Origin of the sequence: Lottiidibacillus patelloidae (assembly GCF_002262935.1) — a bacterium.
Taxonomy (GTDB): Bacteria; Bacillota; Bacilli; order Bacillales; family SA5d-4; genus Lottiidibacillus; species Lottiidibacillus patelloidae.
In genome coordinates, this window is record NZ_NPIA01000001.1 from 230,687 (window position 1) to 288,357 (window position 57,671).

63 protein-coding genes, 1 pseudogene, 1 riboswitch and 1 other annotated feature (2 of these 66 running past the window's edge) are annotated in these 57,671 nt (G+C 34.3%); of the genes and pseudogenes, 41 read left to right on the forward strand and 23 right to left on the reverse strand.

The genetic code is table 11. The features are described from left to right. The 4 genes and pseudogenes from yjfP to CIB95_RS01330 all read left to right on the forward strand — a co-directional run. On the forward strand, nt 1-736 hold the 3' portion of the coding sequence (gene yjfP / locus CIB95_RS01315; protein ID WP_094920795.1) for an esterase. The gene continues 35 nt to the left of window position 1, outside the view; 736 of the gene's 771 nt are visible here — the last part of the coding sequence; its start codon lies off the left edge, out of view; the stop codon is at nt 734-736. A 24-nt stretch (nt 737-760) separates the two neighbouring features. Next, nucleotides 761-1,075, forward strand: coding sequence for a metal-sulfur cluster assembly factor (locus CIB95_RS01320; RefSeq protein WP_094920797.1), 315 nt, complete (start codon nt 761-763; stop codon nt 1,073-1,075). 57 nt (nt 1,076-1,132) lie between these two features. Continuing rightward, nucleotides 1,133-1,330, forward strand: a complete 198-nt coding sequence (locus tag CIB95_RS01325; RefSeq protein ID WP_094920800.1) for a hypothetical protein — start codon at nt 1,133-1,135, stop codon at nt 1,328-1,330. Between the two features lie 15 nt (nt 1,331-1,345). Beyond that, nucleotides 1,346-1,663 (forward strand): annotated as a pseudogene (locus CIB95_RS01330) (hypothetical protein); the annotation flags it as partial. 266 nt (nt 1,664-1,929) lie between these two features. Here CIB95_RS01330 and CIB95_RS01335 read toward each other — a convergent pair. After that, nucleotides 1,930-2,751: an undecaprenyl-diphosphate phosphatase gene (locus tag CIB95_RS01335; protein WP_094920805.1), complete on the reverse strand. Its 822-nt coding sequence runs from the start codon at nt 2,749-2,751 to the stop codon at nt 1,930-1,932. Between the two features lie 161 nt (nt 2,752-2,912). On the opposite strand from CIB95_RS01335, the gene CIB95_RS01340 reads away from it, so the two are divergent. Beyond that, nucleotides 2,913-3,092: a YjzC family protein gene (locus CIB95_RS01340; RefSeq protein WP_094920808.1), complete on the forward strand. Its 180-nt coding sequence runs from the start codon at nt 2,913-2,915 to the stop codon at nt 3,090-3,092. Nucleotides 3,093-3,143: 51 nt separating this feature from the next. Here the strand turns inward: CIB95_RS01340 and CIB95_RS01345 are convergent, their stop codons facing one another. Beyond that, nucleotides 3,144-3,317, reverse strand: coding sequence for a YjzD family protein (locus tag CIB95_RS01345; RefSeq protein WP_094920810.1), 174 nt, complete (start codon nt 3,315-3,317; stop codon nt 3,144-3,146). A 128-nt stretch (nt 3,318-3,445) separates the two neighbouring features. Here CIB95_RS01345 and CIB95_RS16475 point away from each other — a divergent pair, with 128 nt between their 5' ends. The 4 genes from CIB95_RS16475 (at nt 3,446) to CIB95_RS01360 (ending at nt 5,507) form a co-directional block, all read left to right on the forward strand. After that, the gene (locus tag CIB95_RS16475) at nt 3,446-3,574 is read left to right on the forward strand and encodes a hypothetical protein (RefSeq protein WP_269844935.1); all 129 of its coding nucleotides are present in this window, start codon (nt 3,446-3,448) and stop codon (nt 3,572-3,574) included. Nucleotides 3,575-3,665: 91 nt separating this feature from the next. Continuing rightward, nucleotides 3,666-4,409, forward strand: a complete 744-nt coding sequence (locus tag CIB95_RS01350; protein WP_094920813.1) for an alpha/beta fold hydrolase — start codon at nt 3,666-3,668, stop codon at nt 4,407-4,409. Nucleotides 4,410-4,514: 105 nt separating this feature from the next. Beyond that, nucleotides 4,515-5,306: an NAD-dependent epimerase/dehydratase family protein gene (locus tag CIB95_RS01355; RefSeq protein WP_094920816.1), complete on the forward strand. Its 792-nt coding sequence runs from the start codon at nt 4,515-4,517 to the stop codon at nt 5,304-5,306. Nucleotides 5,307-5,333: 27 nt separating this feature from the next. After that, nucleotides 5,334-5,507: a ComZ family protein gene (locus CIB95_RS01360; protein WP_094920819.1), complete on the forward strand. Its 174-nt coding sequence runs from the start codon at nt 5,334-5,336 to the stop codon at nt 5,505-5,507. Between the two features lie 189 nt (nt 5,508-5,696). On the opposite strand, the gene CIB95_RS01365 is transcribed toward CIB95_RS01360, so the two are convergent. Then, nucleotides 5,697-5,969, reverse strand: coding sequence for a hypothetical protein (locus tag CIB95_RS01365; RefSeq protein WP_094920821.1), 273 nt, complete (start codon nt 5,967-5,969; stop codon nt 5,697-5,699). Between the two features lie 163 nt (nt 5,970-6,132). Between CIB95_RS01365 and CIB95_RS01370 the strand changes: the two genes are divergently transcribed. From CIB95_RS01370 to CIB95_RS01390, 4 genes are all read left to right on the forward strand, one after another. Then, nucleotides 6,133-7,065 carry a beta-ketoacyl-ACP synthase III gene (locus tag CIB95_RS01370; RefSeq protein ID WP_094920824.1) on the forward strand — a complete coding sequence of 311 codons (933 nt, stop codon included), beginning with the start codon at nt 6,133-6,135 and terminating at the stop codon, nt 7,063-7,065. A 17-nt stretch (nt 7,066-7,082) separates the two neighbouring features. Continuing rightward, a complete protein-coding gene (fabF, locus tag CIB95_RS01375; RefSeq protein ID WP_094922106.1) occupies nt 7,083-8,321 on the forward strand; it encodes a beta-ketoacyl-ACP synthase II in 1,239 nt (412 codons plus the stop codon). A gap of 99 nt (nt 8,322-8,420) precedes the next feature. Next, nucleotides 8,421-9,263, forward strand: coding sequence for a DUF2268 domain-containing protein (locus CIB95_RS01380; protein ID WP_094920827.1), 843 nt, complete (start codon nt 8,421-8,423; stop codon nt 9,261-9,263). Between the two features lie 417 nt (nt 9,264-9,680). Continuing rightward, complete coding sequence (locus tag CIB95_RS01390) at nt 9,681-10,427, forward strand: YjbA family protein (RefSeq protein WP_094920830.1); 747 nt, start codon at nt 9,681-9,683, stop codon at nt 10,425-10,427. A gap of 50 nt (nt 10,428-10,477) precedes the next feature. On the opposite strand, the gene CIB95_RS01395 is transcribed toward CIB95_RS01390, so the two are convergent. The 3 genes from CIB95_RS01395 to CIB95_RS01405 all read right to left on the reverse strand — a co-directional run bounded on the left by CIB95_RS01395 (nt 10,478) and on the right by CIB95_RS01405 (nt 13,583). Further along, nucleotides 10,478-11,758 (reverse strand): DUF7852 domain-containing protein, encoded by a 1,281-nt coding sequence (locus CIB95_RS01395; protein WP_142296444.1) that lies wholly within the window; start codon nt 11,756-11,758, stop codon nt 10,478-10,480. 95 nt (nt 11,759-11,853) lie between these two features. Further along, entirely contained in the window at nt 11,854-12,843 is a 990-nt protein-coding gene (gene trpS, locus CIB95_RS01400) for a tryptophan--tRNA ligase (protein ID WP_094920835.1), read from the reverse strand. A gap of 51 nt (nt 12,844-12,894) precedes the next feature. Beyond that, nucleotides 12,895-13,151 (reverse strand) — a binding site (T-box leader). Nucleotides 13,152-13,205: 54 nt separating this feature from the next. Further along, nucleotides 13,206-13,583: a DUF3899 domain-containing protein gene (locus CIB95_RS01405; protein WP_094920838.1), complete on the reverse strand. Its 378-nt coding sequence runs from the start codon at nt 13,581-13,583 to the stop codon at nt 13,206-13,208. 323 nt (nt 13,584-13,906) lie between these two features. On the opposite strand from CIB95_RS01405, the gene CIB95_RS01410 reads away from it, so the two are divergent. The 5 genes from CIB95_RS01410 to CIB95_RS01430 all read left to right on the forward strand — a co-directional run bounded on the left by CIB95_RS01410 (nt 13,907) and on the right by CIB95_RS01430 (nt 19,918). After that, a complete protein-coding gene (locus CIB95_RS01410) occupies nt 13,907-15,676 on the forward strand; it encodes a peptide ABC transporter substrate-binding protein (RefSeq protein ID WP_094920841.1) in 1,770 nt (589 codons plus the stop codon). 163 nt (nt 15,677-15,839) lie between these two features. Next, nucleotides 15,840-16,796 carry an ABC transporter permease gene (locus CIB95_RS01415; RefSeq protein WP_094920844.1) on the forward strand — a complete coding sequence of 319 codons (957 nt, stop codon included), beginning with the start codon at nt 15,840-15,842 and terminating at the stop codon, nt 16,794-16,796. Further along, nucleotides 16,796-17,911 (forward strand): oligopeptide ABC transporter permease, encoded by a 1,116-nt coding sequence (gene opp3C, locus CIB95_RS01420; protein ID WP_094920847.1) that lies wholly within the window; start codon nt 16,796-16,798, stop codon nt 17,909-17,911. Before CIB95_RS01415 ends, opp3C begins: the two co-directional genes overlap by 1 nt. Nucleotides 17,912-17,922: 11 nt before the next feature. Then, nucleotides 17,923-18,987: an ABC transporter ATP-binding protein gene (locus CIB95_RS01425; RefSeq protein ID WP_094920850.1), complete on the forward strand. Its 1,065-nt coding sequence runs from the start codon at nt 17,923-17,925 to the stop codon at nt 18,985-18,987. Continuing rightward, complete coding sequence (locus tag CIB95_RS01430; protein ID WP_094920853.1) at nt 18,980-19,918, forward strand: ABC transporter ATP-binding protein; 939 nt, start codon at nt 18,980-18,982, stop codon at nt 19,916-19,918. The genes CIB95_RS01425 and CIB95_RS01430 overlap by 8 nt, the downstream gene beginning before the upstream one ends. 129 nt (nt 19,919-20,047) lie before the next feature. Here CIB95_RS01430 and CIB95_RS01435 read toward each other — a convergent pair whose 3' ends face one another. Then, a complete protein-coding gene (locus CIB95_RS01435) occupies nt 20,048-21,802 on the reverse strand; it encodes a UbiD family decarboxylase (protein ID WP_094920856.1) in 1,755 nt (584 codons plus the stop codon). A gap of 198 nt (nt 21,803-22,000) precedes the next feature. Here CIB95_RS01435 and CIB95_RS01440 point away from each other — a divergent pair, with 198 nt between their 5' ends. Continuing rightward, nucleotides 22,001-23,215 carry a putative glycoside hydrolase gene (locus CIB95_RS01440; RefSeq protein ID WP_094920858.1) on the forward strand — a complete coding sequence of 405 codons (1,215 nt, stop codon included), beginning with the start codon at nt 22,001-22,003 and terminating at the stop codon, nt 23,213-23,215. Between the two features lie 58 nt (nt 23,216-23,273). Here CIB95_RS01440 and CIB95_RS01445 read toward each other — a convergent pair whose 3' ends face one another. Then, nucleotides 23,274-23,462 carry a hypothetical protein gene (locus tag CIB95_RS01445; protein WP_094920860.1) on the reverse strand — a complete coding sequence of 63 codons (189 nt, stop codon included), beginning with the start codon at nt 23,460-23,462 and terminating at the stop codon, nt 23,274-23,276. A 158-nt stretch (nt 23,463-23,620) separates the two neighbouring features. Between CIB95_RS01445 and CIB95_RS01450 the strand changes: the two genes are divergently transcribed. Beyond that, a complete protein-coding gene (locus tag CIB95_RS01450) occupies nt 23,621-24,202 on the forward strand; it encodes a GNAT family N-acetyltransferase (RefSeq protein ID WP_094920862.1) in 582 nt (193 codons plus the stop codon). Between the two features lie 96 nt (nt 24,203-24,298). On the opposite strand, the gene CIB95_RS01455 is transcribed toward CIB95_RS01450, so the two are convergent. The 3 genes from CIB95_RS01455 to CIB95_RS01465 are packed head-to-tail and all read right to left on the reverse strand — an operon-like array spanning nt 24,299 to nt 29,285. Beyond that, nucleotides 24,299-25,027 (reverse strand): GDSL-type esterase/lipase family protein, encoded by a 729-nt coding sequence (locus CIB95_RS01455; RefSeq protein ID WP_158217540.1) that lies wholly within the window; start codon nt 25,025-25,027, stop codon nt 24,299-24,301. After that, a complete protein-coding gene (locus CIB95_RS01460) occupies nt 24,999-28,079 on the reverse strand; it encodes an efflux RND transporter permease subunit (RefSeq protein WP_094920868.1) in 3,081 nt (1,026 codons plus the stop codon). Before CIB95_RS01460 ends, CIB95_RS01455 begins: the two co-directional genes overlap by 29 nt. Before the next feature lie 6 nt (nt 28,080-28,085). Next, nucleotides 28,086-29,285 carry an efflux RND transporter periplasmic adaptor subunit gene (locus CIB95_RS01465; RefSeq protein ID WP_094920871.1) on the reverse strand — a complete coding sequence of 400 codons (1,200 nt, stop codon included), beginning with the start codon at nt 29,283-29,285 and terminating at the stop codon, nt 28,086-28,088. Between the two features lie 245 nt (nt 29,286-29,530). Here CIB95_RS01465 and spxA point away from each other — a divergent pair, with 245 nt between their 5' ends. Beyond that, nucleotides 29,531-29,926 carry a transcriptional regulator SpxA gene (gene spxA, locus CIB95_RS01470; RefSeq protein ID WP_094920873.1) on the forward strand — a complete coding sequence of 132 codons (396 nt, stop codon included), beginning with the start codon at nt 29,531-29,533 and terminating at the stop codon, nt 29,924-29,926. Nucleotides 29,927-29,999: 73 nt separating this feature from the next. On the opposite strand, the gene CIB95_RS01475 is transcribed toward spxA, so the two are convergent. Beyond that, entirely contained in the window at nt 30,000-30,659 is a 660-nt protein-coding gene (locus CIB95_RS01475; RefSeq protein ID WP_198949143.1) for a TerC family protein, read from the reverse strand. 226 nt (nt 30,660-30,885) lie between these two features. On the opposite strand from CIB95_RS01475, the gene mecA reads away from it, so the two are divergent. The 6 genes from mecA to pepF all read left to right on the forward strand — a co-directional run bounded on the left by mecA (nt 30,886) and on the right by pepF (nt 38,579). After that, nucleotides 30,886-31,581 (forward strand): adaptor protein MecA, encoded by a 696-nt coding sequence (gene mecA / locus CIB95_RS01480; RefSeq protein ID WP_094920875.1) that lies wholly within the window; start codon nt 30,886-30,888, stop codon nt 31,579-31,581. Nucleotides 31,582-31,648: 67 nt separating this feature from the next. Beyond that, the gene (gene cls / locus CIB95_RS01485) at nt 31,649-33,181 is read left to right on the forward strand and encodes a cardiolipin synthase (protein WP_094920877.1); all 1,533 of its coding nucleotides are present in this window, start codon (nt 31,649-31,651) and stop codon (nt 33,179-33,181) included. Between the two features lie 181 nt (nt 33,182-33,362). Continuing rightward, a complete protein-coding gene (locus tag CIB95_RS01490) occupies nt 33,363-33,887 on the forward strand; it encodes an RNA polymerase sigma factor (protein ID WP_094920880.1) in 525 nt (174 codons plus the stop codon). Beyond that, nucleotides 33,868-35,346 carry a COG1470 family protein gene (locus CIB95_RS01495; RefSeq protein WP_094920882.1) on the forward strand — a complete coding sequence of 493 codons (1,479 nt, stop codon included), beginning with the start codon at nt 33,868-33,870 and terminating at the stop codon, nt 35,344-35,346. Before CIB95_RS01490 ends, CIB95_RS01495 begins: the two co-directional genes overlap by 20 nt. A gap of 169 nt (nt 35,347-35,515) precedes the next feature. After that, nucleotides 35,516-36,655, forward strand: a complete 1,140-nt coding sequence (locus CIB95_RS01500) for a competence protein CoiA (RefSeq protein ID WP_233143889.1) — start codon at nt 35,516-35,518, stop codon at nt 36,653-36,655. Between the two features lie 103 nt (nt 36,656-36,758). After that, a complete protein-coding gene (gene pepF, locus CIB95_RS01505) occupies nt 36,759-38,579 on the forward strand; it encodes an oligoendopeptidase F (RefSeq protein ID WP_094920888.1) in 1,821 nt (606 codons plus the stop codon). 36 nt (nt 38,580-38,615) lie between these two features. Here the strand turns inward: pepF and CIB95_RS16010 are convergent, their stop codons facing one another. The 4 genes from CIB95_RS16010 to CIB95_RS01525 form a co-directional block, all read right to left on the reverse strand. Then, nucleotides 38,616-38,810: a hypothetical protein gene (locus tag CIB95_RS16010; RefSeq protein WP_142296446.1), complete on the reverse strand. Its 195-nt coding sequence runs from the start codon at nt 38,808-38,810 to the stop codon at nt 38,616-38,618. Between the two features lie 70 nt (nt 38,811-38,880). After that, a complete protein-coding gene (locus CIB95_RS01515) occupies nt 38,881-39,798 on the reverse strand; it encodes a ClpXP adapter SpxH family protein (RefSeq protein WP_094920891.1) in 918 nt (305 codons plus the stop codon). A gap of 17 nt (nt 39,799-39,815) precedes the next feature. Beyond that, a complete protein-coding gene (locus tag CIB95_RS01520) occupies nt 39,816-40,193 on the reverse strand; it encodes a globin domain-containing protein (protein ID WP_094920894.1) in 378 nt (125 codons plus the stop codon). A 67-nt stretch (nt 40,194-40,260) separates the two neighbouring features. Beyond that, entirely contained in the window at nt 40,261-40,851 is a 591-nt protein-coding gene (locus tag CIB95_RS01525) for a CYTH domain-containing protein (protein WP_094920897.1), read from the reverse strand. A 124-nt stretch (nt 40,852-40,975) separates the two neighbouring features. Between CIB95_RS01525 and CIB95_RS01530 the strand changes: the two genes are divergently transcribed. The 4 genes from CIB95_RS01530 to CIB95_RS01545 are packed head-to-tail and all read left to right on the forward strand — an operon-like array spanning nt 40,976 to nt 43,731. After that, on the forward strand, nt 40,976-41,380 hold the full coding sequence (locus CIB95_RS01530; protein WP_142296447.1) for a UPF0738 family protein: 405 nt from the start codon (nt 40,976-40,978) through the stop codon (nt 41,378-41,380). A gap of 12 nt (nt 41,381-41,392) precedes the next feature. Continuing rightward, on the forward strand, nt 41,393-42,007 hold the full coding sequence (locus CIB95_RS01535; RefSeq protein ID WP_269844956.1) for a GTP pyrophosphokinase: 615 nt from the start codon (nt 41,393-41,395) through the stop codon (nt 42,005-42,007). Between the two features lie 32 nt (nt 42,008-42,039). Further along, nucleotides 42,040-42,837, forward strand: coding sequence for an NAD kinase (locus CIB95_RS01540; protein WP_094920905.1), 798 nt, complete (start codon nt 42,040-42,042; stop codon nt 42,835-42,837). Continuing rightward, on the forward strand, nt 42,838-43,731 hold the full coding sequence (locus CIB95_RS01545; protein WP_094920908.1) for an RluA family pseudouridine synthase: 894 nt from the start codon (nt 42,838-42,840) through the stop codon (nt 43,729-43,731). 32 nt (nt 43,732-43,763) lie between these two features. Here the strand turns inward: CIB95_RS01545 and prpE are convergent, their stop codons facing one another. Together prpE and CIB95_RS01555 are read right to left on the reverse strand one after the other, a co-directional pair. Continuing rightward, nucleotides 43,764-44,507 carry a bis(5'-nucleosyl)-tetraphosphatase PrpE gene (gene prpE / locus CIB95_RS01550; RefSeq protein ID WP_094920911.1) on the reverse strand — a complete coding sequence of 248 codons (744 nt, stop codon included), beginning with the start codon at nt 44,505-44,507 and terminating at the stop codon, nt 43,764-43,766. A gap of 46 nt (nt 44,508-44,553) precedes the next feature. Next, nucleotides 44,554-45,705, reverse strand: a complete 1,152-nt coding sequence (locus tag CIB95_RS01555) for an FtsW/RodA/SpoVE family cell cycle protein (RefSeq protein WP_094920913.1) — start codon at nt 45,703-45,705, stop codon at nt 44,554-44,556. Nucleotides 45,706-45,897: 192 nt separating this feature from the next. Between CIB95_RS01555 and fabI the strand changes: the two genes are divergently transcribed. Further along, complete coding sequence (gene fabI, locus CIB95_RS01560) at nt 45,898-46,671, forward strand: enoyl-ACP reductase FabI (RefSeq protein ID WP_094922112.1); 774 nt, start codon at nt 45,898-45,900, stop codon at nt 46,669-46,671. A 266-nt stretch (nt 46,672-46,937) separates the two neighbouring features. Then, nucleotides 46,938-47,390, forward strand: a complete 453-nt coding sequence (locus tag CIB95_RS01565) for a CotO family spore coat protein (protein ID WP_094920916.1) — start codon at nt 46,938-46,940, stop codon at nt 47,388-47,390. A 33-nt stretch (nt 47,391-47,423) separates the two neighbouring features. Here the strand turns inward: CIB95_RS01565 and CIB95_RS01570 are convergent, their stop codons facing one another. Together CIB95_RS01570 and CIB95_RS01575 are read right to left on the reverse strand one after the other, a co-directional pair. Continuing rightward, nucleotides 47,424-47,864, reverse strand: coding sequence for a CotY/CotZ family spore coat protein (locus CIB95_RS01570; RefSeq protein WP_094920918.1), 441 nt, complete (start codon nt 47,862-47,864; stop codon nt 47,424-47,426). Nucleotides 47,865-47,996: 132 nt separating this feature from the next. Next, nucleotides 47,997-48,458, reverse strand: a complete 462-nt coding sequence (locus CIB95_RS01575; protein WP_094920921.1) for a CotY/CotZ family spore coat protein — start codon at nt 48,456-48,458, stop codon at nt 47,997-47,999. A gap of 177 nt (nt 48,459-48,635) precedes the next feature. Here CIB95_RS01575 and CIB95_RS01580 point away from each other — a divergent pair, with 177 nt between their 5' ends. From CIB95_RS01580 to CIB95_RS01590, 3 genes are all read left to right on the forward strand, one after another. Continuing rightward, nucleotides 48,636-49,229 (forward strand): hypothetical protein, encoded by a 594-nt coding sequence (locus CIB95_RS01580; RefSeq protein ID WP_094920923.1) that lies wholly within the window; start codon nt 48,636-48,638, stop codon nt 49,227-49,229. Nucleotides 49,230-49,318: 89 nt separating this feature from the next. Then, a complete protein-coding gene (locus tag CIB95_RS01585) occupies nt 49,319-49,549 on the forward strand; it encodes a hypothetical protein (protein WP_094920925.1) in 231 nt (76 codons plus the stop codon). A gap of 162 nt (nt 49,550-49,711) precedes the next feature. Continuing rightward, nucleotides 49,712-50,620: an MBL fold metallo-hydrolase gene (locus tag CIB95_RS01590; protein ID WP_158217541.1), complete on the forward strand. Its 909-nt coding sequence runs from the start codon at nt 49,712-49,714 to the stop codon at nt 50,618-50,620. 174 nt (nt 50,621-50,794) lie between these two features. Here the strand turns inward: CIB95_RS01590 and CIB95_RS01595 are convergent, their stop codons facing one another. From CIB95_RS01595 to CIB95_RS01605, 3 genes are all read right to left on the reverse strand, one after another. Further along, nucleotides 50,795-51,223, reverse strand: a complete 429-nt coding sequence (locus CIB95_RS01595; protein WP_094920930.1) for a GNAT family N-acetyltransferase — start codon at nt 51,221-51,223, stop codon at nt 50,795-50,797. Nucleotides 51,224-51,225: 2 nt separating this feature from the next. Next, nucleotides 51,226-51,744, reverse strand: a complete 519-nt coding sequence (locus CIB95_RS01600; protein WP_094920931.1) for a YjcG family protein — start codon at nt 51,742-51,744, stop codon at nt 51,226-51,228. A gap of 117 nt (nt 51,745-51,861) precedes the next feature. Then, the gene (locus CIB95_RS01605; RefSeq protein ID WP_094920933.1) at nt 51,862-52,602 is read right to left on the reverse strand and encodes an alpha/beta hydrolase; all 741 of its coding nucleotides are present in this window, start codon (nt 52,600-52,602) and stop codon (nt 51,862-51,864) included. Nucleotides 52,603-52,742: 140 nt separating this feature from the next. On the opposite strand from CIB95_RS01605, the gene CIB95_RS01610 reads away from it, so the two are divergent. From CIB95_RS01610 to queE, 5 genes are all read left to right on the forward strand, one after another. Further along, complete coding sequence (locus tag CIB95_RS01610) at nt 52,743-53,297, forward strand: phosphatidylglycerophosphatase A family protein (RefSeq protein ID WP_094920935.1); 555 nt, start codon at nt 52,743-52,745, stop codon at nt 53,295-53,297. A gap of 20 nt (nt 53,298-53,317) precedes the next feature. Continuing rightward, nucleotides 53,318-55,801 (forward strand): EAL domain-containing protein, encoded by a 2,484-nt coding sequence (locus CIB95_RS01615; RefSeq protein ID WP_094920937.1) that lies wholly within the window; start codon nt 53,318-53,320, stop codon nt 55,799-55,801. A 117-nt stretch (nt 55,802-55,918) separates the two neighbouring features. After that, nucleotides 55,919-55,962, forward strand: a riboswitch (PreQ1 riboswitch). Nucleotides 55,963-56,073: 111 nt separating this feature from the next. Next, the gene (gene queC, locus CIB95_RS01620; protein ID WP_094920939.1) at nt 56,074-56,742 is read left to right on the forward strand and encodes a 7-cyano-7-deazaguanine synthase QueC; all 669 of its coding nucleotides are present in this window, start codon (nt 56,074-56,076) and stop codon (nt 56,740-56,742) included. A gap of 2 nt (nt 56,743-56,744) precedes the next feature. After that, nucleotides 56,745-57,182, forward strand: coding sequence for a 6-carboxytetrahydropterin synthase QueD (gene queD, locus CIB95_RS01625; RefSeq protein ID WP_094920942.1), 438 nt, complete (start codon nt 56,745-56,747; stop codon nt 57,180-57,182). A 1-nt stretch (nt 57,183) separates the two neighbouring features. Further along, nucleotides 57,184-57,671, forward strand: the 5' portion of a protein-coding gene (gene queE / locus CIB95_RS01630; RefSeq protein ID WP_094920944.1) for a 7-carboxy-7-deazaguanine synthase QueE. Its footprint extends 244 nt past the window's final position; 488 of the gene's 732 nt are visible here — the first part of the coding sequence; the start codon lies at nt 57,184-57,186; its stop codon lies beyond the right edge, outside the window.

The following is a 57,671-nucleotide window of genomic DNA, read 5'->3' on the forward strand; positions in this document are numbered from 1 at the left end:
TCCTATTCTTCATGTTTGCAAAGAAGAACTGCGTAACGAAAAATTACCATTAGTTATTTTTTCTCATGGATTTACAAGTGCGAAAGAACATAATCTCCATTTTGCTTATCTACTAGCAGAAGAAAATATGCGTGTTATCTTACCGGATGCGATTCACCATGGCGAAAGGGAGAATAATATATCTGAAAAAAAGCGAGCTTTATCATTCTGGGATATCGTTATTAATCAAATTAGTGAACTTTATAATATTAAAGAAGCATATCAGATGAAAAATTTAATCCTAGAAGATAAAATAGCAATAGGTGGGACATCTATGGGAGCTATCATATCACTAGGTGCGTTGTCCCAATATAAATGGATTAAAGCAGCTATTTCATATATGGGAACCCCTTATTATCAACACTTTGCAACAGCTCAACTGGAACAGTTACAATCAGATAAGCAATTAAGCAGTGAAGTAAATATGAATGAGCTCGCATTGAAAGTTGAGCAACTGGCAATCTTTGAACTTACGAATAAACTTGATCATGTAAAACCAACCCCGCTGTTTTTGTGGCATGGGAAAAAGGATAATGTCGTTCCATTCCAATATAGTGAAAAATTATATGAAACACTTCAACAAAAAGTAGATTGGAAAGACAATGTTACTTTTGTAGCTGATGAACATAGTGACCATAAAGTATCAAGATCAGCACTAATACAAAGTATTAATTGGTTAGTAAACACATTAAATTAATATAATTTGAAAGGAGTTTTTTTGATGAGTAATCATGAAGAAGTAAAAGAACAAATTATGGGTCAACTCGAAACAGTTACAGACCCAGAACTTCACATTGATATCGTTAACTTAGGTTTAGTGTATGACGTTGAAATTGATGATGAGGGTAAAACAGTAATAACAATGACATTAACTTCAATGGGGTGTCCTCTTGCCGGAACGATTGTTGCTGATGTAAAGAAATCTTTAGAAGATATACCTGAAGTTAAGGAAGTTGATGTGAATATTGTTTGGAATCCACCATGGACAAAGGACAAAATGTCTCGATTTGCAAAAATAGCTTTAGGAATTCAATAAGAGTATATTTGGCTGAGAGTTCGTAATAATGACTTTATTTTAATTGGAGGATATATTGTGAAAAAGTTAATAAAAGTTAGTACACTTCTCTTTTTTCTGACATTACTTCCTTTATTAGCAAGCTGTGGTACTTCAGATAAAACTGGAAATACAAATGACATGCCAATCACATTAAAAAATCAAGATGGACAAGAAGTTCAAGTACCAATTGATAATAAGCCTACAGTTATTTTCTTCTTTACAACACACACCTGAGGACATTGTCAAAAGCAACTCGTGCAGTTGCATGAAAATCTCGATCTATTTGAAGACATAAACGTTAAAGTTGCAACAGCTAGTTCTGAGGACGTAACGAATACAAAGAAAATATATAGTGACTTTGCAGCCTACTTCTCAAATGTTATTCCTTTCTTATCAGACCCGGAATTTAAGTTAATAGATTATATGGATATGAAACATGGCGATGTAGCATACCGTGGTTATGGGATTTTAGATGAAGATGGGAACCTAGTCTACTCTAAAATAGATGATTACTGGGGAGACAATATTGAAGAAACTGTCCAAGAAATTAAAGAAAAGCTAAAGTAATTCTAAAAATATAAGCGTTCATATATTTGTTAATTATTTTAAATTTTCACTCAAAATACTTGTACAATGTAATAAAAAAATGTAATATAAATACTAAGCCAAATGTTTTTGTGTAGACAGGCAAAAAGGCTGGCTGTTTCTTGAGGACTTCCCGTTTTAAGTTCTCAAGGCTTTTTTTTGTCTTTTTTTAAAAAAATGGGAAATAATTGCAAAAAAATTATAAATATCATATAAAAAAACCGCTAAATTAGCGGTTTTTTCTTTTTCTACATGAAAAGTATTGTTAAAGTTCCTGCAATGAAACAGTATAAGGAGAAGTAGACTAAGTTACCTTTAGCCATTACTCTCATAAACCAAAGCAATGAATAGTATGAAGCAATAATTGAACCAATAAATGCTAATAAATATGGCAACCATAAAGTGTCAAGCATAGGATCGTTAATTATTTCTGTTCCCTCTAGTAAAAATGTCCCCACACTAACTGGTATGAATAGTAAGAATGAAAACCTAAGTGCAGTTTCTTGCTTCATGCCAAGTCCCATAGCAGCAACGATTGTAGCTCCAGAACGGCTAATCCCAGGAATTAATGCGATAGCTTGAGCAAATCCAACTATGAAGGCATCTCTAACAGACAATTCACTATCTAATTTTCTACCCTTTAAATTACGGATAAACCATAAAGCAAAACCAGTTACAATTAATGCAAAACCAATCACTTTTACATCTTTAAAGTATGCTCCAATTGCATCGCCGAAAAGCAATCCAATCACAGCAGCTGGAATTGTTCCAATAATTAAGTAAATAATAAACATAAAATCAGCTTTTGCCTTTTCGTTCCTTGAAGAAATGAAGGAAAGACCGTTTGCAATTAAACGATAAAGATCTTTTCGATAAATAATTAAAATAGCAATTAATGATCCAAAATTAACTAACACTTCAAAGCTTAAACCTTTAATTGTTAGGCCAAATATATGTTCAGCTAACACTAAATGTCCACTTGATGAGATGGGGATTGGCTCTGTGAATCCTTGAAATAGTCCTAAAAAGCAATATTTTAGTAAAATAATTAATTTTTCTCCATACTCCATTTTATTATTTCCTCCGCTATTTTCTTTTCTATGTATCCTTACTATATATATTATTCAAATGTAAAACCATCACTCAGTTTTGTAAAGGGCTATATGAAAAATAATAAAAGTTAGCAATTAGTGACATACTATTTCAGAATCCTGTGAAAAGGGGTGATTTTTTGGGACAAAGAAGACAATTTAATCCAGGAGATAAAGCACCTAATAATGGATATTATGTAGAAATCGGAGAAACTGGAAGCATGGTGCAAAAGCCTAAACAAGTGCATTTGAAAGCCGGCGACGAATTCCCAGAAACACAAAACCATAATAGAAAATGGTCTTATAAAAGAAAGCCATAAAAAAAGATAAGTAGAGGGAAATTACCTCCCTTTACTTATCTTTTTTCCTTGTTAAGCAGCTTTATCAGGAATAATCGAACCAATAACAAAAATGGCTACTGAAAAAATAACTGCAACAATAGTTGCTAATTGGAAGTTATAATCAATTCCTTGCATGTTAGCAATAACATAATTCATCATGTTACTTAATAACAATGCCCAAAATAATGTCCAAAAGAAACGCATTACATTTTCACCTCATTTACTTCATATGTAAACCAAAGTCGTCTTTATTTTACCACAAAGCATGAAAGAAAATAAATAAGTTTCCTTTGAATAAAATAAGTTAATAAAAATTGTAAGGAGAAATAGCGATGGATGTAAAGCTAGAAGAGTTAAAAGCGCTTTTAGAACAAGAAATTGGGAATTTAACAGAGTACGGAAAAGAAAGAATTATCATTTTGCAAACTGAAATCCTTCATCAAGACGTAAATGGAGAGTAAAAGTACGAAAACTAGGTATTCCCCTTGTCTTTTTTAATGTTTATGCATACGTTATAAAGTACGATACATTTCTTTAAGGCGAGGGGAGAGCATGTGTATTAAGGAACGATATTTTATGATTGAAGACCAATGGAATATCATTCATCTTCCCCATAAACCAAATGGATTTGGCGTGATGATCATAGGTGATACGAACCATTACGTTGATAAGAGGTCCTCGTTATGGATGCAAAATAGTGAACGTAGACACCTGATTCAAGATTTATTAGATAAAGGGTATACTGTTTTTTATTCAAATTTGTTCGGTCGACATTGGGGAAGTAAAAACGCATTGGATGTGAGTGTTAAGCTTTATCATCATGTGATGAAAAATGAAATACTAAACAAAAAAATTCACTTATTGGTAGAAGGAATGGGTGGCCTTTTAGCTTTGAAGCTAATGGAAACACTAGGCGAAAATATTCGTTCTACAGTTATGATAAATCCTTGTCTTTTCTTAAAGGCTCATTTTAATCGTGAAAAAACTAATAAATTATTTTATAAACGATTGAAACGTGAAATTTCTATAGCATATGAAGTAGATGAAAAAGAAGTTGAAGGTTTGTTAAATAAAGATGAATTTTCTTGTGAAAACTTAAAAAGTGAAGTTCCTACAAAAATATGGCATGCAGCCAGTGGTAGTAAATACTTGGTAAGTGATCATAGTCGCTGTTATGAATCATTTCGGAAATTATATCAATCACCAATTGATTTGTCTTTGCACCTAGCAGATGGACGATTTTCTTTTTCAAAACAAATAACACGATTTTTCAAAACAAATGAAAAAGTATTATAAAGTATCTCTATGCATAAATAGCATAGAGATATTTTTATGTTCCGTTCTAAACGATTTACACATACCAATATTATGTAGCGAGAAAAAAATGAGTAGGTGCTAAAGATGAAAGCATTAATTACAAATGTATTTAATAATATTAATTTTGAATTATGTTGTCGTATGTTAGAAGAAGGAAATGAAGTAATTGGCATTGATCAAATGAACAATAGTGAAGATTTAAGCTTTAAAGAAGAAAAGTACATGCATATAGGAAGGAATGCTAACTTTCATTTTATTGATGGCAAATCTGATAACTTTTCAGTTTATACACGGAAAAAATTACGTGATATTGATGTTATTTTCCAAATTCCGCAAAATGATGATAAGACATATTATAAGGCAAAGGAAAATAGTGCCCAAGTTAAATTACTACTAAAACTAGCAAAGGAAAATAATGCAAGAATTGTCTACTTATCATCATATGAAGTATACGGGAGCCTTTATGGAGAAATAAATGAAGATACCGGTAAGAAACCGAAGACTCCGTTTGGGTTACGACTATTTTACGAAGAGGAAATAGTTCAAGAGCAAAAAGATATACCTTACGTAATTATTCGAACTCCAGTAATTTATGGTCATTGGGTTTCAAAAAAAAAGTTAGTAAATATGAAAGCTAGTGACGTTATATTTGTTGATGACGCTGTTCAGGCAATGTTGCTCGCTTCTGAGACGAAATATGTTAATGAAGTATTCAATTTAACAACTCGCTCAGGAGGGATTAGCAGGACATATCGAATTGATGGAACAAAAGCTAAGGAATTACTCGGGTTTAAACAAACGGTATCACTAGAAAAAGGAAAGCGAATACTTTATAATGCAGTAAATAGTAATAAGAAAGAAAATGAAGATAATTAATGATGAATAAAGTAAGGTGGTATAGCAATGGATCAAGATATGAATATGCAATTTATGAGCATTGTAATGAAACATTTACCAGAGGCAAAACAATTATTAGATGACCAAGGAATAGAATTAAACATGGAAGCAATGCAACCTGTAATGAACTTATTGCTTAAGGTCATGAATGAAGCATATGAATTAGGAAAGGCAGAGTAAATTTTTAAAGCATGGAAGGTTTGACTTTTCTTGAAAATAATCCTCACAATTATTCTAATCTCACTTATAGCGTTTATAGCTTCATTTTTTATTAAAAAATCAGCAATATTACTTTTAGCGATTTTTTTATTTTTTTTCTATATGTATTTGAAAAATAAGGGGAGCTAACCTAAATTGGTTAGCTTCCTCTTATTTTTTCTTGAATAATTCAAGTAATGGGGACAATTGTTTAACGACTGGGCCAAGTTCATTGGCTAATGACATCATATTATTAATGTTGTTTGCAAGTGATTCAATATCAACATTTTGTAATTGTTGTTGTAACGAATTTTGTAAAGATCCTGGTTGATTCATATTTTGTGGTTGATTTTGCGTTGGAGGAGGAAATTCACCACCAAACATTAACTGAGAAAAAGGGTCTTCAAATTGTTGATTATAATGATTTTTTTGCTGTTTATCCACACTACTCACCTCCAGTTGAAGTTCATTGAATATAGGTTGAACCCCTTAGTACTTAATATATGTGTATAGGGATTTATTGATTGGACAAAATGACGATTATCATTTATATTAGTACCAAGTCATAATAATAAGTAATAGAAACTGATACAAAGGGGTTCTTAATATGAATGCAGGGATTATTGGAATAGGAAAATACGTTCCTGAAAGGATAGTAACAAATCAAGAATTAGAACAAATGGTAGATACATCCGATGAATGGATTCGTACAAGAACAGGTATTGAAGAAAGAAGAATAGCTGCAGATGATATTGACACATCAGATATGGCATTTTTTGCTGCGGAAAAAGCATTAAAAGACGCAAATATATCAGCAGAAGATTTAGATTTAATTTTAGTAGCAACAGTTACACCCGATCAGCCCTTTCCATCAGTAGCTTGCCTTATTCAAGATCGTTTAGGAGCTAGAAAAGCTGCAGCGATGGATGTTAGTGCTGCTTGTTCTGGGTTTATGTATGGAATGATAACTGCCAAACAATTTATTGAGACAGGAACTTATAAAAATGTACTAGTAGTTGGTTCTGAAAAACTATCAAAAATCTTAGATTGGGAAGATCGCAATACAGCTGTTTTATTTGGTGATGGAGCTGGTGCTGCTGTTATTGGTGAAGTTTCTGAAGGGAATGGAATTCTTTCATTCGAATTAGGATCAGACGGATCTGGTGCAAAGCATCTTTATCAAGATGAATTTGTTCAAATGAACGGTAGAGAAGTGTTTAAGTTTGCTGTAAGACAAATGGGAGAGTCTTCATTAAATGTGATTGAAAAAGCTGGCTTACAAAAAGAAGATGTTGATTTCTTAATACCTCATCAAGCTAATATTCGTATTATGGAAGCTTCAAGACAACGTCTAGATTTGCCAGAGGAAAAAATGTCTTATACAGTTAAGAAATATGGTAATACATCATCTTCCTCTATCCCAATGGCTTTAGTTGAAGAAGTTGAAAATGGTAAAATAAAAGATGGAGATGTAGTAATCCTTGTCGGTTTCGGTGGAGGATTAACTTGGGGTGCGGTTGCACTTCGCTGGGGAAAATAATGAAAGGTGGAATTAGCATGGAAAATAGAAGAGTAGTTGTAACAGGGCTAGGTGCTGTAACACCACTTGGAAATGACGTTGGTTCAACTTGGGAGAATATTAAAAATGGTAAATCAGGAATTGGTCCATTAACTCGCGTAAACGCTGAGGATTTTCCAGTAAAAGTTGCTGGAGAACTTAAAGACTTTGACCCATCTGTATACATGGAAAAGAAAGATGCCCGTAAAATGGATAAATTTACTCAATATGCGATGGCAGCTTCGATTCAGGCAGTGAAAGATGCGAATTTAGTTATTAATGAAGAAAATGCTACTCGCGTTGGTGTTTGGATAGGTTCTGGAATTGGAGGAATGGAAACGTATGAGGAGCAATTCCATAAGTTCCTTAACAAAGGGTACCGTCGTGTATCACCATTCTTTGTGCCAATGATGATTCCGGACATGGCTTCAGGACAAGTTTCTATTGCATTAGGAGCAAAAGGAATTAATTCTTGTACTGTAACTGCTTGTGCTTCTGGAACAAACTCAATTGGCGATGCCTTTAAAGCAATTCAGCGTGGGGACGCTGATGTAATGATTACGGGAGGAACAGAAGCGCCAATTACCAATATGTCCGTTGCTGGCTTCGTTCAAGCAACAGCTTTATCTTTAAATCCAGATATGAAAACAGCTAGTAGACCGTTCGATAAAAATCGTGATGGATTCGTAATGGGTGAAGGTGCAGGTGTAGTGATACTCGAGTCGCTTGAATCTGCACAAAAACGTGGTGCGAAAATCTATGCTGAAATCGTAGGGTATGGATCTACTGGTGACGCTCATCACATTACATCGCCAGCTCCTGAAGGTGAAGGTGGAGCTAGAGCAATGAAGATGGCCTTGGATGACGCAAACGTTGATCCTAACGAAGTAGATTATATTAACGCCCATGGTACAAGTACGGAATATAATGATAAGTTTGAAACGGCGGCTATTAAATCAGTATTTTCAGACCATGCATATAAACTAGCAGTTAGTTCAACAAAATCAATGACCGGACATTTACTTGGAGCAGCTGGTGGTATAGAAGCAATCTTTACTGCAAAGGCGATACATGAAGGAATTTTACCGCCAACAATTAACTACGAAACTCCCGATGAAGAATGTGATTTAGATTACGTTCCAAACGAAGCTCGTAAGCGCGACGTTAACGTTGCGATGAGTAATTCCTTAGGTTTCGGTGGACATAACGCAACAATCGTCTTTAAAAAATTTAATTAAGACAAGAAAGCTATTGAGATATTTCCACTATCTCAATAGCTTTTTTTGTGACCTCAACTCTTTCAATTTCATAATTTGAATGGAAGGGAGTTGATTTATATGAATATCGTAAACACGAAAAAATGGCTTAAAGATTTAGATAATAGCCTTGAAAACCGTAGTATTTTCACTTCAGGTAAGACACTTTTACATGACAAGCTAATTGTTCCTCTAACGGATTACTTCCCTGGTGTAAACTCGTATGAAATTCTTGAATACCTCCAATCACACGGACTTTTTCAAACAAAAGATAGTAATCAAATAAGCAACTTCATAACTTTTCTTACCCAAAAGAAAGTAGAAAAAGTAGTTGCGGCACAACTTAAGAAACTTAAAAAAGAATGGAATGGGCCGAGTGTTAATGTGTTTTTGCTTCCGATTGACGAAGGAAATACTGATTTACTAAAAGAATTAGGATGGAAGTGCGGATTAGGATTCTCAGATAAAACATTTATTTTTTTAAGCGCTAAAGTCTCGTTAAAAGGCTTACTTGCAGTAATTACACATGAATACCATCACGTTTGCCGACTAAAACACAGTAAAAAAGATTTACCTGACTTTAGTTTGCTTGACTCTTTATTAATAGAAGGTTTAGCCGAATTTGCAGTAGAGGAATATGTGGGAGCAAAGCATTTAGCTCCATGGTGTAATCGTTACAATAAAAAAGTGCTGAAACGTTTTTGGGAAAGCACTATGAAAAATAATTTAAACTTAATTGGCAAAAAAAATCATCATTCATTCTTGTATGGAAATGAATCAAAGCTGCCGAAATGGATTGGATATAGCATTGGCTATGACATTGTAAAGTCGATCATTAAACAGAATACTCATTATAAAACTGCTGATTTACTTAATAAAAAAAGTGAAGAATTACTGTCATTATCAACATACAAAATGAAATAAGTTGTCCTATTTTTATAGAAGTTTCATATAAGTAGTTATAAAAAGAAGAAAAGGGGGAAAACAAATGGTAGAAAAGAAAACTCCCTTCTTGTTGTACAAGTTATGATCTTGCGTTTTTTTTTATTATTACTTGGTTTTGGACTAGCTTGTATTGGGGGCATAAGTATTATTGCTTATTTAAACTTAATAACAACAGGTCTGACTTTTACGGAATACTTAATATTTATTAGCTATAAAATAGAGTGCTACTTTTTTCCCGTAGGGGTTATCTTAATTTGGTTTAGTATCTATGGACGTAAATGGGAATGGTAATCAGCTAGGAAAATTATTTAACAAATGGTCTTTAATGGAATAAAATCATTCCCTCCTGACTATACTGAATGTTACATACGCTAGGAAAAGTGAGGGGTTTAAGCCATGTTATATTTACACGATGTATGGGTAAATTGGTTTGAAGGAGAAGAAAATGGATATAATGTGTGTGAATTCCATGAGTGGCGTAAAACTGATTCTATTGAACTTCTCGATCAAGTACCAATATTAAAAATCGATCGTTGTCTATTTAACTATATCGAAAATGATTTAGCGGAAATACCTCAAGCCTTACTAGATGATATTTATCAAAAGGCTTATGCTAGAAAAAATCATCAGAGAATACAACTTGAATATTGTTTCTTAATTACCGATGGTATTGGAATTTTAGCAGTCGATACAATGGGGTACCGTCTACCGATTAGAAAAAGTAGAATTATACCTCGTCAGGCACAGCTAGTGTATGATATGACAGAAAACGCCGACCCAGTTGATTACTATGATTTTCAAGAAGAAGGATTAAGAGAATACCATATACTATCTCCTGCTCCAGATACAATGGCAGGCCTAACTAGAAAAGAGCGTCAACTTAAACAACTTTTATTTATGGCTTTAGATCAATTATACTCTGCAGAAAATATCGCTGAGGTTCGATATTGGTATACAGAATGGAAACCTGAAAAATATGCTGAAAGCCAAACGATGAATGCGGAAGATATGTGGAATGAATTATATAACGATGTACAAAAAGGATGGAGTGCAAAACATGATGCGTATTGTCGAAGCATTATTAAGGGACAACCATTCTTTGAAAAACTTTGGCAATTTGAACAAGAAGAGCGGGTAAATTAAAAAAGCAACAAAAGTGTTGCTTTTTTTGTTTAGGAATATCTCTTTATTTACTAATCGTTCTCCACGACGCCCATTTCAAGTTTTACTTTTTGTAGTTGAAGAATACCTATCTGCACATCTACAGAAAAAGTTGAATGAAATGAACGAAAATTTTCATTTTCACTTTGTTTTTTTGAGTCAGAGATATTAGTTGCTTCATGGAACATAGCTGATATTAATTCAAATTGTATTGGTTCATTATATTCAATTTTATTTCTAATTACTTTCCTGTTTGTTTCATTACTATATTTATCTTCATTTAAAAACGTAAATGACTGCTGATCTAGTAATGATAATAGAGGGGAGCGACTTTCAGGGAATGTTACTGTAGTACAGAACTGAAAGGGGATATCCATTTTTTGTTGTTTCTTCGTAAGAATAGAACCATCATTTCTTTGCTTAGTAGCTGAAGTGTATTCAATCGTTTTGTGAATCTCACATTGTACGTAAAGCTTTCCTTTACAAACTTTATAACTATTTGGTATGAATCGAGTTGGAACAAATTCGCATGCAATGATTGATATGTCGTTAATAGTAGAAGTTATTTCCGAAGCTGCTTCTGATAAAAATACTTCTCCTTCTAGACTTATTGAACATTCTGGTTTAGCTAGCATTCGCAGAGCTTTAATAATATTAGACGAAGATAAAACGTCTTTATTAGGTATTTCTTTTTCAAAACCACTAGTAATTTTGAAACCATAATTCGGATTAGATTTCTCTTCCCGACTTTCTTCTTTACTATCCAAACTATCCAACCCCTCTTTCTTTATTTGAGTTTTATTGTGGTTTTCACTCTCTATTTTTAATGAAGTAGCATCAAACTTTCCTTTCAATTTGTCTAATTCTCTAGATTTAGTTGTAGAATGACCTCTACTATTTTGGATAGATGTTTTACTATTTATCTCATGAACAGATAAGGCAACTTTATTCTCTAAATTATTATCATCCCTTATATATTGAAGATAGGTGGAGAAGAAGTTATCGTTTTCTACATTAGTTTTACTGTCTTTTCTTTTTTTACTGTCTTCATTTGTTTCAATATTTTTGTTCTTTTTTGTTTTTTCATATTTATCGTTACTTGAGTGTTGATTACCGTTGCTTAGATTAGCATTATTTTCGTTTTTTACTCTATTTGTCGTTATTGCTGCAGTATATGGTGTTAGTAGCATTTTTATATACCTTTGCTTTTGCATACTGATATCCTCTCGCTTCAGTTCTAGAGAATTGTTAGGAAGAGGTTCTTCTATTTCCATTTTATTTGGTAATGTATATTTACATTTTTTACACATCATTGCCACCTCCATATAAAAATTTGGATTTAGTAGCTTAGTGATTTTCTTCTTATTCATCTAAAATATGAAAAAACGGATCGGCATATGCCAACCCGTTACTTTCTATTTCTTCCTAAACCCATCGCCTTTTCAACTTTTTTCATCATTTTGTATGCTCTTCGGTTAGCTTTTTCAGCACCTGCATCGAGGATTCGATCAAGTTCGTCAGAATTAATTAGTGTATTATATCTTTCTTGAACTGGTTTTAGCTCGGCTATTACTGCTTCTGCGACATCGTTTTTAAAATCTCCGTAACCTTTCCCAACATATAATTGTTCTAGTTCTTCAATAGATTTTCCAGAACAAGCAGAATAAATTGTTAATAGGTTTGAAATGCCAGGTTTATTTTCTACGTCAAATTTAACAATACCATCAGAGTCTGTTTGTGCACTTTTGATCTTTTTCATAATTGTCTTTTCATCATCTAACATTGAAATAAATGATTTTTTATTATCATCTGACTTACTCATTTTCTTTGTAGGCTCTACTAATGACTTAATTCGCGCACCTACTTTTGGAATGAAAACTTCAGGTACTGTAAAAATGTCATTGTGTTTCCTATTAAAGCGCTCTGCTAAATCTCGAGTTAACTCAAGGTGTTGCTTTTGATCATCTCCAACTGGAACAATATCAGTATTATAAAGTAATATGTCAGCTGCCATTAATGGCGGATAAGTTAATAGACCAGCTGAAACACCATCTTTTCCTGAAGACTTATCTTTATATTGTGTCATACGTTCTAGTTCTCCAACGTGAGCGACACATTGCATTACCCAGCCTAATTGAGCGTGAGCTGGTACCTCAGATTGAATAAATAAAATTACTTTTTCTGGATCAATACCGACTGCCAAATATAATGCAGCTAAGCTTCGGATGTTTTTCCTTAATTCAAGACGGTCTTGAGTAACTGTAATGGCATGTTGGTCAACTATACAAAATAAACAATCATGTTCCTCTTGCAAAGTTACGAAATTTTTTAATGCTCCTAAATAGTTTCCGATTGTTAATGTTCCAGAAGGTTGAATACCTGAAAATATAACAGACATAAAAAACAACTCCTTTTCATTTTTTGCATATAAAAAGGCCCAATCATCCTATAAAGGGACGATTGGACCGTGGTACCACCCTTGTTACTTGTTTCAAATTGAGACAAGTCACTTTGCTAAACTCCTTCAATAGAAGGAATACAGTGTTCTATGTAACGGTAGAACGTTCCGTTAAAGCCTACTAAGAATATCTTTTCGGTTTAAATGCTCAAAAGTCCATTCCATTATGTTCTACTACTAGTTTCCACCAACCACTAGCTCTCTAAAAGTAGGAAATATAATGTACTACTCTTTATCAACGCATGTTTTTCATTAATTTTTAATTATTATATGAGAGTATGGAAAAATATGCAACATTTAATTTATATTGCTGAATAAGCAAGAAACATAGTAACGATAAATAAGAAAATACCCGAGATAATCATAGCAGGCATATATGTAAAGGATAACCTTTTAATTTCATTATCATTCGTATTTTCTCCTTCTAGCTCGGCTAAATACTTTCCTTTGCGAGTAATACTTTTATATACACGTTTAAAGGAATAATTAATAGCAGTGAAAAGGCCACCCTGAATTACGAACAGCGTACCACCTACTATTATTAAAACTAATGAAATCATAAATAAATTATTTATAAAAGCTGTAAATAAATTTTCATTTGCTGTAAACAATAAAAATAGGCTACCCAATAATGTACTTATTATTGTTAAGTAAAGAGCTCGTTTCAATTGTATTTTCATAATATCCTCCGTTTTGTAAAAGTTAAGTTATTGTCATTATAGTGAAAAGAATAATATAGGACAACTTAACCTGATTAAATAGGGGATTTTGAATATATAACTGAAAATTTTAACAATAAAAACTAATTACAAAAGTGAATTTATATGGGTAAAAAGACCTAATTTACGTAACATAAACGTAATAAATAAAGCATTTGTCACAAAAGTATAAAAAAAATGAATGCAAAATGTTTTGAAAACTTGTATAATAACAATTGTAGGTGAGACAAAATAAAAAATGGTTTCACCGAAAAGGTTTTTAAAATAGAGGAGGGTATTTACTCATGAAAGCAAAATGGTCAATTTTTGCTGTTCTAGTACTAGTTATGAGTTTACTTCTAGCTGCTTGTGGTGGCGACAAAGAAGAAACACCTAACGAAAACGGAACAGACGAGCCAGGTACAAACGAAGAAAATAACGGTACTGATGATCCAGAAGAAGATGGAGACACTACAGGATTTGTAGCTCCAGACGCTTCTGAATTACACGATGAGCAAGTTTTAAACTTATTAGGTGGTTCTGAGATTCCTTCAATGGATACTACTCAAGCTACTGATGCTGTTTCATTCACTGTAATGAACAACGTATTTGAAGGTTTATACCGCATGAGCTGGGAAAACACTCCAACTCCAGGTGTAGCTGAATCTGTTGACATTAGTGAAGATGGAATGACTTACACTTTTAACTTACGTACAGACGCAGTATGGAGCAATGGTACTCCTGTAACTGCTAACGATTTCCTTTATGCTTGGAAGAAAGCTTTACACCAAGATACATTATCTCCATACGCTTTCATCATGTCACCAATCAAGAATGTTAACGCAATCATTGGTGATTCTGACGAAGGTGAAGATCATGAATTATACGGTAACGTTGACGCTTTAGGTGTTACGGCTACTGATGAGCACACTTTAGTTGTTGAATTAGAGCAACCAACTGCTTATTTCTTAGGATTAACTTCATTCCCAACTTTCCACCCTCAAAACGAAGCTTACGTTACTGAGCAAGGTGAAGAGTATGGTTTAGAAGCTAACACTTTAATCTACAACGGTCCTTTCGTACTTAGCGATTGGAAGCATGACGAAGGTTGGACTTATACTAAGAACCCAACTTACTGGGATGCTGAAACTGTAATGTTAGATGCAATTAACGTTAAAATCGTTAAAGAAGTTGCTACAGGTCTTAACCTTTACAAAACTGGTGAAGTTGACCGTGCTGGTTTAAGCTCTGAGCACGTTGATACTTACAAGAACGATCCTGAATATGCTGATCAATTCAAGACTTCTAAGTCTCCAGTATTATTCTACCTAAAGTTTAACCAAAAGAACGAATATTTAGCTAACTTAAACATCCGTAAAGCATTAAGCTTAGGTTGGGATAAGTTTGGTTTAACAAACGAAATCCTTGCTAACGGATCAACTCCTGCATACTTCCATGTTCCAACTGATTTCGTTTATGACGAGAATGGTGAAGACTTCCGTGCTAAATACGGTGACTTCAACGTGGAAGACAAGACAAAAGCTGCTCAATACTGGGCTGACGGTCTTGCTGAATTAGGAACTGACGCTATCGAAGTTGAATTATTAAACTATGAAGGTGACAGTGCTCGTAAGATTGGTGAATACTTAAAGAACCAATTAGAAGGTACTTTACCTGGATTAACTTTAACAATTTCTCAAATGCCATTTAAGCAAAAGCTTGCTCTTGAAGATGCTGGCGATTACGAGATCTCATTCTCTGGATGGGGACCTGACTACCAAGATCCAATGACATTCATTGACATGTGGGTAACTGGTGGTAACTACAATGACTTAAGCTACTCAAATGCTGAATTTGATAAGTTAGTAACAGATGCTAAGAAGAGCTCAGACTTTGCAGCTCGTTGGGATATGTTACAAGAAGCAGAGCGTATTCTTTTAGAAGAAGACTTCGCTATCTGCCCAATGTACCAACGTGGAAGCAGCTACCTAGCTCAACCATACGTGAAGAATTACACAATTCACCCGTTTGGTCCAGACGTATCTTACAAGTGGACTTACATCGAAAAGCACTAAGTCTATTTGTTAAAAAAGCTTTAACAGGAGAGTATATGTCGTCCTGGCATATACTCTCTTTTTTCCTGTCTATGCAAAAACGAACTGAAAATAAAGAATATTCTGTTTAAACGACAATTCGACAATAATCATGTATAATAAATATCTATGAGGGGGTGTTGAAATGGTAAGATATGTTCTCGGTCGTATAGGATTTATGGTAGTTACTTTATTTATCATCGCAACATTAACGTTCTTCTTAATGCAGACGTTACCGGGATCGCCATTTAACAATGAGGACAAACTAACAGATACACAAAAGGCAAGATTATATGCAAAGTATGGATTAGATGATCCAATACCAGTTCAATACGTAAAGTACTTAGGTGAAATGTTACGAGGAGACTTCGGGGAGTCATACCAAAGTGATGGTCGACCTGTAACTCGTATGATTACTGAGCGAATTGGACCATCAGCATTTATCGGTGGCCAAGCTATGGCTATTGGTACTTTCTTAGGTCTTCTGTTAGGAATAATAGCTGCACTAAGGCATAACACATACGCCGATTATGGTGTAATGGTCTTCGCAGTAGTTGGTACATCGATACCATCGTTCGTATTCGCCGCTGTATTACAATTATACTTCGGGGTTTATTTAGAAATTTTACCTGTAGCTTTATGGAACAGTGAAGCTCAAATTTTCGAGTGGGCGTACTTGAAATATACTGTTTTACCATCAGTAGCACTTGCAGTAGGTGTTATCGCTGGTATTGCACGTTTCATGCGTACTGAAATGCTTGAAGTATTAGGACAAGATTATATTATAACAGCACATGCTAAAGGCCTTTCAAAAGGTACAGTAGTAATTAAGCACTCAATTCGTAATGCTTTAATACCTGTTATAACAATTGCTGGTCCAATGACTTTAGGTATTATGACTGGATCACTCGTAATTGAAAAAATATTTGCCGTTCCTGGATTAGGTCGTCTATTCGTAGACTCCATTGTTACGAATGACTACACTGTAATTATGGGATTAACAATGTTTTATAGTGCATTATTCGTTGCTGTAATTTTAATTGTTGACTTACTTTACGGTGTAATTGATCCTAGAATACGTTTAGCTGGGGGTAAATCGTAATGGATAAAAACGAAACTAAAATTACAAAAGATTTGTTTGAGCCAGCTAATATTGATAAAAATGCAGGAGAAAAGATTGAGCGTAAAAGCTTAACTTTCTGGCAAGATGCATGGATTCGTTTAAAAAAGAATAGAGGTGCCATTGGTGGTCTATTCGTTATCTTATTCATCATTTTAATGTCATTAGTTGGACCGTATTTCAATTCCTATGGAATTGATGATCAAAACATTTATCGTAAAAACTTACCACCTAAAGTTCCAGTATTAGAAAGTGTTCCTTTCTTAGGATTTGCTGGTAATAATATTAAAGGTGAAGATGAATACGCTAAGAAATATTACAAAAATATAGAAACAGCTAAAGAATATCGCGAACTGCGTCGTATCCCTGAAGGTGAGACGGATCAAACGCTTCAAGATATTCAAGAATTTAACCCAAATACAGATTATTTCTGGTTTGGTACAGATGACTTAGGTCGTGATGTATTTACACGTGTATGGTATGGAACTCGTATTTCCTTATATATCGCGTTCTTAGTTGCATTCATTGATTTAATTATTGGAGTAGCTTATGGTGGCGTATCTGCATTCTATGGTGGACGTGTCGATAATGTCATGCAACGTATTGTTGAGATATTAGTAGGTATTCCAAACTTAATCTTAATTATCTTCTTCATTTTAGTTTTAGACCCTGGAATATTATCAATCACATTAGCGATGGTAATTACCGGCTGGGTAGGGATGTCCCGTATCGTTCGTGGACAAATTCTGAAATTAAAAGAACAAGAATTCGTACTTGCTTCTAGAACTTTAGGATCAAGTGATAGTCGTTTAATTTTCAAACATTTAATTCCGAATACTTTAGGACCAATCATTATTACAGTAATGTTTACAGTTCCTGGAGCAATTTTCTTCGAGGCATTCTTAAGCTTCATCGGTTTAGGTTTACAACCACCTATCGCATCATTAGGGGTTATTGTTAATGACGGATTTAAATGGATGACAACATATCCTCATACTGCTTTCGTAGGTTCTGCTGTAATTTCAGCGCTTATGATTAGTTTTAATATCTTTGGTGACGGTCTGCGTGATGCATTAGACCCTAAAATGCGTAAATAGGAGGGGAGAACATGGAAAAAATCTTAGAAGTGAAAGACTTGCAAGTTTCTTTCGATACGTATGCTGGGGAAGTTCAAGCTGTACGTGGAGTAAGCTTTGATTTACGAAAAGGAGAAACTCTTGCAATCGTAGGTGAATCTGGATCAGGAAAATCAGTAACATCTAAAAGCTTAATGCGTTTAATTCCAAGCCCTCCGGGAAGAATTAAAAATGGTCAAGTTCTTTTCGAAGGAAAAGACTTAACAAAGTTATCTGAACGTGAAATGCAAGATATTCGTGGTTCTGAAATCGCAATGATTTTCCAAGATCCAATGACATCTTTAAACCCAACAATGACGATTGGGAAGCAAATTACAGAAGGATTGCGTAAGCACCAAGGACTTAATGCTTCAGCAGCGAAAGTTCGTGCAATTGAGCTATTAGATATAGTAGGTATTCCTAATCCTGAGATTCGTATTAGTCAATATCCACACCAATTCTCTGGTGGGATGAGACAACGTGTTGTTATTGCAATTGCTTTATCTTGTAATCCGAAAATTTTAATTGCGGATGAGCCTACAACGGCTTTAGACGTAACAATTCAAGCACAAATTCTTGAATTATTAAAAGATTTACAAGAAAAATTAGGTATGGCAGTTATCTTTATTACACATGACTTAGGTGTAGTGGCTAACATTGCAGACCGTGTGGCTGTAATGTACGCTGGGAAAATTGTTGAAACTGGTCAAGTAGAAGAAGTATTCTACAACCCTCAACACCCATATACATGGGGTCTACTAGGGTCTATGCCAAGTGTAGATGCTACTGATGAAGAATTAATTGCAATTCCAGGTACACCACCTGATCTATTAAAGCCACCTATTGGTGATGCTTTTGCTCTACGTAGTGATTATGCAATGAAAATTGACTTTGAAATGGAACCACCAATGTTCAAAGTGACTGATACTCACTCAGCAGCTACATGGCTATTACATGAGGATGCTCCTAAAGTAGAACCTCCTGCAATAGTTAAGAAAAGAATGCGCCCTGTCAACTCGCAAGCGGCAGGCAAGAAAGAGGGTGCAAAGAATGACTGATACTCGTGAAAAATTAGTTGAAATAAAAAACTTAAAACAACACTTTAAAGTAGGACGTAACGTCGTTAAAGCTGTTGATGGTTTAACATTTGATATTTACCGTGGAGAAACAATCGGACTTGTAGGTGAGTCTGGTTGTGGTAAATCAACAACTGGTCGTACAGTTATTCGTCTTTACGATGCAACAGACGGTCAAGTTCTGTTCGAAGGTGAAGATGTTCACGGTAAAAAATCTGTAAAAGAACTGAAAAAGTTCAACCGTAAAATGCAAATGATCTTCCAAGACCCATACGCATCATTAAACCCGCGTATGACAGTTGCCGATATCATTGCTGAAGGTATTGATATTCACGAACTAGCGAAAAACGATCAAGAACGTATGGAAAAAGTTTATGAATTACTTGAAACAGTAGGATTAAACCGTGAACATGCGAACCGTTTCCCACATGAATTCTCAGGTGGACAACGTCAACGTATCGGAATCGCTCGTGCACTTGCAGTAGACCCTGACTTCATCATTGCCGATGAGCCAATCTCTGCACTTGACGTATCAATTCAAGCGCAAGTAGTAAACTTAATGAAAAAGCTGCAACGTGAAAAAGGGTTAACATACCTATTCATCGCGCATGACTTATCAATGGTAAAATACATCTCTGATCGTATCGGAGTAATGTATGCTGGTAAACTTGTTGAGTTAGCAGATAGTGAAGAGCTGTATCGTAACCCGATGCACCCTTACACAAAAGCATTATTATCAGCAATTCCTCTTCCAGATCCAGATACAGAGCGTACGCGTAAGCGTCTAGTATTTGATCAAAGTCAATTAGATGACAGTGAAGAGCCAGAATTCCGTGAAGTAACTCCAGATCACTGGGTTTCTTGTACAACGAAGGAATTCGAAAAGCTTAAAGAATTAAATACTGTAAAATAAATAACTAATAGATGAAATAGGTATAAGTATCTTAATATAGGAGAGAAAATTAATGAAAAACAACTTATTTTACCTATTTATTTGTTCTTTATTTGGAATTATTTCATTACTAGTAATGATGACTACTCCTTAGAAATACTCCTTCCAACGCTTAGATACTTTTTCTGCAATATCTTTTCTCGGTTCAACAACGTCTGGGTAAAAAGGTTTCATTCTCGCATCAATAATAATAGGACCATTATATTGAATAGTATTACGGACAATTGTCGCTTGTGCATATAAATCAAATGCAGGATCAAATCGAGTAAATGTAGACCATAAGAAACTTGTTTGAGAAGAAGCAACCTCAGCATCATCAACGATAAATACAACTTGCCAATCTTTAAGTTGCTCTTGGGCATGATCGACTAAAATTTGACCATAGTTTTCAGCTTCACTAAATGACGGACCTTGGATGCAGAGACATCCGCCACAATAAGGTTTTATATTTTTTGCTTGTGGAATTTCCCCTCCTCTGTACTCAAACGTTAAATCGCGAACTTTTTCACCTACACCAGTCATAATAGCTTTACTACCAATATTAAACTTTCTACCAGTGTAATCTAACGTATCCATTGATGTATCTGTCATAATGTGGATATCACGTGCAGGTTGGAAGCGTTCTAAAACTGCTTCAAATAGTTCTTTGAAATTTTCAAGATGGACATGCTGATCAGTCACAATTAAAAACTTTGTTAATGTTAATTGCCCTTCGCCCATAATTCTTAAGGCATGTGCGAAAGCTTCCTTATAGTATGATTCACGGACAACTGCACTTGCTAAAGCATGCTGTCCACTTTCCCAGTAAGACCATAAATTTTTGACGCCATTCATAACGACAGGGTATAAAGGGCTAAACATTTCTTGTAAGAAATCTGCAATATAAGCATCCTCTTGTTTCGGTTTTCCTACGACAGTTGCTGGATATATTGCATCTTTTCGTTTCCACATATGTTTTACATCGAATACAGGGAAATCATGCTCCCATGAATAATAACCATAATGGTCACCAAATGGTCCTTCTGGCTCTCGAATATGGGGAGGTACAATTCCTCCTATTGCGTACTCAGCTTCTGCAATAAGTGGGTGTGGATAATCTTTCACGTTAACAACATTAAGTTTTTTACCCATTAAGAAGGAAGCAAATAATAGTTCTGGAACTGCTTCAGGTAATGGTGAAATAGCAGCAATCATTAATGCTGGTGGACCTCCGATAAATAAAGTTGTTGGTAACGCTTGATTTCTTTGTTCAGCTTCAAAGTGGTGAAAGCCCCCACCTTTATGTATTTGCCAATGCATGCCAGTTTTCGCTTTCTCTTTTACTTCAATTCGATACATTCCTAAGTTATGTTCTTTTTTTTCAGGATGTTCGGTGTAAACAAGAGGAAGCGTGACAAATGGGTTACTATCTAAATGGTACCCAGTTAATGCTGGTAATTGTGTTAAATCAACATTGTTTGTATATGACTCCATTATAGGCGCATTTTTTGGAGCTACTGTTTTCATGCCAACTTTAATTAGATCTCGAAACATGTTCCGCTTGTCATAAAGCGTACTTAATTTAGGTGGCATGAGATCATCAATTGATTCAACAAGTTCTTTCATTAATTTTTTAGGTTGCGAACCAAATGCAATTTCCATACGTTTAGCAGTTCCAAACATATTTGTAACAACTGGAGTATTACTGCCTTTCACATTGGTAAAGAGAAGTGCAGGACCACCTTCATCAATGACACGACGGTGAATCTCAGCAATTTCTAAATAAGGATCAACCTCAGCATTAATTTCTATCAAGTCTTTTTCTTTTTTTAATTCAGTTAGAAACGATCGTAAATTTGTATGCATAATACACCTCTTAACTATAGGATTCCACCATTTATTATACCTAGTTTCTGCTAATGTGGGAAATTTAGTTACGTTTATTAACATTGATTTTGATAAAAACTTAAAATAAGGACAAAAGTTTGATGAAAAATGTTAACGGTTTTTCTAAATGTCATTTATAATAAAGGAAGACACATATATAAAACTGGAGTGGGGAAAATGGGAAAAAAATTATTACAAATTAGTATGATGTTAACGTTAATTTTTTCATGGACAAGTTTCTCTGTAAAAGCAGAGGAAGAAGAAAAGAAAACTGTAACAGTGAACTTGCATGACGAGAAGCAAATTGCCTTACAAGTTAAGGCCCAAGTAAATGAAAAGCCAAGGTTTAAGTATGATTCTGGAATAGAATTCACTTATCCAGATGCAGTTCGTGGAGTTTATGTAACGAGTCACTCTGCTGGTGGAGCAAGGTTTCAAGATTTATTAAAGTTAATTGATACAACTGATTTGAATGCAATGGTTATCGATATTAAAGATGACTGGGGTAATTTAACTTACAAACCTGATGAAAGCTCTCCATATTACGATATTAGCCAAAATTACATTAAAGATGTCAGGGAAATGCTTCAAGTTTTAAAAGAGAAGGAAATATATCCTATTGCTCGTATTGTAGTGTTTAAAGATACTGTATTGGCTAAAAACAAACCAGAATACTCTTACAAAGAAAACGGTGAAGTTTGGAAGAACAGACGTAGTGAAGCATTTGTAAATCCATTTATTAAAGAAGTTTGGGATTACAATGTTGGAATCGCTATTGAAGCAGCTAAATTAGGCTTTAGAGAAATACAATTTGATTATGTTCGTTTCCCTGAAGGGTTTGAATGGCGCGATGAGATTTTAGAGTATAGCATGGGTGACTATGAAAACTTAGATATGGATAATGTTCAGAAACGAGTTCAAGCAGTTACGGACTTTGTAGCTTATGCAAAGAAAAAACTTGAGTATTATGATGTTGACGTATCCGTTGATATCTTTGGTTATTCTGCAACAATCCCAGAAGCACCAGGAATTGGACAAAACTTTTCGAAAATTTCTGAGGAAGTAGACGTTATTTCATCAATGATTTATCCAAGTCATTGGACTTCATATTTTGGGATAGCGAAACCTGATTTAGAACCATACAAATTAGTTTTGGAATATGCAAAAGTTGAAAATGCACGACTTGCTGAGCTTGAGACTCCTCCAACATCTAGACCATGGATACAAGACTTTACAGCTAGCTATTTAGGAGCTGGAAATTATTTAGTTTATGGAAAAGAAGAAGTCGAAGCACAAATTCGCGCTTTAAATGAACAAGGAATATTTGAATTTTTACTTTGGGATGCTGGCAACACTTATACAGAAGGTGTAGACTATACTCCTCTAGATTAAATAATCAATAAAAAAAACACTGCTCAAAAATGGGCAGTGTTTTTTCTTTAAAGTTAAATTATTTTTTTCGTCCTCCGACTGGACGCCAGCCAGTTTGTGTTTTTGCAGACTGCTTTACAAAGTAGTTTACATCTTTTCTTCTTGAGAATAGCTTCTCGCCTATTCCATTCGTAATTGGTCCTAAGAAAGCAGTTAAGCCAATAATTAGTAAGGCAAGAAAAGTAAATTCAATAAAGTACGAAATCATTTCGTAACCTCCAAAATATTTATCCTAATCTTTATTTTAATAAATTTTATCACATAATAGAAGTAAAAAGATATAAACGAACAAAAGTAGTGAAAAAGAGCAAGAATATGTGCATATGTTATAATTGTAAAGGAATGAAAAATTTGAGAGGTGACTCGATGCATTGGTATGAAAAACTGAATCAATATTTTCCTGTTGAGGAAATGAAATCAAAAGAACATATGGAGCTGTTACTTTCTGAAAAAGGTGATATTTATCATAAGGATGAAGGTGAATATCATGTCCTCATGTATGTTGAATTAAAAGATTTTATTTTTATTGATTATTTATTTGTTTCCTCAAAAGCAAGAGGGCAAGGATTAGGACACAAATTAATTAATAAGCTTAAAGAAAAAGGAAAACCGATAATTTTAGAGGTTGAACCTGTTAACTATAAAGATACAGATACTGAAAAGCGTCTGAAATTTTATAAACGAGAAGGATTTGAACACGCACAAGCAATTGGGTATGCTAGAAGATCTTTAGCTACAAAAGAAATCAATGAAATGGAAATTTTATACTGGTCTCCAGAACAAGAATCAGAAGAAAGTATTTTTGAAAAAATGAAAAAGACGTATGAAGAAATTCATACATACAAAGATAAGCAGCTTTATGGAGAATCTTACCAAGATGTTGAGGATGTATTATCTTTTGATGAAGAGGATAAAGAAGATATTCTTGAAGATATCGACTCCAAATAATATGCAAAAGGCAATCGGATTTAAAGAATCCAATTGCCTTTTTAATTTCCTCTTCAGTAAGTTGTTCAATATACAGAATATATAAGAGAGTATATGTTATTCTGTTGAGCTATACGTCTGGATTAATTTGGCAGTAATTTTTTGATACCCAAGATCATTCGGGTGAATGTCATCTTTTGAAATATGAGTTAACGCTTTTGCATTGTTTAAAAAGACATCATATGGGTTTAATAAGTGTGAATTACTTTCTTTAGTAACTGTAGATAACAGATCATTATACAAAGGAACAATTGTTTCAGCTATATCATAATACGTATGATTTTCAGGGTAAGGATTATACAATCCAATGTAGTAGATCTCGCAAGTACTATTTATACTTCGTAAGAGCGCGTGGATGTTGTTTAATTCTTTTTCCAAATCCACGAGCCTTTGTTTAGCGTTAGCTAATGTAGTTTGATCGGACCTTATTAATTGTAAAAAATCATTTCCACCAATCGTTACAGTGATAAGATTACTCATAGCTATTTTTTCCTGAAGCCCTTTGGAATTATGAATATTCGCTAAAAATCCGGCACTAGTTAATCCAGGTATTCCGTGGTTTTCTACGTCGACAGAAAACCCCTTTTCTTCTCTTAAATATTTTACAAAGGAAGGTACAAAAGCACCGATTCGCAAGTAATTGACTTCTGAAGCACCTAATCCAGCAGTTAGTGAATCACCGATTGCAATGTACTTTATTTGTGGTTCAGAAAAAGAGACTTTTTCATTGGAAAGAAATAAACAAAGAATGAGCAGGTTAACGGTAACTAGTTTGAATATCTTCATCGGTAGCGCCCCCATTTCCTTCTTTTTTTGAAGCAAATAGATGATAAACAACCGGAATGAAAATTAGAGTAATGAATGTAGCAAATCCTAATCCAAAAATAATGACGATAGCCATTGGTTGTTGTATTTCTGTTCCTTCTCCAAACCCTAATGAAAGAGGAATTAAACCTAGTATTGTAGTTAAAGCTGTCATTAAAATTGGTCGCAATCGTTTTGGACTTGCAGTAAGAATTGCTTCAATGCTGGAAGCACCACTTTTTCTTTCTTCATTAATAGAATCAACCAAAACGATGGCATTGTTCACTACAACACCAGTTAAAATTAACACACCAATTAAAGAGCCAACACTAAATGGTGTAAACGTAATAAATTGACCAATAATGATACCGATTATAGTTAAAGGCACAGAAAACATAATAATAAATGGAAACTTAAATGATTCAAACTGACCAGCCATCACCATATAAACTAGAACAACTGCAAGTAGCAATGCCATTGATAATTTAAAGAAAGCGTCGTTCATTTGCTCGTCTTGTCCGCCAAAAGATAATTTATATCCGCTTGGGAGAAGTGGTTTCACTTTGCTAGTTAAGCCTTCCTCAATCTCTTCCATCACCGAACCTAAGTCTCGATTTAAAAGCTGTCCAGTAATTGTAATTTGTCTTAAACGATCCGTTCGTGTTATTTGAACAGGGCCCTTTTCTTGCTTAATTGTAGCTACTGCATGGATCGGTACAGTTATGCCTAATGGTGAGGAGATTAATAAATCTTCAACATCATCGATAGTCATTGTTTCAGTGTTTTCAAGCGTAAGAATAATATTTAACTCATTACCATTTCTAGCAAGCTTACTAACCGCAATTCCATTTGTAGCTTCATTAATGATTTGTGCAATTTGTCCTGTTCCAATTCCATATTGAGCAGCTTTGTCACGATCAATTGAAACAGATATTTGTGGTGCTCCATCATCAAATGAAGAGCGTACTTCTCTAACTCCTTCAATTGAAGAAATTACTTTTATAGCTTCTTCAGATATTATTTTCATTGTTGGTAAGTCACTACCAACAAGTTTTATTGAAATTGGATCACCAGAGAAGTTAGAATCACCAGCTGATATTTCCACTTCTAAATTTGGAATTTTTGCAGTTTCCTTGCGTAAGTATTCACCAATTTCTATATCTGACATGTTTCGTTCATTAATAGGTTTTAACAAGATGCTGAAGTTTGCGCGATTCGTTTCTGAACCAGCTCGTACGGAGAAGTTATTAGATCCTCCTACAGTAGCATAAGCCAATTCAATTTCAGGCATGTTGTCTAAGAGTAATTGTACTTCTTCAGTTACTTCCAAAGTTTCCGAAAGAGATGAACCTGCTGGAAGTTTGAGTACTAAATTCATAAAACTTTGATCTTGTGCAGGTAAAAACTCTCTGCCAATAAATGGTGTTAAACTTAATGTTATTACTAGTAAAGTTGTAGTAATAATAATTGTTTTCTTCGTGTTTTTTAAAGAGAGTCTCAGTAATAAACTGTAAACTTTAAGTAGTTTATTAAAATAAAGTTGAAACTTAGACTCCTTTGTCGTCGTCTTAATTAATAGAGAGGAAAGGAGCGGCACAATTATTAGTGCTGTAAATAAAGAAGCTATCAGTGAAAAAGAAATAACTAAAGCTAAAGGTTTAAAGAGTTGCGCGGCTAAACCATCGACAAATACGATTGGTAGAAAAACAACTACTGTCGTAATTGTTGAGGCTATAATTGCAGGCCCAACCTCTTTCGTACCTTGAATTGCTGCCTCTTTTAATGGTTTACCTTGTTGTCTTAATCGGAATATATTTTCTAAAATTACTATGGAATTATCGACCATCATACCAATTCCTAAGGCTAAACCACCTAGAGTTAGTAGGTTAATCGTTAATCCATAAAAATACATGAAAATAAATGTCGTTAAGATGGAAACAGGTATCGACAGCCCAATAATAAACGTACTCCGCCAGTCTCTTAAAAATAAATATAAAATTGCACCAGCTAGAATGCTACCAATGATCATGTTCCAAGTAACAGCAGAGATAGACTTTTTAATGAACATACTTTGATCAAAAATGGTTTTAATTTCTACGCCTTCGGGTAACTGTTTATTAAGAAGCTCTAGTTTTTCTGCAATTCGATTACTAACTTGAACAGTGTTGGCCTCAGATTGTTTTAAGATTGACAATCCAACACTAGGAACACCATTAAGAAAACTTTTTTGACTTCCAGAAGATAATGTTTCTTTAACAACAACAATTTTTTCTAACGGGACTGTACCAGATGCAGTAGGAATAGGTAATGTTTTGATATCATTTAACGATTGAAACGTACCAATAATCCTTACAGGAAACGTACTACCAGCATCTTCAATAATGCCGCCAGGGACAGTTATGTTTTCGCTTTGAATAATTTGTTTCAATTGTTGAACTGTAATTCCATACGAAGCAAGAGTGCTTGGGTTATAGCTTAGTTGAATTTCCCTTTCCACTCCACCTTCCACTGATATGGAAGCCACACCTTCGACAGAATCGAGCAACGGCTTTATATCATATTCAGCAATTTTTTTGGCTTCTTCAACATTTCCGTTTTCTGTGCTAAGAGCGAGTTGAACGATTGGAAAATCACTCGGATCAAAACGAAGAACTCTAGGAGCAGCAACTCCTTGTGGGAGAAAGTCTCGCACAGAATCAAGTTTTTCGCGCATTTTTAAAGCAGCAAAGTCCATATCCGTTCCCCAATTGTAGGAAACTATGATTAAAGAGCCTCCCGTTCTTGAGATGGATGATATGCTTTCAACATTAGGTACAGTCCCTAAAATGTTCTCTAGAGGAGCAGTAACAAGTTGTTCAATCTCTTCAGGACCGGCATTTTCATAAGTAACTGCAACTACGGCAACAGGAAATGTTAAATCTGGGAATAAGTCAATAGGGATGCTTTTTACAGAAACACTACCGATGATTAACATGAAAATAATGACCATGGCCATTGCTATTGGACGAACGACAGCTAACTTTGCTAAATTCATCGGTTATCACTCATTTCTAACTTGAATTGAAGCGTTGTTTGTTAGTCTTTCCTTGCCATTAGTGATGACTAACTGACCATTCGTTAAGCCAGCTAAAATTTGAACAAGGTCACCGCTTCTAAAACCAAGCGTAACTTTTTGTTTTATTGCTTTGTTATCTTCTGCGATGTATACAAATGTTTCATCATTATCGTAAATAATTGCATCGGCAGAAATTACTAACGCATGTTGGATTTCATCAATAGTTAAATTTGCAGTCGCTTTCATTCCACCTTTTATTAAACTATCACTGTTAGCAAGAGGTATTTGAATTTGAAATGCATTCGTTCTAACGTCTGCTGTAGGTGAAACAGTTGTGACTTTGCCAGAGAACATTTCATTTACACCTTCAAAAGAAACGGTTGCTGGCATGCCTTGTGCTACTTTAGAAATTTGAAAACTATTAAGTTGAAAAGTTGCATATATAGGATCTATTTGAATGATTATTGCTAAAGGTGAGTTTGGTAGTGCAACACCGTTTTCAAAAACATTTACTTCAGAAATGTACCCTGATATTGGTGCTTTAATAGTCATATTTTCTAATAGTAATTCTGCTTGCTTTAGCTTTTGTTTTGCTTCCAGTAATTGCGCTTCTAATTGATACATTGAAACGCCAGTACCTTGTTGTAAGAGAGCTGCTGCTTGCGCAACTTGAGCTTGTTTTAACGAAACTTCTAACGTGCTCTGAGCTAAGTCTAATGCGGTAACTGCACCTGTCTCTAAGCCTTCAAGCAATGCTTGGGAACGTTTTAAAGCTTCATTTAGCTCTTGTTGTAGTTGTTCAAATTGCTGGAGTGCCTGCTCGCCTCTTGAGGAATCTGTTGCATTGACGAGTTGCTCTAGTTGAATGACGGACTTTTTAGCTAAATCATATTGCTCCTGAGCCGCTTCTTTATTTAACGTAATTAAAGTGTCGTCTTTAGACACTTTGTCGCCGACCTTAATGGAAACGGTCTCAACTAGTGACGGGGTTTGTGTAATGATCGGATAAATGACTCCTGGAGTAGCTAGACCCGTAAGTTCAATAGTTTCGGACAATTCTTTTTTTTCTACTTTCATAACATCAACAGGAATCACTTGCTTATCTATTTTTTCGCTAGTAATTTCCTTTGAGCTACAGCTAATTAGAAAAGAAGTAAAAAATAATAAGAAAATTAGTTTTTTCAATTTTACTCACCTCTAGAAAAATGTATCATTCATTGCTAAATGATACAAAGATTATGCACCAAAAGTACTACATATTTAGTAGTAGACCTATTTATTTTGTACAATTTTTAGCATATGTGGGAAATCCCCTATTCATTCACTACAATCTATTGTATAATGAGTATAAGTTATTTAATTAAAATTATTTTAATTTAATTATTAAAATAAAATATATATCTAATCTTGATGAGGAGTGAGAAAACTGTATGGTAACCTTATATACTTCTCCTAGTTGTACATCATGTCGTAAGGCTAAAGCATGGTTAGAAGAACACAATATTTCTTATAAAGAACGTAACATTTTCTCTGAACCACTATCGATTGAGGAAACGAAAGAAATACTTCGTATGACTGAGGATGGAACAGATGAAATAATCTCAACTCGATCTAAAACATTTCAAGAGTTGAATGTAAATTTAGAAAGTATGCCGCTTCAAGAGCTGTATAAACTAATCAATAAAAATCCTGGTTTACTTCGTCGCCCAATTTTAATCGATGAAAAACGCTTGCAAGTTGGTTATAACGAAGACGAAATTCGTCGTTTCCTTCCAAGAAAGGTTCGTACATTCCAATTACTTGAAGCACAAAGACTTGCAAATTAATTTCGAATGAATAAAAAAAACAACCGTCTACCTTTATTGGTAGGCGGTTGTTTTAATACCTCTTTAATTGAAGTTAGGCAGCTTTCATTTTATTAACTAAGTACCCAGCTATTAGTGTACCGATAATAATTAACGATTGTAACGAGTATGAAAGGACACTGTTTTCAAATATGTAATGTAGTTTTTCTTCATGGACAATCATTTTCGCGGCAGTGAAAGCTAAAATCGCAGAACCTGCATATACTAATAATGGAAAGCGTTCTAATCCGTATAAAATGATTTTACTTCCCCAGATAATGATTGGAACCGAGAATAATAAACCGAAGATTACTAAGTAAATATTATTATCTGCTGCACCGGCTACAGCAAGGACATTATCAAATGCCATTACGATATCAGCGAATACAATTGTTTTTATGGCAGCTGCTATCGTCGTACCACCTTTAATGTTTGCTTCATCCTCTTGGTCTACTAAAAGCTTATATGCTATGTAGATTAACAATAGTCCACCTACTAAACGTAAGTAAGGGATCATTAATAAGTAAACTGCAATAATAGTTAGGAAAATACGAACAATAATTGCAAGACCTGTTCCGAATAGAATAGCTTTATTTCGCTGATCTTCAGGTAAATTACGGCTAGCCAAAGCAATAACGATTGCATTATCTCCACCGAGGACGATGTCAATCGCAATGATAGTAAATAAGGCTATCAAAAATTCTGTTTCAAACAATGGATTAGTTCCTCCTTATGTAATTAAGGTGTCTATAGCTTTCCGAATTATAAGTTAAATAGTAGTACAAGTCAAGAAATGGCCTCTTTCAAAAAATAGATAATTCATTTATTTCCATTCTGTTTTGTTTTATCATAAAATAGGAACAAGTAGCAGATGAATGCAATTAGATGTAATCGAATTCTCTTCTGTAACAAATACAAAATGAGGAAGGGAGCGAGAAGAGATGGAAATAGAACGCATTAACGATAATACAGTTAAATTTTATATTTCTTATGGTGATATTGAAGAGCGTGGCTTTGATCGCGAAGAAATATGGCAAAATAGAGAAAGAGGAGAAGAACTCTTTTGGGAAATGATGGATGAGGTAAATGAAGAAGAAGAATTTACTGTCGAAGGTCCGTTATGGATACAAGTGCAAGCATTAGAAAAAGGCTTAGAAATGACCGTGACAAGGGCAACACTTTCTGAAGATGGTTCGAAAATAGAAGTACCTTTAGATGGTGATAAGCAAATAGATGTTCCAGTTCATGAAAAAATAGAATCGCTGCTTGATAAACAGTTTGGTAATCAAGATGACGATGATGACTTGGATCATGAGGAATCTGACCTTGAAGATGAGGAAGAAATGTTACAATTTTTACTTTCTTTTCAAGATTTCGAAGATGTACTTTCCTTAAGTGAACAAGTTTCGGTGAAGAGTGAGGAAGTAGAGAACAATTTATATGTGATGGATAATATTTATTATTTAGATATCACTTTTCAGGAAACGATGCCAGCTAAACTACAAGATGATATATTAAGTCAAATGCTTGAATATGGAGTAGAGACATCTGTAACTATCCATCTCGTCCAAGAGTATGGAAAGTTATTAATTGCTGGTGATGCATTATCGGAATTAAAAGGACATTTCTCAAAATAAATATAAAGCCGATTTCTGTTGGAAGTCGGTTTTTTTACATTTATTATAGTAAGGGTTGATTTTCCTGATGAAAAACTACATAAAAATAATTATTTTTACAGTAGGTATCATAACAGTCATGCTTTTCGTTGAAGATGAATGGCATATCGGTAACTGGGTGCTTAGTTCTTTTAGTGTTTTATTCTCTTTATCCGCTTTTTTCATTAGTATTGTCATATTCTTTGAAAATCGAAATCCTGCAAAAACATTAACTTGGCTGATCGTTTTAGCGGTTTTCCCTGTTGTCGGTTTCTTTTTTTACCTTCTATTTGGGCGGAACTTCAGAAAGAAAAGACTTTTCCGCAAAAAGGGTATGATCGATGAGGAAGCATTTTCAATGATTGTCGGTGATAAAAAAATTACAGATGAAAAAGTTAAAGGTTTGGATGACGTCGAGAAAAAAGTTATCCATTTAGCGAACAATCTATCAAAAAGTCCGGTTACATTTAATACATATACTTCCGTTTTAACAAATGGGAAAGAGACGTATGAAGAAATTTTTGAGGCGATTAGAATTGCAAAGGATCATATTCATCTAGAATATTATATTGTTCGTGACGATGAAGTTGGAATTCGCTTAAAAGAAGCTCTAATTCTAAAAGCACGTGAAGGAGTGAAAGTTCGTTTCTTATATGATGCTGTTGGTTCTTGGAAACTATCTCAAAGTTATTTGAATGAGTTAGTGGCTAATGGAGTTGAGATGGTAGCATTTTCTCCAGTAAAGCTTCCGATTATTACACATAAAGCTAATTTTAGAAACCACCGAAAAATAATAGTGATCGATGGGTACATCGGCTTTGTAGGTGGACTTAATATAGGTAAGGAATATTTAGGAAAAGATGCCAACTTTGGTTTTTGGCGTGATACGCATTTGTTGTTAAAAGGAGAAGGCGTTCGTACACTGCAGATAATTTTCTTACAAGACTGGTATTATATGACTGGCCATATGAATTTAACGGAACGCTATATAAAAGGAAACAATACTGAAAAAGGTAGTGAAAACGATCAACAAATAGGTGGTGTTCAATTAATTGCAGGTGGTCCAGATAGTGAGTGGGACACGATAAAAGACTTGTTTTTTGCAATGATTGTTTCTGCGAGGAAATCAATATCGATTTGTACCCCTTATTTCATCCCAGACGATGACATTTTTTCTGCCTTAAAAATAGCTGCCTTGAGTGGAATTAGAGTAAATGTTATTGTTCCAGCTCGTCCTGATAAGCGTACTGTCTTTTATGCTTCACGCTCCTATTTTCCTGAACTTCTCGAAGCGGGGGTAAATATTTACGAATACAACAAAGGTTTTTTACATAGTAAAATAATTATTGTAGACGATCAACTTGCATCGATAGGGACAGCTAATATGGACATGAGAAGCTTCCATTTAAACTTTGAAGTAAATGCTTTCTTATATAAAACAGAAAGTATAGAAACATTAGTGAAGGATTTCAAAAATGACCTTACAAACTCGCAAAAATTAGAGTTGGATAAGTTTTCATATCGTCCATATTGGATGAGGCTGATCGAATCGCTTGCAAGATTATTATCCCCATTGTTGTAAAAATAGAAAAATCTAGGAAATAATCTAAAAATATTCTAATATAAAAGTACCTGTAACTTAAAGCACTTGTTCAAAGTGCTTTTTTTTTATAAAAAATTTAAGTTAAGTGAAAGATTTGAAGTTTACATACGTCTAATAGTTAGAACATGATAGCCAAGTACAGATAAAGGGGGAGAAAGATTTGGAGAGGATTTCTTCATGGTTTGAAAATTATAGTGATGATATCTATCATTACCTCGTCTATTATACCGGTAGAAAAGATGTTGAGGATCTAGTTCAAGAAGTGTTTATAAAAGCAATGAAAGGAATTGATGGGTATAAAGGAAGTTCTTCACCAAAGACATGGTTAATTTCCATTGCCAGAAATACGGCAATTACTGAAATAAGAAAACAGAAAGTATTGCGTTTTGTACCTTTTGCTGAGGGGATAGAGATAAAGGATGAACGAAAAATCAATCCTGAAATAATCTCGGAAGAAAAAGAAACATACGCTAGCTTATTACGTGCTATATCGAAACTGAGAAAGCCATATCGAGATGTCATTTTATTAAGAAAGATTAGTGAACTTAATGTAGAAGAAACGGCAGCTGTTTTAGGGTGGAAGGTTGAAAAAGTAAATCTTACACTACATCGTGCTCTAAAAGCGTTAGAAAAGGAATTAAGTACGAAAAATGGAGGCGATCATTTTGAAGAAAGCTTGGGATAATAAGAAGATAGATCACTTATTTAAACAACTACCAAAACAGACGATGAGTGATGGTAATAAACAAAAGATTAGTAATCACTTAGAAAGCCTATATGAGAATAGTAGTGCCAAAAAACTTTCTTTTCGTGTATGGATTACCCGGAGTACGCTTACAGCTTTCACGATAATGGCTTTATTTTTCTTTCTTTTCACAACAGAAGGGAAGGACTTAACTAATCAATTATTCACTAAATATATAACGACAAATGAAAATATCGGACAGCAAGAAGACCCAACACTTGCAACAAATGATGATGAATTACTTTTTATTGAAGAAAAAGATGGGTTGGAGTATAAGGTAATTCTAAATAATACAACTTTCAACGAAGGGGAAGAAATTGAGGTAGACGTAACAGTCACGAACGTTAGTAATAGTGATATATCGTATGTCTCAGGTAGTTCCTCTTGCCCTACTACTGGAATAAATATTACGATTGAGCACAAAAGTGGAAAACGGTTATTGAAAGTAGCAAAACATGCCGAAGATAGAGTTTGTACAGATGATGTGAATTTCAGTATTTTAAAACCTGGTGAAACTAGAACATTACAAGAAACGTTTATAACGCAGTATGAAAACGGTAACTCTAGTAATATACAAGCTGGAGAATATATGGTTAACGTCGGTTTCTTCACAAAAGTAAATACTATTTTTACATTCCCAATCACAATAACAACTTCTACCACTGAAGTGGGAGTAAACGAGTTAGAAGCGATAGTTCTTGCAAAAGATCAAAAAGAAATCATAGAGTGGATGAATATTGAAGACCGGACTTTATTAGCAGTTATAACCGAGGATGGAACGACATATTACTCATTAAATACGCAAAAAAATGAGTGGAACAAAGTAGAAGGTGAACTAAAAGTTAATCCAGAGCATTTAGTGAATGCCTTTGCGACTTATTTTGCTGAAGATGCGTATTGGATTATAACTTTTAATCAAGCGACGAGTCCCTATTTAGAGATGAAAGTGAAAATTGACGCTTATACTAGTGAGATTTTGGAAATTTGGGAAGCATCTGAAGAAAGCTTAACTACTGAAGCTGATGAGCAAGGATTCCTTTACCTGGAAGATATACTAAAGTCATTTGAAACACATGGAATTGGCCCCCTCCAACATTGGGTAAACGACGGTTCTGAAGAAGAATCAATAATTGCGAAAAAATATTCTAATACAAAATCAGTCACGTACTATATTCAGGATGAGATTGTTTTTCACTTATATGTGTGTGAATCGATCGAGGAAAGAAAGAAAGTTTATGAAGAATTTAAAGGCGAATTTAAAATGAAGTCATTTATTCATGGAACGATGATTATCGACAATGTGCTCATCTTTTTCCAAGGGTATCAAAAAAGAGGACTTTACGAAAGAGAATGGCCAGTTCGTTTAAAACAAGTTGATAGAGACCTAAGCAATCGATAGATTGTAAGAACGATCTCAAAGTAGGTGCATTTAGTAGCACCACCTTTTGAGGTCGTTATGTTTTATTTAATTTAGTTTTGGGTAGCTAACAAGAAAAGGGGGGTCTGTCCTGTTAGTTGCCAAACTAGGAAATGGAAAGCAATTATCATTAGCAGAAGTTGACGAGCAAATAAAAGCACAATTAAAAGGAAAGAAGAAAAGTTTTTACTGCCCAATCTGCGAAGAGCGTTTACTATTAAAAGCTGGAAATAAACGGAGATGGCATTTTGCCCACCAAAAGAATAGTTCCTGTCTTGTAGAGCAAGAAGCGGAAACGGAGTACCATCTGAACGGGAAAATTTTATTATATCAATGGTTAAAAAAGCAATATCGACAAGTCTATTTAGAATATTACATTCGTTCAATTAAACAACGTCCTGACATATTAGTTCAAACGGAAGACGGTCCTGTAGCGATTGAGTTTCAATGTTCAAACATTCCAGAAAGCCACTTAATAAAAAGAACCGAAATGTACAATCAACGAAACATCAAACCTCTTTGGATCCTTGGGAGCAAAAGATTAAAAAGGAAGAAAAACTATTTCCAGCTAACAGCGATGGACTGGCTTACAGTACAATTCAACACAAAACCATTCGTCGTTTATTTTAATCCTACTAATAAGCAATTTACATTACTCCATTCGTTATCACCTTTTTCTGAAGGGAAAGTATTTGCAGGTAATATGAACATGAAATTGCATCACACATCATTACAACAACTTATACACCCTTTAATAAAAATGGAGAGGGTTTCTGATGCTTGGTTTAATGAAAAGAGAAAATGGCGTTTATCGTGCCATTATGAAAATAAGAAAGCAGCACATTTTATCCGCAATGAACTGCAAAAGAAGCGATTGCACTTATGTTACATTCCTTCAGTTTGCGGTGTGCCTCATAACTTTACCTATTTAATTAAAACACCAACAGTATACTGGCAAACTTGGATTTTCTTGAAATTTCTATATAAAAAAGAAAAATATACAACATTTGATAGTAGAGAAATTATTAATTCTTTTGCCCATTGTGCAAAAGTACAAAAATTTTCAGTAAGAAGATTTCCATGTATTTCAGGAAAATACAAGTATTTTGCACAGGCAATACATGCATATTTACAATTACTTTGTAATTTAAATTATTTAAGAAAAAAATCGAAACACACTTATATAATTATGAATGAAATTACACCAACAACCTCAAACTATGAAGCGATAGGGAAGGACAAAAGCATTGTAAAGAAAATAAATCAATTCAACAATAAAGCAAATAATTAGAATTCTTTCCAAGAAATTAGTAAAATAGAAAGGTAATCCAATATTCTTATCGAATTAAGTAAATTGGATATTAAATGTAAATTAATTTTTGGGGGTGCGGTAATTGTCTCAGGAAAATAAAGTAAAAGCTTTACCGAAACGAGAGGAAACAAAAGTCGAAGATACTTGGAGACTAGAAGATATATTTGCAACGGATGAAACTTGGGAAAAAGAATTTACAGAAGTAAAAGCTCTAATTCCAGAAATGGAATCTTTCTCTGGTAAACTTGGTGATTCATCAGAAATGCTTTATAAAGTCTTAAAAGCACAAGATGAAATTTCTAATCGACTAGGAAAGTTATATACATATGCACATATGCGTTATGACCAAGATACAACGAATTCTTTTTATCAAGGGTTAAATGATCGAGCTATGAGCCTTTATACGCAAGTGAGTAGTGCACTTTCTTATATTGTGCCAGAAATATTATCTATTCCAGAAGATAAGCTACAATCTTTCTTAAAAGAAAATGAAGAGCTTAGTCTATATAAACAATCATTAGACGAAATTAATCGTCAACGTCCACACGTATTATCTGCTTCTGAAGAAGCGTTATTAGCACAAGCTGGCGAAGTATTAGGAAGCTCAAGCAATACGTTTGGTATGTTAAACAATGCAGACATGAAATTCCCGACTGTGAAAGATGAAAATGGGGAAGAAGTTGAAGTGACACACGGTCGTTATATTCGCTTTTTAGAAAGTGAAGATCGTCGTGTAAGAGAAGATGGCTTTAAAGCAGTCTATAGTACGTATGATAAATTCAAAAACACGTTTGCTAGTACGCTAAGTGGAACTGTAAAAAAAGATAACTTTTATGCGAAAGTAAGAAATTATTCTTCAGCTCGCGAAGCGGCATTAAGTGGAAATAATATTCCTGAAACGGTTTACGATAACTTAGTTTCAACGATTAATGACCATTTACACTTACTACATCGTTACATTGCACTTCGTAAAAAAATGTTAGGTGTCGATGAATTGCATATGTACGATCTTTATACGCCATTAATTAAAGATGTAAAAATGGAAGTGTCTTATGAAGAAGCAAAAGACCTTATTTTAAAGGGACTTGAGCCGTTAGGGAAAGAATACAATGAAATTTTAGCTGAAGGTTTTGAAAACCGTTGGGTAGATGTTCATGAAAATGTTGGTAAACGTAGTGGAGCATATTCTTCAGGGACTTATGGCACAAATCCATACATCTTAATGAATTGGCAGGATAATGTAAATAATTTATTTACATTAGCACATGAATTTGGACATTCCGTACACAGTTATTACACACGTAAATCTCAGCCGTATCCATACGGAAATTACTCTATTTTCGTAGCGGAAGTTGCTTCAACATGTAATGAAGCATTATTAAACGACTACTTGTTGAAAGTAACTGATGATAAAAAGAAAAAGCTCTACCTTCTAAATCACTACTTAGAAGCATTCCGCGGAACAGTTTTCCGTCAAACAATGTTTGCTGAGTTTGAACATTTAATTCATGAAAAAGCACAAAATGGGGAAGCATTAACGCCAGATTTATTAACAGAAACGTACTATGATTTAAATGTGAAGTACTTTGGTAAAGATGATATCCATATTGATAAAGAAATTGGTTTAGAGTGGTCTCGTATTCCACACTTCTATTACAATTATTATGTGTATCAATATGCGACTGGCTTCAGCGCTGCTGCGGCATTATCGAAGCAAATCTTAGAAGAAGGTGAACCAGCAGTAACTCGCTACATTGACTTCTTAAAAGCTGGTAGCTCTGACTACCCAATTGAAGTTTTAAAGAAAGCTGGAGTAGATATGACTTCTGCTGAACCGATTAAGCAAGCGTTAACGGTATTTGAAGATACGTTAAATGAAATGGAGAAGTTATTAGCAGAATAAAAATAAGGTCATGCCGCATCTGCGGTATGACCTTTGTTAGTTTTTAAAACCTTTAAATTGCTTTGAACGACTAGGACGATTTCCTTGTAATCCTAATTGAATAGTAAATAGAATTGCTAAAAATAATGCTGGTCCAGCAATATATATTGGCATAAGCTGCATCAAGCTTAACAAATAAAAAATAAAGCATACAGTAACAATGGCGACGAATAATAAAAGGTAAATAAACATTGAACCACTCCTTTTATAAAGGTGTCTTCCATAGTATCTATATGCTTGTGTAAGCAATAATAATCACTATTTATTTGCTTTTGCCTATATATCTCCAAAACGTACCGTGTTTCATTGGAACAAGTTCCACGATTTGCTTTAGCATATATTTCTTCATTTTTTTATCCATTTCCTCACAGGAAACATTGTAAACTGTCGATAACTCTTTCGTTGCAACAAATTGGAATCGCTCCATGAAGGCTTGTATAGTAGGTGGTTTTGCCGCCACTAATGTTTCAGGAACCATTTCTTGTAATATTTGTACGTAAATATTGTAATCATAATAGCCAGTTACTTTAACACCTTCATCTTCAATACGTTCATTGAAGAAAACTAATGTTGGATTCTCTTCTACTTCCATTTCCTTCGTAATTTCTACATCACATTTTAATGCTTTTTGCGCCGACTTAGAATGTAAATCAATTAAAAATTCCTCGCGGTCTAGACCTGCCTCATCAGCACATTGAGCTAGTACTTCCTCATCTGTAACATTTTGCTTTTGTAAAAATAATAATTCACGGAGCTTTCTTAAAAACATTACGCCGTGTCTTTTCCCTTGAAGTTCAGCGGCTTTAATTGCGATTGAAGCCATAAATAAAGATGAAAGTGGTGCTTCTTTCCATATGTCCCCATCACAAGACATACCGGAACGGCTAGCAGCTTTTTCCCATATTTGAGCTAAATCAGTAACATTCGTTTTCATTGGCTTATTTAAACTCGTTAAGTTCCCGCTTAACACATAACGAATGGTTAAGTATTGCCCATACTCAATTAATAGTTTTTTCAAGATAGGCTCTAATCCCCAACATTCTGGACATAAGGGGTCAATAAATACGTATATTTCTACTCGCTTTTTTGGGTTAGGAGTAACATTTTTCGTGGTGTACTCAACAGGACCACAATATCCAGCTGTTTGGTCACAGTTTGTTTGATCATTTTGTAACGTCAATGTTATTCTCCCCTTTCTTACTGCCTATCTGGTTGATTAATCATATGTTCAGCAGTTGTTGTAAGTCGTTGAAAAATTGCACTACGCCACGTTTCATCTAACTCTATATCATTTAGAGCAGCTTCCATACATGATAACCAAGCTTTTGCTCGTTTAGGTGTAATTTCAAAAGGCATATGTCTTGCGCGTAGCATTGGGTGGCCATGTTCCATTGAGAATAGGGGCTCACCACCTAAAAACTGAGTTAAAAATTGCACTTGCTTTCTTTTTGTCTCAGTTAGGTCATCAGGGAATATTGGCTTTAACTCTGGATGCAATGCAACGTATTCATAAAAATGGTGAACGAGTGCTTTTACAGTTTTCTCTCCACCAATTTCTTCAAACGGTGTTTTCATAAAGTAGTACCCTTTCTTTGTGTATCTATATCTATTTTAGCAATAGTTAAAATAGAGTGGCAAATAATTAGATTGACGATTGTTGTTTCTTCTTCTCTGTAAAAAAGCGAATGATTTTATTATCTGTATTGCGGACAGGAATATGATAACTATTTAATAGTGCTAAAAAGAGACTATTCCCGATTTCTCTGTCTTCTACCTCATATTCAAGTTCAAAGTCTTCTTTATTTAAATACATACTATGGTCGAGAAATAATTTTCCTTCTTTATAAGGGAAAGAGACCCGGTTGGTTTTCAAATTACCTAATAAAGTGAGAGAATCTGTAGCAATGCCAATTTGTTTAATCACTTCATTCACCGCACCGTTGGGGATTCGGCCAATCTTCTTAATGACATCAAATTCTTCAATTGATATACGTTGATTAGTCTCTAATACACCTGCTTTAACTGGCTGCTTTAATGTCAATGTATAGTAACCGTTCTTTTCGCGTACTCGCAAGGCGGACTTCGCTTGCATTAACGAAAAATCTTGTGTGTCTAAGTAATAATTTATTTGAGTATATATATCATTTGTATCTATTGAAAATTCTTGTAGTAATTGCAAATACTCTTGATTGGTAAGCATGTTTTTAAATTCTATTTCAAGCTGTTGGCTCATTATTTAGAGCTCCTTCCATCCGTGCGATTACTTTTATTATTACAGATATCTGTAGTGTTCTCAATTTAAATGCAATGGGACATATGGTAAACTAAACGTAACGAACAACATTTAGGGGGAACATATGATGAAAAAGCGCTTAGACGTTATTAATTCTAGCGTTGAAGAAAACAAGTTGAAATTAATGATTGAAGATTCTTTAACTCCTAGTGATGCAAAGCAATTACATGCGACAGGTAGTATGTTAGTTGACTCAGATCATTTAGCACTAATTTACATACTAGAAAACGATACTGACTTTGTTTATTTAGCGATAGGAAATGACCATTGGGAAAAATTATCTTCAGCGATAGATGAAGAGTTAATTATTGAACTTCATATACAAACAACAAATGATGAACTACATAAGATTGAATTAGAAAATATTACGGCTGAATTTGCTTACTTAAAAGATAACATTGCTGATAATGCAAATTATGGTGAAGAAATGGTTAATAAGTTTTCGGAAGTCTTTTTACCTCAAAAGTAGTGGCGGTGATTTATTATGGAGAATTGGGATCTTTTTCTAGCACCATATCAACAAGTTGTAGAAGAATTAAAAGTAAAGCTAAAAGTAATGCGAGAGCAATTCGATAACCTTTCGGATCATTCACCGATTGAGTTTGTAACTGGTAGAGTGAAACCGATTCCGAGTATACTAATTAAGGCAAAAGAAAAAGGCTTAAATGCCGATAATTATCACGAAATTCAAGATCTTGCTGGCTTACGTATCATGTGTCAATTTGTTGATGACATTTACACCGTAATTGAACTCCTAAGAGGAAGAAGCGATTTTGAAATCGTTGAAGAGCGGGATTACATTTCACGGAATAAAGTAAGTGGTTATCGGTCTTATCATGTCGTTATTTCATATCCTGTTGAGACAATCAATGGGCAGGTAAAAGTGTTAGCTGAAATTCAAGTGCGTACACTTGCAATGAACTTTTGGGCGACGATTGAACATTCGATTAATTATAAATACAGTGGACAAATACCTGAAAACATTCATGCTCGTTTGCGCAGAGCAGCTGAAGCTTCTGCTCGTTTAGATGAGGAAATGTCTAATATTCGCGAGGAAATACAAGAAGCACAAAAAATCTTTCATCGAAAGAAATAAATTTACGCCTATTCCTAATTGAGGTGGATAATATGAAATTTGCAATTGAATCTAGAGGCGATCGTTTATCAGATACATTAAAGCATAAAATGAAAGCTTATTTAACAGATTTCGAATTAACTTATGATGATGAAACACCTGATATTGTAGTTTCAATTGGTGGAGATGGAACGCTACTTCACGCTTTTCACCGTTACCAACATAGATTAAGTGAAACAGCATTTGTTGGGATGCATACAGGCCATTTAGGTTTTTATGCGGATTGGGTTCCTGAAGAGGTAGAGAAATTAGTTATTCATATTGCAAAAACGCCAATCCAACATATTGAGTACCCGTTAATTGAAGTAATTGTACGCTATAGTGATGAGAAAAAAGAAGAACGTTTTTTAGCAATGAATGAATGTACAGTTAAAGCTGTAGAAGGCTCGCTTGTCTTGGACGTAAACATTAAAGGGGAGCGCTTTGAAACATTCCGAGGAGATGGCCTATGTTTGTCAACGCCTTCTGGAAGTACAGCATATAATAAAGCTTTAGGTGGGGCAATTCTTCATCCATCGCTAGAAGCATTCCAAATAGCTGAAATGGCATCCATAAATAACCGAGTGTTTCGAACAATTGGGTCACCATTAATTTTACCGAAACATCATACTTGCTTATTAAGACCTTTAAAAGAGATGGAATTTCAAATTACAATTGATCACTTATCAGGTTTTCATGACAATGTTAGTTCCATTCAATGTCGAGTAGCAGAGGAAAAAGTACGATTTGCTCGTTTCCGTCCATTTCCATTTTGGAAACGTGTCCGTGATGCCTTTGTTGCGGAGGATTAAATGAGCATTTCCTTCTCTTGGAAAATTAAGCAAAAGTACGATGGAATGCTCGTTAGAGAATTTTTGCGTTCGAAAGTCGAACTTTCAAGAAGAGCGTTAATTGACTTAAAGTTTAATGGTGGTCAGATAGCTGTAAACGGGAAAGAAGTTAGTGTCCGTCATACATTAGTTACAAATGATGAATTATCGATTTTCTTTCCTGATGAAAAAAGAAGTGAAATATTATTAGCGGAACGTCTTCCTTTACACATTGTTTATGAAGATGATCATGTATTAATTATTAATAAAGAGTCAAACATGTCTACGATTCCTTCAAAGGAACATCCAACTAGTTCTTTAGCAAATGGTCTAATTCATTACTATAATGAAAATGGATATAGCTATGCAGTCCATATTGTAACGAGGCTTGACCGAGATACATCGGGATTATTGTTAGTTGCTAAACATCGCTTTGCCCACCATCTACTTTCGCTACAACAAAAAGATGGTGATGTGAATAGAACTTACTCTGCAATTCTTCATGGTTTTTTATCAGAAGAGTCTGGAATGGTTGATTTACCAATTGGACGCCATCCTGATAGCATCATTGAAAGAACAATTCGTGAAGATGGGAAGCATGCACTTACTAATTATGAGGTCGTCGAGAGAACTACCAAGAAAACTTTAGTAAAGCTGAGGCTTGAAACGGGGAGGACTCATCAAATTAGAGTGCATATGGCAGCGATAGGTCATCCATTAATCGGTGACACCTTATATGGAGGTAAGCGAGATGGAATAGACAGACAAGCATTGCACTGTTGTAACCTATCGTTTATCCATCCATTTACTAAAGAAAAGATGACTTTTGAAAGCGATCTGCCCAAAGATATGACAGTACTTTGGCAAACGCCATAAATTATAAATAGCCGTGTAGCTAAGCTACGCGGCTATTTTTTGCACTCTTCAAATGATTGAAATTTACTTTCAACATGTGGCATGCTTGATGGCACAGATACGACTTCCATTTCGGGATATTTAAGCGCAGATAATTTCCCTCCAAATACACAACCTGTATCAATATTAGCTGTATTATTACAAAAGCGGACATTGGAGACCGGTGTATGACCATAGATAACGAGAGCATCACCGTCATACTGTTTAGCCCAATCACGTCTGACAGGACGACCATCAGGTAGTGTTTCTCCTGTTATATCTCCGTAAAGGACAAAGGTTCGTACCTTTTTATCTGTTCTGCCAATATAATCTCGTTTAATACCTGCATGAGCAACGACTAGTTTTCCTTCGTCAAGTTGTAAATACAATGGCGCATTTTCAAACAGCATTCGGAACTCTTTATTTATTTGCGATTGTTCGTTTTCACCAAGTGCTTCATATTCTGCAACCGTAGTTTCAAGACCATGCTTTACTTGTACTTTTCGTCCAAGGAAAAAGCGATATAATTTATCGCAATGGTTACCTGGAGTGTAATGAGCCCGTCCTTGCTTCACCAATTGAATAACTGTATTAGCAACAGCTAATGATTTTGGCCCACGATCCGTTAAGTCCCCAACAAAAACTAACTTTCGCTTCGAGTGAAGTGGTATCCCACTATCCCAGCTGTAGCCTAATTTTTTTGTGAGTGCTTGAAATTCTTCAAAACAACCGTGTATATCGCCGATAACATCATACATACAATTCCTCCAAAATGAAGTTGATATGCCTAGTATATCTAGTTGTCTAATCGAACATGTATGTTCGCTTTCTAGATCTAACATTTAATATTAAGCCGATAGCAATCATGTATGTTAATAACGAACTTCCGCCGTAGGATATGAATGGTAAAGGGATACCTGTAATAGGTAACAAACGAATTGTCATCCCGACATTTTGAAAGACTTGAAATGTTAACATCCCGATAACCCCAGCACATAAATAACTGCCAAATGGATCATGACTTTCAAGACCAACATGAATCATACGGTAAATTAAGATGAAAAATAAGGAAATGACGATACTGCCTCCGATAAAACCAAATTCTTCTCCAATGACGGCAAAGATAAAATCAGTATGTGCCTCTGGGATTGGTACAACGCCTTCGTTATACCCACGTCCGAATAACATCCCAGATCCATTTGCTTGTATAGATTTTATTGTTTGATAGCCTATGTTACTCGGATCTTCATATGGATCCAACCATGCGTAAAATCGATTTAACTGATAGTCCTCTAGAGGAAACCAACTTGGAATATAAAGGTATATATAAACTAATGTAGAAATAAATAAAACGATTGTTCCAAGGAATCCAAATAAAAACCTCCAGCGAATGCCTGATACAAGAATCATTGTAATAATAATTGCTGTTAGTACCATCGCAGTACCTAAGTCTGGTTGTTTCATCACTAATGCTAGAGGGAACGATGAAGCTAGCAATATTTTTCCGAAAAGGAGAAAATCATCTTGCACCGTTTTTTCTTCATAGATTTCATGATGTTTCACAATAATTGTACTTAACGTAATTATTAAAAAGATTTTCATAAATTCCGACGGTTGAATGTCTCCGATACCAGGAACTTCATACCAACTAAAGGCACCGTTTCTTGCGATGGCTCCAGGAACACGTAATTCTAAACCAATTAATAATAGTAGCCCTAGTCCATATAAATACCAATTAATCATTTTATAGCGATCATAATCTAGTAGCATTGTTCCAACAATGGCAATCGAACCAATCGCATACCACATAAGCTGTTTAGCAACAAAGTTAATTCCTTGTAAATCAGCACTAAGTGGAGCACTATTTATAGATATAATGCTTACACAAAGCATTAAAAACATAATAAAGAGTAATACGTAGTCAATTTGTTGTAAAGTAGATAAATCTTTCTTCATTAGTGAAATCCTCTCTAGTTAAATCGTTAGTTTTATCTTATCAAATATGGAGTAAAAGAAACATCATAATAGATAGAAATCGCTAATAATATTTCCATGAAAGAAATGGACAAATGGATTGAGTATGTTATAATAGTTATTAGTACCAGGTACTAATAACTTGTTTTAAAAGTCAAGGAGGCCATTATCATGATGCCATTATCATTAGAAAACCGTACGTATGTAATTATGGGAGTAGCAAATAAACGTAGTATCGCTTGGGGAATTGCTCAATCATTACACAAAGCAGGTGCAAAGTTAATCTTCACTTATGCTGGTGAACGTCTTGAGAAAAACGTAAGAGACTTAGCAGATACACTGGATCCAAGCTCACTAGTCTTACCTTGTGATATTACAAATGATGAAGAAATTGACAAATGTTTTGCAGAGATTAAAGAAGCGGTTGGAACAATTCATGGAATTGCTCATTGTATCGCATTTGCGAAAAAAGAAGAGTTGCAAGGTGACTATATGAACACAACTCGTGATGGATTCTTATTAGCACATAATATTAGTGCATATTCATTAACTGCAGTTGCTAAAGTTGCGAAAGATTTAATGACTGAAGGTGGAAGCATTGTAACACTTACATATTTAGGTGGCGAACGTGTTGTTCAAAACTATAATGTGATGGGTGTAGCTAAAGCGTCACTTGATGCAAGTGTAAAATATTTAGCAAATGATTTAGGGAAAGATGGAATTCGTGTCAATGCAATTTCAGCTGGACCAATTCGTACGTTGTCAGCTAAAGGAGTTTCAGACTTCAACTCTATTCTTAAAGAAATTGAAGAAAGAGCACCTTTACGCAGAGCTACTACTCAAGAAGAAGTTGGCGATACAGCTTTATTCTTAATGAGTGACTTATCTAGAGGATTAACTGGTGAAATGTTACATGTAGATAGTGGTTATAGTATAATCGCTCGATAATAAAAGCTAAAAGTCTTTCTTCTGCCAAGTGAACTTGGTGGAAGGGAGGCTTTTTTATTACAGAAAAGATCATTGATATTAAATAATAATTTAAGTAGTAACTTCAAGCTTAACCATTATCAAGGTCTCCTTTATTAACTATAAAAACATTTAACAAATTTCTATTTTACGTAGGATAAATGTTAAAGTCATAGCATAAAAATGAATAACAACCTTTTAAAAAATATTTCATTCATATATATAAGAAGTAATAAAGGAGGTTAATTATGAACAAGCATAAAAAGAAGAAAGCACCTAAACCACTACTTTATATTGATCAACCAGATTATGATAACTATGATCAACAATCAGATGATTATGTCATCTCGCCAATTGAGGAAAGTGAGAAAAATAATAACCATAGAAAAATGGAAAAAGCTCAGCAGCGAACGGCTGATAATGAAGCAAAACCTGCAAAGAAAGTAGATCAAGTAAAAAGTAAACGTTCTAATAAAAAGAGTTTTAAAGAAATGTCGATTGAAGAAAAGGTAGATTTTATTATAAATTTACCGCAGCAACTACCTCGATTAACGGCTGAAATTGAGACAGAAGAAGCGAAAGTTCGCGGTTTAATTTATGAAAAGAGTGAAAATATTATTAAAGTCCGGACTTACCAAGCGCCTTATAAAGCAGAAATAAACCTTGAAGATATTATTGCGATCACTATCGTAAGTTTATAGGCAAAAAAAATAGGCTTATATAAAGCCTATTTTTTATGTTCTAACGAGTGAAGGTTTTAGGCATTGAATAGCACAAAAGCACGATAAATCTACTTCAATACAATTTTTCGTCTTTTCTAAGTGTTCTAACTTACAAGCCCCGATTAGAGAAATACAACAATCATCTTTACCAGTTAACTCTGCAACTCTTAAAGGATTATTTGTATTTTCAAACGGTTTTAATACTTGTAATGTCGCACAACACCCTCTAATTTCTTCTACTCGGAACCAAATACTAACAAAGCAATCTTCTCCAACGTCGCCAAAAGCATGAAACGGGGAACCGTCACTATTGCTTAGGACAAATGGAATTGTATCTCCTTCAACACCTGTTGGAGCAAGTAAGTTATCAAAACAACTAGTTTTACAATTCTCAACAGCGTCTTGGGCATCTTTAATTGCTTCGACTGCGTCAAGTACACATTTATTACTCATAATAACCTCCTTATGGGTGGGCATTTCTATTCTCTACTAACATATGAGACATTTGTCTATTATGTGTATACTTTTTCATAAAAAAAGAGGTCAAAATTGACCTCAATTAGGAAGTAATCTAGTTCATACCTTTTACCTTACTAATCTAGGATCCAAGCATTGAATTGCGCAAAAACAAGTTAGATCAACTTCAACACACTGATCTGTTTTTACTAAATCCTTCATCTTGCATTGCCCTTCTAATGAAATGCAGCATTCATCTTTACCTACTAAATCGCTTATATCGAGTGGAGCCTTACCTTTAAAAGGCCTTAAAACACGCAACGTAGCACATTTTCCTCTAATTTCTTCTACTCGAAACCATATGCTAGCAAAACAAGAACTTCTGCCAACATTTCCTAACGCATAAAATGGAGAACCATCATTATTCCTTAAAGTAAATGGAATTGTGTCTCCTCTAACGAGTTCAGGTGATAAAAGGTTACTAAAACAGCTTGATGGACAGTCTTCAATTGCGTCTTGGGCATCTAAGATTGCATTTAAAGCATCTTTGATACAGCCACTAGATAGTTTTTTGTTCTTTCCACAGCCCATATTATATTTAGCCTCCTTCCCTATAAGTGCAATTCTTTTAATAAGATATTAACCCATTAAATAAGAGGTATAGGTATTTTCATTAGAATGAGTAATATATAGCGAAAATAGGCTAATGTCACATATAAACGTGCTAGAGCATATAAAGTAATAAATAGAGTAAAAGGAGAGGTACCAATGGAACGAGCTACACCAAAAACTAAAATCCGCAAACGTCCAAGTTGGGCTCAATTACAGCAAAGAGTAATTTTTTTACAGTCTGAGATTTTAAAATATAAGCGAAAGCTGAAAAGATATAGAGACAATGCAAAATATAAAAGTATAGACGAGTTAAAAACGGAACGTGATAAATTAGAGCATATGTTAGAAGACCAGTATAAAAAGAACGAAAAGTTAGAAAAAGATTATTCAGTATTACAAGAGGAAAATGAAAAAATGAAAGAAGAAAAAGCCTCCTTACTAGCAGAAGCGGAAAAGAGTAAGGAAAATAAAGAAAAAAGTCATCATTCATCTAACTATGATTTACTAAATGAAAAAATAGGGCATGTAAGCGAGCAATTAGAACACTATATAAAAAACTATGAGAAAAGTGAAAAAAGACTCAAAAACCATGATAAAGAATTAGCGAAAATTGAATTATTAATAGGGCAATTAGAGCAGTACTCAAAAAACAAAGTCGAAGAGCAATTGATGACATTAAAGACAAAGATTTCAGCTATTGAAGAGAAAATTATGAATGAAAGTAAATCTTCAAGGTATTTACAAAAATAATCTTTAAGTAGGAGATAGCCTATACCTTCATCGTATGTCTTGAATATTCTGTTACGGAAGCTAAGACGATACGTAAGGAGGAGAATGTTATGTCAGAAAGAAAAAAGAAAGTTTTACAAGTAGATGAACTAATTGTAAAAGCTAATAAAGTCATTATTCTTGATCAAGACCAGAAAAAGGATAAAAAAGATGAGCCAAAACGTCGTGATCCATGGGGTTGGTCATGGAATGATGATCAAGTTGAAAGCAGTAGTAGCAGTAGTAGCAGTTCAGAAATATTAGACAGTAAAGATGATAAACCTAGAGATCCATGGCTATAATTATGTAAGAAGGAAGAACAACAGATTTGTTGTTCTTTTTTATTTTATATTATTTAAAATAAAAAAAATGAAGCAAAAAGGATGTAAGCCATACAGAACAGAATATGGAATATATAAAATTGATCGTCATTTCAGATGAAAGAAGAGGAGAAGGTGATAAAAATGGAATTAATTAAGATTACAGATTGCTGTTATTATTTCAAAGGAGCTGTGAATATTGGTTATATAAAATATAATAATTATGGAATTCTCGTAGATTCTGGTATTGATCCTTCGGTAGCTAAGAAGGTAATGAAAATAGTACAGAAAAAGGGAATACCTTTTACGCATTTATTTATTACCCACGCCCATGCAGACCATTATGGAGGAGCAGCTTATCTACAAGAAAAGTATAAAGTAACTACAATTGCTCCGCCTTTCGAAGAGGCAATCCTTACATATCCGCAAATTCATACGATGTTATTAAATTCAGGCAATGACAGCAACAAAGAATTACAAAATAAATTTCTACAAGGACAAGCGGTGAAAGTAGACAAAATTTGCAATGAAGGAATAAATACTATTGATGATATAACGTTTACTGCGCTTCATTTCCCGGGACATAGCCATTTTCAAATGGGATTATTATTCGACAATATTTTATATGCAGCAGATTCCTACTTTGGAAAAGATGCATTAAAAAAACACGGGATTCCATTTATTGTAGATGCCGAACAAACAATGGAAACATTGAACAAATTACTTGAAATTGATTGCTTAGGGGCTGTACCTGGACATGGTGAATTTGAGAATGACTTTAGCTCATCTGTGCAAGAGAATATACTGAAACATGAGGAAGTTTATCAGACAATCCTATTATTATTAAAACAAAGATATAAAGGTTTAGAAGAAATTCTCTCCAGTGTTTGTTTAAAGTTAAACATCACTTTAAATTCTTATATGTCTTACTCCCTTTATCGAACGTCCATTAATGCTTATGTAACGAAAGGAATTAATCGTGGGGATATTTCTTATCATTTTGAAAATAATAAATTACTTTTCACAAATTCAAAAGGGCTTTATTATAACTAACAAAAATAAAGCCATCCAAAGTAACCAATATTGTGGAAGCGAGGAGGATTGCGGTTCGTCCGCAGAAAGGGAGTGGATTTCAAGATATGAACATAACCCATTAACAAAAATAAATTAGAAAAAGGGCTGCGAGATCATCAGCTTTCACTGACTTTCTGGACAGCCCTTTTGTCATTATATTGATTTTTTCATTTTCACATGAGGGATACCAGCTTCCATAAACTCATCGGATACAGGTTGATACCCTAATTTTAAATAGAATTTTTCTGCATGTGTTTGAGAATTTAATATTAATTGAGGAATGTTTTGCTCTTTTGCAGTTGCTTCAAGAGCTTCCATTAAATTAATTCCAATGCCGTGTTTTCTGTAAGGTTTTAATACACAAATGCGTTCTACTTTTCCACCTTCAGCTATTTTTCTTAGTCTTCCTGCAGCTACAGGTTTTGTTTCGTCATAACTAATGAAATGGAAACAGTCTTTCTCGTACTCATCAATTTCGAGATCTTCTGGAACATTTTGCTCATCGATAAAAACTTCTCTCCTTACAAGAAGTGCATCTTCATACTCTTTCTCCGTTGATACTAATTTTGTCACTAATGCCATTATTAACAATCCTCTCCTAGAAGGAAAGTCTCGTAAACTGTCCAAGATCCATTTTCTAATTGGTATAATAGTTGAAAACGGTCAACAATTTCTTCGTGGTTGATATCCATCATTTTCATACTTTCAAGCACATCAGAGTGTTCCGCATCTGACATTTTTTGTCCAATAGTTATATGGGGGACAAAACTAAATTCTTGCGCTTGTTCCAATGCGCCGCTATTTAAATCACTTTGTAATTGTAATAATGTTTCATGGTTTTTCACACCTAGAAAAATCGTGTTCGTTACAGGATGGAAAGACCCAACTTTATAAACATTCAAAGGGAATGGAGGAGTAGTTTTAGCAATAGATCTCACTTGATTTACTACTTCCTTTATTTTCTCATCGTCCACTTCAAACATTCCTTTAATTGTAATGTGAGGTGGGATGAGTGTGTAATGTGGATCGTAACGCTTCCTGTATGAATTCGCAATATCTTGCAGCTTTTTAGATGGGAAAATAGCAATACCGTACTTTAACATGAAAATTCATCCTCCTCGTATAGAAAAATTGAATGTAGTTACAATTAATTAGGAAATATATTCAATTTCTTACTTTATATTATATCAAAATTTCGTGTCACTGAGAAATATGATTACCTACTTACTATATAGAAATTTTAATGCTCTTTTTAAATCTGGTTGCCAATAAGTCCATGTATGGTCTCCTTCAAATTCATCGTAAAAATAAGTGAAAGGTTTGTTTTGTAATATATTATGAAGCGTACGATTTGGTGTAAGGAAATCTTTCGTTTTTCCTTTCGTTGTTTCTACTACAGATTCCTGTTTACCAATGACATGATAGACATTTAATGAACTTGATAAGGACTGAAAATTTTCAGCTTTTTTCAAAACTGTATCATTTACATAAGGAGAGTGCATAACAATATTTGCAAATGTATGTGGGTAGTTAAGACTCGTAATAAAAGAAGCCGTACCTGCCAACGAATCACCCATTAATGATCTACCATATGCTAAGTGATGAGTGGAATATTCCTTGTCAATAAATGGAACTAATTCATGTACTAAGAATTGTTGATATGCTTCATTCTTTTCGCCATTTGGATGGTACTTTTCTCTACGGTCTTCCACGGATTTATATGGAACACCGACGATAATGAAATCTTCTAATTGCATCTCTTTTATTCCTTCATCAGCAAATGTTGCAATTCGCCCCAATTGAAAATAATCCTGACCATCCTGAACGTATAGTACAGGATATGTATAGAGATGCGAGTAGGCAGGAGGGAGGTAAACCATCACATTTATTTCTTCTTTTAAAAATTTACTATTAACCGTAAGCTCATCTATAGAACTTTTAATCTCATCTATTTTTTTCATTATTGTCACTCCGTTTCGTCTATATCCTCTTGTTAGTATATCAAAAGTGGGTATAATCTTGCATCGATTTAAACTATTGGAAATGGTATAATTAAATTTACATAATATTATGACTGTACATTAACGTGGAGGGGATTAACATGAAAAAATCAATTCATAGTAAAGAAGTTGAAGCGGCAGCGCGTAAAGCATTGTTAGAAAGAGGTGTAACAATGGAAGCGATTGCTGAAATTGTATATGAAATGCAATCCCCATATTCTGATCGTTTAACTATAGAAGAGTGTGTTGAAAGTGTGGATGCTGTTCTAGAAAAGAGAGAATTACAGCATGCTTTATTAGTTGGAATAGAACTAGACAAACTCGCAGAACAAAATAAACTATCAGAACCATTACAATCTTTAGTTGAAATGGATGAAGGTTTGTTCGGTGTCGACGAAACAATTGCACTTGGTGCAGTATTTGGATACGGAAGCATTGCGGTTACTACATATGGACATTTAGATAAACAAAAAATAGGTGTCATTAAAAAACTCGATACAAAACAAGTAGAAGGAGTACATACCTTTCTAGACGATTTAGTAGCAAGTGTTGCAGCAAGTGCATCAGCTAGGATTGCTCATCGTTTAAGAGATATTGAAGATAACTTACGAAAAGAAGAAATTGTGAAAAAAGAGATGGAAGAAAGAATTGGATAAGTTGACAGTGAGGTAATGTGATGAGTGAGCGAATTTTAGACTCTATAGACAAGAAAAAATTAAAAAATGAAATAGACGAAAAGATGAATTCACAACTCAAATTACTATGGGATAATACTGCTGATGCTGTGTTTATGTTTGACAGTAAAGGTGAAATTACTCATGTGAATCCATCATTTACAAAAATGCTTGGTTGGAGCGAACATGAAATACTTTCAAGAAATGATATCTCGATTATTCCTAAACATTATAAAAATGATCAAAAAAAGGTGTTGCAACGAATTTTAAATGGAGAAGTAATTAGCTTTCATTATACAGAAAGAAGCCGAAAAGATGGTAAGAACATTCATGTCTTAGCGTCTTACCATCCCATTAAAGATGATAATGGTGCTGTAATTGGTGCGACAGCAATGTATAAGGACATGTCAGAGCAAGTTAGAATCGAACAGGCACTTTCTGAGAGTGAAAAAAGATACCAACAATTAATTGAGCATACACCTTACATGATTGTTGTCCATGATGATATGAATATTTTATATATAAACAATGCAGGCGTTCAAACACTATGTGCAACTAATAAGAGTGAGATCTATGAGCGAACGATTTATTCATTTGTTAACTCTGACCTAGAAGATGAATTAGCAAATATATTAGCAAAGTTGAAAAAGACAAATCGTTCTGAACTGATTATTAATTCTTTAGACGGAAGGAAAATTAATGTAGATTGTACGACCATCCCCATCACCTATTTAGGAAGAAGAGCATATCAATCGGTCCTTCATGATGTTACGAAAAGAAAAAGAGCCGAGAAAGCATTGCGTAACAGCGAAAAGGACTACAGAACAATTACGGAATATTCTACAGATATGATCAGTGTATTAAATCGAAGAGGAAAGGTAATATATGCTTCTCCTTCGCATGAAACAATACTAGGATACGATGCTAAAGAATTAATAGATTCCAACTTATATGCGATTATTCATCCAGAAGATAGAAAAAAAGTTTTGCAAGTTTTTTCAACAGGTGTTTCCAAGAGACAGGGGCAAACGGTGGAATGCCGTCTAAAAAAAACAAATAATAGCTGGGTCTGGGTAGAAGCAAGAGGAACACCATTTATTAACGAAAAAGGTGAACTTGAGAAAGTTGTTATTGTTAAACGAGATATAACGGAAAGAAAGATTTACGAAGCAGAACTAGAGTATATGGCTTTCCAAGATAGTTTAACAGGATTACCTAATCGCCGGTCTTTTCTCCATCAATTGGACATGCTTGTTGAAAGTGACAATGCAACTTTTACAATCTTTTACTTAGATGTCGATCGTTTCAAATATGTAAACGACTCGCTTGGGCACCATAAAGGTGACGAATTGTTAAAAGCGATTGCAAAAAGGCTTGAAGAGTCTAGTGGGTTTGACAATGTTGCTAGGCTAAGTGGTGATGAGTTTGTCTTGCTTACAAAAGACTTAAAAAATGAAGAAGAAATCATCCAACGAGCCAATAAATTATTATCTATATTTAAAGATGCATTTTCAATTAATAATTTTGATTTCCATTTAGGAGCTAGCATAGGGATTGCCACTTACCCTAAAGATGGTGAAGATGCGCTGTCTCTATTAAAAAATGCAGACTCAGCAATGTATGAGTCAAAAGGAAATGGCAAAAACCAATATCACCTTTACCTTCCTTCTATGAATGAAAGAACGTTCGAATGGCTTGTATTAGAAAATGACTTACATAAAGCTTTAGAAAAAGGTGAGTTCTTTATAGAGTATCAGCCGCGTATTGATATGAAAAATGAACAAGTAGCAGGGGCAGAAGCGTTAATACGTTGGCAACATCCAACTTATAATCGAGTAAACCCAGCAAATTTTATTCCATTAGCAGAAGAAACTGGATTAATTATCCCAATCGGTAAATGGGTATTAGAAACTGCATGTCGTCAGTTAAAAAGCTGGCATGAAGCAGGTTTTACAAATTTGAAAATAAGTGTTAACTTTTCTGCTAGACAATTTTTATCAGAGAATTTAATAAAGGATGTTGCAGCAGTAATTTCTGATAGCAAGATTAGTCCGCAACATTTAGAAATTGAAATTACAGAAAGTACCCTATTGCAAAATGAATTAGTTGTTTTGGCTGCATTGAGAGAGTTAATGGAAATGGGTGTGCAAATAACACTTGATGACTTTGGCACTGGTTATGCTTCTTTAACTTACTTAACTAAGTATCAAGTAAATGCACTAAAAATTGATAAGTCCTTTATTAAAGATATTTCAAAAAATCCTGAAAAAGATGCAATTACGACTGCTGTCATCACATTAGCACACAGTCTAAATATGCAAGTCGTTGCTGAAGGTGTTGAATATTACGAGGACTATGAGCATTTGCTTTCAAAAAATACTGATGAAATACAAGGCTACTTTATAAGTAGACCAATTAGTCCAGAAAAATTCTTAATGGCATTAAAGAAAGGTACATTTACGAAATGTTTTAAAAAGCACTCATAAGGAGTGCTTTTTTCAATCCTGACTATTCTACTGTAATAAATAATTTATGAAAATTATTTTATGTATGATATAGTATAGTAGGTAAAAAAATACGAAAACAATTCCACAAGATTCCTTGTGGGAGAGGTTCGCGAACTCCCTCTATAAAAAACTAAGGAAAACGATATCCTTGGGATACGTTTTTTTATTTGTTTATTACAAGAAAGTATAATTTTGGCATATACTAAGGGCGTTCGAGAATTAAGTTTTCTTCTTAAAAAGGAGAATGGGAAATGAAAAAAGGAAAAGCAGTTGTTGTTTTTAGTGGTGGACAAGATAGTACGACATGTCTATTTTGGGCGATGGAACGCTTTGAGGAAGTTGAAGCCGTAACATTTAACTACAATCAAAGACATCAATTAGAAATAGATTGTGCTAAAGATATTTGTAAAGAATTAGGAATTAATCACCATATTTTAGATATGGGTTTATTAAATCAACTTACTTCTAATGCGCTAACACGCGACACAATAGATGTTAAAGATGGTGAAGAAGGAGAGTTACCTTCGACATTTGTTGATGGAAGAAATTTAATCTTTTTAACTTTTGCAGCAATTTATGCAAAACAAAAAGGTGCAAAACACATTATTACTGGCGTTTGTGAGACTGATTTTAGTGGGTATCCAGATTGTCGAGATATGTTCATTAAATCGTTAGATGTAACATTAAATCTTGCAATGGATTATCCGTTTGTCATTCATACACCGTTAATGTGGTTAAATAAAGCAGAAACTTGGAAGTTAGCAGAAGACCTAAATGCATTAGAATTCGTGAAAAATAAAACATTAACTTGTTACAATGGCGTAATTGCTGATGGATGTGGAGAATGTCCAGCATGCCACCTTAGAAACAAAGGTTATGAAGATTATCTTAATATGTTAGAGGAAGGAGGGAGTAACTAACGATGTTACAGCAATTTTATCCACAAGTACCTCACTCCTATAGTTACGAATTAAATAAGGATATGCATTTTGCAGCAGCACACTTTGTTCCACACGAGTCTGCCGGCAAATGTGTAAATGTCCATGGCCATACGTATTTCGTAAATGTGACTGTTGCAGGTGATGAGCTAAATGAAGCGGGTTTCCTAGTTGATTTTAAAACATTAAAAGAAATCGTACATGATCGCTACGACCATTCTCTAATGAACGATAAAAAAGAAGACTTTAATGATAAGAATGCATATGATTTTCCGACGACAGAAGTTGTTGCTAGAAAAATATATGAAAATATTCAATCTTACCTAAATGGAATGGATAATAAGCCTCAATGTTTGCAAGTATTAGTAAGAGAAACACCAACTAGTTATGTAGTATACCGCCCTAAAAATGGTGGGAAATAAGATGGAAAAGGCAAGAAAGATTCCAGTCTTAGAAGTATTTGGTCCAACTATTCAAGGTGAAGGAATGGTTATTGGACAAAAAACGATGTTTGTTCGTACAGCAGGCTGTGATTACCAATGTTCCTGGTGTGACTCTGCATTCACTTGGGATGGCAGTGCGAAAGATGAAATAAAGCAAATGACAGCAGAAGAAATTTGGAACGAGCTTAAAGAGATTGGAGATAACCGGTTTAATCATGTAACGATATCAGGCGGGAATCCAGCTCTCTTATCAAGTATTGGTTCACTCATCAATTTGCTTCATGAAAAGGGAATAGAAGTAGCCGTTGAGACGCAAGGGAGTATATGGAAAAACTGGTTTTTAGATATTGATCAACTGACTTTATCACCAAAGCCTCCTAGTTCTGGAATGGAAACTAATTTTGAAAAGTTGGATGAAATTTTTCACCGTCTAAAACAAAATTCTAATTTTGGAAAAGAAGTATCATT

Bases quoted from the DNA above. Each gene is read 5' to 3' on its own strand.
- CIB95_RS01575 (WP_094920921.1), bottom strand. From the start codon at position 48,458: ATGGGCTGTGGAAAGAACAAAAAACTATCTAGTGGCTGTATCAAAGAT.
- CIB95_RS01525 (WP_094920897.1), bottom strand. From the start codon at position 40,851: ATGAGCCAACAGCTTGAAATAGAATTTAAAAACATGCTTACCAATCAA.
- CIB95_RS01370 (WP_094920824.1), top strand. From the start codon at position 6,133: ATGAATGCAGGGATTATTGGAATAGGAAAATACGTTCCTGAAAGGATA.
- CIB95_RS01350 (WP_094920813.1), top strand. From the start codon at position 3,666: ATGTGTATTAAGGAACGATATTTTATGATTGAAGACCAATGGAATATC.
- CIB95_RS01580 (WP_094920923.1), top strand. From the start codon at position 48,636: ATGGAACGAGCTACACCAAAAACTAAAATCCGCAAACGTCCAAGTTGG.
- CIB95_RS01540 (WP_094920905.1), top strand. From the start codon at position 42,040: ATGAAATTTGCAATTGAATCTAGAGGCGATCGTTTATCAGATACATTA.
- CIB95_RS01410 (WP_094920841.1), top strand. From the start codon at position 13,907: ATGAAAGCAAAATGGTCAATTTTTGCTGTTCTAGTACTAGTTATGAGT.
- CIB95_RS01595 (WP_094920930.1), bottom strand. From the start codon at position 51,223: ATGGCATTAGTGACAAAATTAGTATCAACGGAGAAAGAGTATGAAGAT.
- cls (WP_094920877.1), top strand. From the start codon at position 31,649: ATGAAAAACTACATAAAAATAATTATTTTTACAGTAGGTATCATAACA.
- opp3C (WP_094920847.1), top strand. From the start codon at position 16,796: ATGGATAAAAACGAAACTAAAATTACAAAAGATTTGTTTGAGCCAGCT.
- CIB95_RS01355 (WP_094920816.1), top strand. From the start codon at position 4,515: ATGAAAGCATTAATTACAAATGTATTTAATAATATTAATTTTGAATTA.
- CIB95_RS01610 (WP_094920935.1), top strand. From the start codon at position 52,743: ATGAAAAAATCAATTCATAGTAAAGAAGTTGAAGCGGCAGCGCGTAAA.
- CIB95_RS01415 (WP_094920844.1), top strand. From the start codon at position 15,840: ATGGTAAGATATGTTCTCGGTCGTATAGGATTTATGGTAGTTACTTTA.
- prpE (WP_094920911.1), bottom strand. From the start codon at position 44,507: ATGTATGATGTTATCGGCGATATACACGGTTGTTTTGAAGAATTTCAA.
- CIB95_RS16010 (WP_142296446.1), bottom strand. From the start codon at position 38,810: ATGTTTATTTACCTTTTATTATTCGTCGCCATTGTTACTGTATGCTTT.
- CIB95_RS01600 (WP_094920931.1), bottom strand. From the start codon at position 51,744: ATGTTAAAGTACGGTATTGCTATTTTCCCATCTAAAAAGCTGCAAGAT.
- CIB95_RS01590 (WP_158217541.1), top strand. From the start codon at position 49,712: ATGGAATTAATTAAGATTACAGATTGCTGTTATTATTTCAAAGGAGCT.
- mecA (WP_094920875.1), top strand. From the start codon at position 30,886: ATGGAAATAGAACGCATTAACGATAATACAGTTAAATTTTATATTTCT.
- fabF (WP_094922106.1), top strand. From the start codon at position 7,083: ATGGAAAATAGAAGAGTAGTTGTAACAGGGCTAGGTGCTGTAACACCA.
- spxA (WP_094920873.1), top strand. From the start codon at position 29,531: ATGGTAACCTTATATACTTCTCCTAGTTGTACATCATGTCGTAAGGCT.
- CIB95_RS01345 (WP_094920810.1), bottom strand. From the start codon at position 3,317: ATGCGTTTCTTTTGGACATTATTTTGGGCATTGTTATTAAGTAACATG.
- CIB95_RS01425 (WP_094920850.1), top strand. From the start codon at position 17,923: ATGGAAAAAATCTTAGAAGTGAAAGACTTGCAAGTTTCTTTCGATACG.
- CIB95_RS01380 (WP_094920827.1), top strand. From the start codon at position 8,421: ATGAATATCGTAAACACGAAAAAATGGCTTAAAGATTTAGATAATAGC.
- CIB95_RS01440 (WP_094920858.1), top strand. From the start codon at position 22,001: ATGGGAAAAAAATTATTACAAATTAGTATGATGTTAACGTTAATTTTT.
- CIB95_RS01360 (WP_094920819.1), top strand. From the start codon at position 5,334: ATGGATCAAGATATGAATATGCAATTTATGAGCATTGTAATGAAACAT.
- CIB95_RS01435 (WP_094920856.1), bottom strand. From the start codon at position 21,802: ATGCATACAAATTTACGATCGTTTCTAACTGAATTAAAAAAAGAAAAA.
- CIB95_RS01565 (WP_094920916.1), top strand. From the start codon at position 46,938: ATGAACAAGCATAAAAAGAAGAAAGCACCTAAACCACTACTTTATATT.
- CIB95_RS01450 (WP_094920862.1), top strand. From the start codon at position 23,621: ATGCATTGGTATGAAAAACTGAATCAATATTTTCCTGTTGAGGAAATG.
- CIB95_RS01460 (WP_094920868.1), bottom strand. From the start codon at position 28,079: ATGAATTTAGCAAAGTTAGCTGTCGTTCGTCCAATAGCAATGGCCATG.
- fabI (WP_094922112.1), top strand. From the start codon at position 45,898: ATGCCATTATCATTAGAAAACCGTACGTATGTAATTATGGGAGTAGCA.
- CIB95_RS01395 (WP_142296444.1), bottom strand. From the start codon at position 11,758: ATGATGTGTAAAAAATGTAAATATACATTACCAAATAAAATGGAAATA.
- CIB95_RS01335 (WP_094920805.1), bottom strand. From the start codon at position 2,751: ATGGAGTATGGAGAAAAATTAATTATTTTACTAAAATATTGCTTTTTA.
- CIB95_RS01520 (WP_094920894.1), bottom strand. From the start codon at position 40,193: ATGAAAACACCGTTTGAAGAAATTGGTGGAGAGAAAACTGTAAAAGCA.
- CIB95_RS01390 (WP_094920830.1), top strand. From the start codon at position 9,681: ATGTTATATTTACACGATGTATGGGTAAATTGGTTTGAAGGAGAAGAA.
- CIB95_RS01430 (WP_094920853.1), top strand. From the start codon at position 18,980: ATGACTGATACTCGTGAAAAATTAGTTGAAATAAAAAACTTAAAACAA.
- CIB95_RS01445 (WP_094920860.1), bottom strand. From the start codon at position 23,462: ATGATTTCGTACTTTATTGAATTTACTTTTCTTGCCTTACTAATTATT.
- trpS (WP_094920835.1), bottom strand. From the start codon at position 12,843: ATGTCTGTTATATTTTCAGGTATTCAACCTTCTGGAACATTAACAATC.
- CIB95_RS01570 (WP_094920918.1), bottom strand. From the start codon at position 47,864: ATGAGTAATAAATGTGTACTTGACGCAGTCGAAGCAATTAAAGATGCC.
- CIB95_RS01530 (WP_142296447.1), top strand. From the start codon at position 40,976: ATGATGAAAAAGCGCTTAGACGTTATTAATTCTAGCGTTGAAGAAAAC.
- CIB95_RS01320 (WP_094920797.1), top strand. From the start codon at position 761: ATGAGTAATCATGAAGAAGTAAAAGAACAAATTATGGGTCAACTCGAA.
- queD (WP_094920942.1), top strand. From the start codon at position 56,745: ATGTTACAGCAATTTTATCCACAAGTACCTCACTCCTATAGTTACGAA.
- CIB95_RS01615 (WP_094920937.1), top strand. From the start codon at position 53,318: ATGAGTGAGCGAATTTTAGACTCTATAGACAAGAAAAAATTAAAAAAT.
- CIB95_RS01585 (WP_094920925.1), top strand. From the start codon at position 49,319: ATGTCAGAAAGAAAAAAGAAAGTTTTACAAGTAGATGAACTAATTGTA.
- CIB95_RS01455 (WP_158217540.1), bottom strand. From the start codon at position 25,027: ATGAAGATATTCAAACTAGTTACCGTTAACCTGCTCATTCTTTGTTTA.
- CIB95_RS01545 (WP_094920908.1), top strand. From the start codon at position 42,838: ATGAGCATTTCCTTCTCTTGGAAAATTAAGCAAAAGTACGATGGAATG.
- CIB95_RS01405 (WP_094920838.1), bottom strand. From the start codon at position 13,583: ATGAAAATACAATTGAAACGAGCTCTTTACTTAACAATAATAAGTACA.
- CIB95_RS01555 (WP_094920913.1), bottom strand. From the start codon at position 45,705: ATGAAGAAAGATTTATCTACTTTACAACAAATTGACTACGTATTACTC.
- CIB95_RS01605 (WP_094920933.1), bottom strand. From the start codon at position 52,602: ATGAAAAAAATAGATGAGATTAAAAGTTCTATAGATGAGCTTACGGTT.
- CIB95_RS16475 (WP_269844935.1), top strand. From the start codon at position 3,446: ATGGATGTAAAGCTAGAAGAGTTAAAAGCGCTTTTAGAACAAGAAATT.
- queC (WP_094920939.1), top strand. From the start codon at position 56,074: ATGAAAAAAGGAAAAGCAGTTGTTGTTTTTAGTGGTGGACAAGATAGT.